The sequence below is a fragment of the Arsenophonus endosymbiont of Apis mellifera genome (assembly GCF_903968575.1).
In the GTDB taxonomy this organism is placed as follows: domain Bacteria; phylum Pseudomonadota; class Gammaproteobacteria; order Enterobacterales; family Enterobacteriaceae; genus Arsenophonus; species Arsenophonus apicola.
In genome coordinates this window covers 173,015-230,685 of record NZ_CAJCFU010000060.1, presented here as the reverse complement: position 1 = coordinate 230,685, position 57,671 = coordinate 173,015, and the positions used below count along the sequence as shown (strand labels likewise).

Here is a 57,671-nt window from a genome sequence, read left to right as displayed (position 1 = left end):
TTTATTATATAGTCATTTTCTATTTAATTCGTAGCATGGGGATGAATTTATTGAATTATATCCTCCATTGTGCGTTAATAATTACACAATAATGAAGATGATTCGCTATAATCCCATTAAGGGCTAATTATTGATGTCATAGTGGGAGATGATATGCGCTGGCGGGATCATCGTAGAAGCGATAATATTGAAGACCGACGAAATCAATCTGGTAGAATGGGATCACCTTTTGGTGGCGGCGGTATGAGGTTGCCATTACGTGGAAAAAGTGGTTTATTCATTTTGGTAGTTGTTCTCGTTGCCGGCTATTATGGTATCGATCTAACCAGTTTTATCACTGGCGGATCCAACATTAATTCCTCTCAACAAGCCAATTACCAACCAATCAGTGCTAAAGATCAGCAATTAGCTGATTTTACCTCAGTGATATTGGCTTCAACGGAAGATGTCTGGCAAAAAGAGTTTAGTCGGTTGGGGCGTAGTTATACTGAGCCTAAATTAGTACTTTATCGAGGTTATACAACCACTGCCTGTGGCACTGGTCAGGCAATTATGGGACCATTCTATTGTCCTGCTGATCAGAAAGTTTACATTGACCTGTCATTTTATGAAGAGATGAAAAATAAGCTCGGGGCAGTAGGTGATTTTGCGCAAGGCTATGTTGTGGCCCATGAAGTGGGTCATCATGTGCAACATTTATTAGGTATTGATCAGAAAGTTAGAGAAGCGCAACAGAGTATGAGTCGTAGCGAAGCGAATAAGCTTTCGGTTAAGCTTGAACTTCAGGCTGATTGTTTTGCCGGTGTTTGGGGTAATAAAATGGATGAGCAAGGTCTCCTTGAAGAAGGGGATTTACAACAAGCTTTAGCTGCCGCTCAGGCAATCGGTGATGATCGCTTACAGCAACAAAGCCAGGGACGCATCGTGCCAGATAGTTTTACTCATGGTACCTCAGAGCAGCGTTATACTTGGTTTAAAAAAGGCTATGATACCGGCGATTTTAAAAGTTGTAATACTTTTGGCGCGCTTTAATGCGATAAAAGTCGTTATATTTTAGCATAATTTTAGCCACGAGTAGGGTTTTATTATTTATTTTGCTCGGTCATGATTTATTGATAGGATAAGTTAATTATATATTTTTATTGGTAAATAATTTTATGGGTAATTTTGATCCAACATTACTTATTTTATTAGTATTGGCTGGTTTGGGAATAATTAGTCATAACATGACGGTTACCTTGGCGATGTTATTTTTGCTGGTTGTTCGAATTACGCCGCTTAATAATTTTTTCCCTTGGGTTGAAAAATATGGCTTAACCATAGGTATTTTGATTTTAACTATTGGTGTAATGGCTCCTATTGCGAGTGGCAAAATCTCACCACATGATGTTGTTAACTCTTTTTTTAACTGGAAATCGTTGTTGGCAATTGTGATTGGCATTTTAGTCTCATGGTTGGGCAGTAGAGGCGTCTCTTTGATGACTAATCAACCGTCAACTGTTGCCGGATTATTAGTTGGCACGGTGATAGGTGTTGCTGTTTTCCGTGGTGTTCCAGTTGGTCCATTAATCGCAGCCGGTCTTCTCTCTTTATTGATTGGCAAGTTTTAGTGACTATTGCTAGCCTGATTAATTTACAACTTCAGTTGTGCATTCAGGGCCAACGGCGCTTACTAGTGCTAAGTGGTCAGAGCAACTGGATCCTTACACAGCTAGTTGCGCTTAAGCAAGGGATGGTTGGTGATTGGCAAACCATTTCATCGCATTGGCCTGACGCTATAGCACCACAAAAAGCGGCGTCACTGTTAGGACAAGAGTTCTTACATGGGGTTTTTGATGCAACAAAGGGATTTCATACTGAAGCATTGCTGATGTTGGCCGGGACGCTAAAAGCGGGTAGCTATCTTATCATTTGCCTACCTGAATGGACAACCTGGTCTCAGCAGCTGGATCAAGATAGTCAACGCTGGAATGAAGTCGCCTCGATAATAGCGGTGCCAAATTTTGTTTCCTGGTTAAAGTATCATCTACAACATGATGCTAACGTTTTGCTATGGTGTGAAGGGAAACCTTTTACCGCTCTTGCGCTACCCCAAATATCCGCTTGGCATCAGCCCAATGGGCAACCAACGATTGAACAAGAAAAAATTTTGCAGCATCTACTGACCGGTGAGGACGGAATTTGGGCATTAGTTGCACCACGTGGTAGAGGAAAATCTGCCTTGGCTGGTATGTTGATTGAAAGGTGGCAGGGGGAGTGCTGGGTTTGTGTACCGGCAAAAACAGCGTCAACGGTATTAACTCACTATAGCAACAAAAAAATTCGCTATTGGTCGGTTGACAATTTATTGGCTACTTGTCAATTACAAAAACCACTTGAAATTGATTGGTTAATTATTGACGAAGCGGCGATGATCCCGATTGCCCAACTAAATCAATTAACACACTATTTTCCACGCTTACTCTTTACGACGACGGTTAATGGCTATGAAGGTACAGGGCGAGGATTTTTGCTAAAACTTTGTACTCAATTTACGCAATGTCACATTATCACGCTAACGACTCCGATCCGATGGGCATCAAATGATCCTTTGGAAAATTGGTTAAATAACAGCTTATTACTAAAAGAATATTTACCCAAACCAGCAACGATAACTAAATTAAATAACCATCACATTGCGTTGTTACCCATATCGCAATCTTTATTGATTGAAAAGCCACAATTATTATCAGCCATATATGGTTTGCTGACTAACGCGCATTATCGTACCTCCCCCCTTGATTTAAGACGATTATTGGATGCGCAAGGAATGACTTTATTGGTTGCGCAACAAAAAAAACATCTGCTAGCTGTATTATGGTTAGTAAATGAAGGGGGATTATCTGCATCGCTTGCTCATGAAGTATGGGCTGGACGACGTCGACCTAGAGGTAATTTAGTTGCTCAATCTTTAGCAGCACACAGTTATTTTCCGCAAGCGGCACAAATGAATTCTCAGCGAATAAGCCGTATAGCCGTTACTGCAGCTTTCCGTCGCCAGGGTGTAGCAACAAAATTACTTACTTTTTGTCAACAGCAGGCAATTAAAGAAGGAAAGGATTTTCTTTCTGTTAGCTTTGGCTATTGTGAACAGTTGCAGGGATTATGGCAGCAAAATGGTTTTCATTTGGTCAGGATCGGTAGCCGTAAGGAAGCAACAAGTGGATTTTATACCGCTATGGCGATATTGCCCTTATCACCCAAGGCTAAACTATGGGTGTCACGAGCACACTATTTGTTAAAACGCGACGCCTTTTATATCAACCAGTTAACTGGTTTAACTCTAACAGCTATTAAGGATGATCAATTAAATGATGAAGATTGGCAGGTTTTGGCTGGCTTTGCTCATGGTAATAGAAGTTTTTCAGTTAGCTATCCCTCAATTCGACGGTTATTAATGCAATCAAGACTGGCTTTAACAGCAACGAGAATTCATTGTGAACATAATCTACCTATTGAGGTATGCTGTCAGCAGTTAAAATTAACTGGACAAAAAATGTGGTTAAAACAGGTACGCAACGATATTGCTGATGCATTATCAGAATTAGACTGGCAGCGAGCAGAAAAACTTAAATTATGGGTTAATGTTTTTTTTGATTAGGCCAGTCATCTTCATCATCCCATTTGTCATTAAAATCACGATGAGGAGGAAGTTTGGGTTTATTATCTAAAAAACGTTTAGGATCAATTTTTTGCATCTGTTTGACAGCACTCCAGATAATGCCAATCAGAAGCAGAATGATAATCCACCAGTAATCAGCTAACCAATGCATGGACGTTTTCCTATTAGCAATGTAGTAAATAAAAGTATACTCTGTTTTCCATCATCGTATAACTATTATTGATTTCAGTATGCATTTACAACGAGTTTTACTCATTATTATGGGCTGGATTAGTATTGTCTTAGCGACATTTGGACTACTTTTACCCTTATTACCCACTACCCCTTTTTTGCTATTAGCGGCCTGGTGCTTTTCTCGCTCATCGCCACGTTTTCATCACTGGTTACTTTATAACTCATGGTTTGGTAAATATATTCGCCATTGGCAACAGCATAGAGCATTACCTAAAGGCGTTAAAATTAAGCTAATTATTATAATTTTATTTACTTTTGTTTTCTCACTTTGGTTAGTTACAAGTTGGTGGATCAGAGGGGGACTATTAATTATCTTAGCGCTATTGCTCGGTTATATATCCAGGTTGCCAGTAATCGATGGGTCTAAGAATTAGCCCAATTTATTATCTTGTTAAGAATAAAGCTAGTTAACTAAAATTTTAGGCCGGCAATAATATTTTTTGCATAATTTGCTGATAAATAAAGCTTAATTGCTGTAGATCAACAACACTTACACATTCATCAACTTTATGAATAGTTTCATTTAAAGGCCCTAACTCAACAATTTGGGCGCCCATTTTAGCAACAAAACGGCCATCAGATGTGCCGCCATCGGTTGATAGCTGAGGTTGATAGCCGCAATATTGCTCTATAACCTGGCTAACAATATTAATTAATTTACCTTTTTTGGTTAAAAAAGGATGGCCGGATAATGACCACTCAATTTCATAACTAAGTTGATATTTTTTTAGCATTGCTTCTACTTGTTGGCGAATTTGTTGCTCGGTGAGCTCAGTGCTAAAGCGAAAATTGAATTGTATAATTAACTTACCAGGAATAATATTGTTACTGCCAGTGCCAGCATGGATATTGGAAATTTGCATGCTGGTGGGAGGGAAAAATGCATTACCGATATCCCATTTTTTATTAACCAGCTCATTTAAAAACGCTAATGAACTATTTATCGGATTATTGGCTAAATGTGGATAAGCGATATGCCCTTGTGTTCCTTGGATAGTGAGTTTTGCGCTTAATGAACCTCGACGACCATTTTTGATTATATCACCTAGCTTTTCCTGACTAGACGGTTCACCTACAATGCAATAATCAATTTGTTCGTTGCGTGCCATTAATTTATCAACCACTTTTACCGTTCCATTAGTCGCTTTAGCTTCTTCGTCAGAGGTAATTAAGAAGGCTAATCGGCCAGCATGGTTGGGATAATCATTAATAAATCTTTCGGCAGCAACAATCATTGCTGCAAGCGAACCTTTCATATCAGCTGCTCCTCGGCCATAGAGCAGCCCGTTATTTAATATTGGTGTAAAAGGAGGATAACGCCAATCTTGAGTTGCACCTGCCGGAACAACATCGGTATGCCCAGCAAAAGCCAGCGTTTCCCCTTGTTCCCCATGATAGGCCCATAGATTGGCGGTATCGTCAAAGGGCATGACTTCAACTGAAAAACCAAGTTTTTTCAGTCGATTAATTAAGATGGTTTGGCAGCCATGATCATTGGGGCTAATAGAAGGTTGTTGAATAAGTTGTTGCGCTAGCTTAAGAACAGGACAAATCATAGTTAGCCTCTGTGATGCATAAATCGTTGGTACTCGTCTATTGAAAAACCGAGTAGATAATGGTTATCAGTAGTTGTTAATAATGGGCGTTTAATAATTGCTGGATATTTTAACATTAACTCTTTAGCACTAGCGACATCAATAATATTCGCTTTTTGCTCATCGGACAATTTTTTCCAGGTCATACCACGTTTATTGATCAAGGCTTCCCATCCCAAATGTTGAATAAAAATTTCGAGTAATTCAATTGAGATCCCATCTGTGCGATAATCATGAAATTGATAGATTATATGATGATTATCAAGCCACTGACGTGCCTTTTTAATAGTATCACAATTTTTTATACCATAAAGTATGTAACTTATTGATGTTGACATCATAATTTCCTTTTTGGATATGTAGCACTAAGATCTCTATAATGCTGCAAAATGCGATAATAATCTATATAAGGCTACCATTAAGTAGAATACTTATTAAATGTATTAGAAATCGATTATAAAAATATTTAATAAAATATATTTTACATCACATAAAATGATGTATTAATTAAGCAATGCATATAACTATGTATCATGGGATGATTTTTTAATAAATCATTTCTTCTTCCTTTAGTGATATTTTGTCTATGCTAATTTTATTTAGCGCGCATATAAACTAAACTGGCTTCTAAGCGAGAACGCACATTAAGTTTTTTCAATAAATTACGAATATGTACTTTGACTGTTTCTTCAGAAATAAAAAGAGATTTAGATATTTCTCTATTTTTTAATCCATTAGCAATTTCGCGTAATACTTCAAATTCACGTTTTGTTAATGAAGAAAGTGGATCTTGATATTGATGACGATTATTTAAATATTGATGAATTTGATTGCTAAAAATCGGTAAACCATTTGCTGCACTTTTTAAGCTATTAACTAACATATCTAATTCGCAATTTTTTAATAAATAACCATTAGCACCAGCATCGATAGCATTATAAACATCAATTCGATTAGCAGAAAGAGAGAGAATTAATATATAAGATTTAATCCCCTCTTTTCTAATTTGACGAATAACTTCAGGACCATACATATTAGATATATTAATATCTATCATAATAATATCTGGTTTTAATTGATTTGCTACATTAATAACATCAATACCATTACTTACTTCGGCAACAACAGTAAATTCAGGTGCGGCTTTAATGAGCTGTTTTAAACTATGACGTATAAGGGGATGTTCATCAACCAACATTATTGAATGATTAGACATAGTATATTCCTTTTTAAATGCCTGTAGAAATAAATGGTGTTTTTACAACTGATTTTAATTATTAGTCTTTAAAGTTTTTTGAAAAAAAAAACAGTGCAAGAATATAAGAAAAACAATATTAATGAAATAACCAAAAGGTAATTATCTTAAATAAAAAACACATAGAATTTAATAATTTTAAATTCAATAATCTTAAATTTTATAATTATAAAAAAATTAATAATATAAATGTAACTAGTTTTATATTTTAATTTTAATATTATTTAGTTATGTTAATTTTACTGATATGATGTTTGCGGTTTACTTGTTTCTATCGAAATTGTTGTATATGTCATGATTTCATTGATAGAGATTATTATAATGGGGATGTTTTTTGCTAATAAAATTCTTTAAGGACACACAATGGATGAAAAATTAAAACAAAGTGCGCTTGATTTTCATGAGTTTCCCCAACCAGGAAAAATTGAAGTTACCCCAACTAAACCATTAACGGCACAACGCGATCTGGCTCTCGCTTATTCTCCCGGTGTTGCTTATCCTTGTCTTGAAATCGCAGCAGATCCTTTGGCCGCTTACAAATATACGGCTAAGGGTAATTTGGTGGCGGTAGTTTCTAATGGTACGGCAGTATTAGGTCTTGGAAATATAGGTGCTTTGGCCGGTAAACCCGTTATGGAAGGCAAAGGGGTTTTATTTAAAAAATTTTCCGGCATTGATGTCTTTGATATCGAAATAGACGAATCTAATCCAGATAAACTGATCGATGTTATTGCTGCATTGGAGCCAACCTTTGGCGGAATCAATTTAGAAGATATAAAAGCGCCAGAATGTTTCTATATTGAGAAAAAACTGCGTGAAAAAATGCAAATTCCCGTTTTCCATGATGATCAGCATGGTACGGCCATTATTTCAACCGCCGCGATATTGAATGGTCTGCGTATTGTTAATAAAAAAATTGAGCAGGTACGTTTAGTTGTTTCCGGTGCAGGTGCTGCTTCTATCGCCTGTATGAATTTATTAGTGGCATTAGGTCTTAATTGTAGCAATATTATTGTCTGTGATTCAAAAGGGGTTATTTATCGAGGCCGCGATGAAGTAATGGATGAAACCAAAGCCGCTTATGCAATCGAAGATAATGGTTTACGTACTTTAGCTGATGTTATTCCAGGTGCGGATATTTTCTTAGGCTGTTCAGCACCCGGTGTATTGACGGCAGAAATGGTAAAATCGATGGCTAATGCCCCGCTTATCTTAGCATTAGCCAATCCAGAACCAGAAATTCTCCCCTCATTAGTAAAAGCTGCCCGGCCTGATGCGATTGTCTGCACTGGGCGTTCAGATTATCCTAATCAGGTAAATAATGTACTCTGTTTTCCTTTTATCTTTCGTGGCGCGTTGGATGTTGGTGCCACCACAATCAATGAAGAGATGAAACTAGCTTGCGTTCAGGCTATTGCTGATTTGGCATTAGCTGAACAGAATGACGTTGTTGTCTCTGCTTATGGTGATCAGGAATTAAAATTTGGTGCTGATTATATTATTCCGAAACCTTTTGATCCGCGCTTAATCGTTAAAATTGCGCCGGCAGTTGCTAAAGCAGCGATGGAGTCAGGAGTAGCAACCCGACCTATTGAAGATTTTAATTCTTATATAGAAAAGCTTAATGAGTTCGTCTATAGCACCCACCTATTTATGAAGCCAATTTTTTCTCTGGCTCGCAAAGAGAAAAAACGGATTGTATTAGCGGAAGGTGAAGAAGAACTCATATTGCATGCAACACAAGAATTAATATCTTTAGGTTTAGCTTATCCGATTTTAATTGGTCGACCCAGTGTTATTGAAAAGCGGATTGAGAAACTTGGGTTACAAATTAAAATTGGTGATGATTTTGAGTTAATTAATAATGAAAACGATCCGCGTTTCAAAATCTATTGGCAACAATATTATCAATTAATGAAGCGCCATGGTGTTTCGCAGGAAATGGCACGTAGGGAAGTCATTAATAACCCAACCTTAATCGGTGCGTTAATGATCCACCAAGGTGAAGCTGATGGCATGATTTGTGGTACTGTGGGTAGTTATCATCAACATTTTAATATTATAAAAAATGTGCTTGGCTTCCGGCAGAATAGTTCGGTTGCTGGCGCCATGAATGCACTTATGTTGCCAACAGGAAATACTTTTATTGCTGATACCTATGTGAATGATAATCCCACACCAGAGGAGCTGGCAGAACTTACACTGATGGCAGCACAGGCAGTAAGGCATTTTGGTATTGAGCCTAAAGTGGCACTATTATCTCGCTCATGTTTTGGTTCTTCAGACTGCCCATCGGCGCAAAAAATGCGTAAAACATTGGCCCTAGTTAAACATGCCGCTCCTGAGTTGGAAATTGATGGTGAAATGCATGGCGATGCAGCGTTAGTTGAAAGTATTCGGCGAGATATTATGCCAGATAGTACATTAAAAGGATCGGCTAATTTGTTGATTATGCCTAATATGGAGGCTGCGCGTATTAGCTATAACTTACTTCGTGTTACTAGTTCTAATGGAGTCACTGTGGGGCCGGTATTAATGGGAGTAGCAAAACCAGTACATATATTAACACCGGTTGTGTCGGTAAGACGTATCGTTAACATGGTTGCGCTTGCAGCAGCGGAAGCACAAACTCAGCCATTATAGTATAAGACTCATCACCAATTTAAACCTCTGTAATAGCAATTACAGAGGTTTATTGTGTTATGGCAATAAAATAGAGCTTGTAAATTGGGTTAATTAATTATTTATAAACTTATTTAAAAAAAGGGGTAATTAATTGCGATGGCTGTCTTTTATTGATTAAATTTTTGTTATTAAATAACTAAACAGTTGCTAATAGGGTGTTCTTGATAATGATGCAATTAAGCCACTGCTTTCCTTATCGATATTTAAACATGGTACTATTAACCTGGTTGTTAAATATAATCGTGTTTACCAGCTATGCAGGAGAAAAAATGATAATTCCAATGGCAGAAAAGCAACCACATAAAATGGTATTACATGGTGATACCCGCATTGATAATTATTATTGGTTAAGAGATGATACAAGAAAAAATAAAAAAATTATCAAATACTTGACTGAAGAAAATCAATATACCAATACGGTATTAAAATCGGGCACTGCATTAAGGGAACAACTGTTTAGTGAGATGGTCGCTCGTATGGAGCAACAAGATCAATCGGTGCCTTATATTTATAATGGTTATATTTATCGTACCCTTTATCAAGAAGGTAAAAATTATCCTATTTATCAGCGTAAACCTGTTAACCAAAATAGTGATTGGCAGATGTTAGTTGATGGTAATGAACGTGCGAAGGGACATCAATTTTATACATTGGCTGGTATTGCTGTTTCTGAAGATAATAATCGTTTGGCAATTGTTGAAGATTTCCAAGGGCGTCGTCAGTTTGAGGTTTCATTTAGACAATTAGATAGTAAAAAATGGCAAAATGGGGTAATTAAAAATACCTCGGGTAATATTGTATGGTCTAATGATAATCAAACACTCTATTATATTAAAAACCATCCACAAACATTGTTACCTTATCAAGTCTATTACCATCAATATGGAAAAGAGCGGGTTGAAGATAAAAAAATTTATCAGGAGAGTGATGACCGATTTTACTTGAGCATAGCAAAAAGTAGCTCAAAAGCGTATATCCTGTTATCGATTAGTAGTACAGAAACAACAGAATATCGATTGATCGATGCCAATAACCCCACTGAAGCGCTTACGGTATTTTCACCTCGCCAAACTGGTCGTGAGTACGACTTAGATCATTTTCGTGATAATTTCTATATTCGCTCTAACCACCAATCGGAGCAATTTGGCTTATATACCACTCAATCAATTGAACAGCCGTGGCAAACGGTTATTACACCAAATAAAGAGACTGATCTAGAAAATTTTGCGCTTTTTAACCGTTGGCTGGTGGTTGAAGAGCGTCGTAATGGATTGGTAAATCTTCGTCAAATAGACTGGCAGACAAAACAGCAAATAATGGTTCCATTTGATGAACCGGTATATAGCGCGTGGATTGATTATAATCCAGAACCTGATTGCGAAACTTTACGTTACGGTTATTCATCACTGACTACACCAATATCCGTTATGCAGATAAATATGCAAACTGGACAACGTGATTTGCTAAAACAACAACAAGTCAATGGATTTAATAAGTCACTGTATACCAGTGAGCGTATTTGGGTTCGAGTAAAAGATGGTACCGAAGTACCGATTTCGTTGGTATATCGCAAAGATCTATGGCAAAAAAGCAAAAATCCTATTTTGATCTATGGTTATGGTGCTTATGGTATTAATGTGGATCCGGTTTTTAGTTCAGCACGTTTGAGTTTATTAGATAGAGGTTTTGTATATGCATTAGTCCATGTTCGTGGTGGCGGTGATTTAGGTAAAACCTGGTATCGGCAAGGTAAGCTTGAAAATAAGGCTAACAGTTTCAGTGATTTTATTGATGCAACTAAGATATTGATTGCCAAGGGTTATGCTGATGTAAAACGGGTATATGCGATGGGAGGCAGTGCTGGTGGTTTATTGATGGCAACGGTGATTAACCAGGCACCGGAACTCTATCGAGGGGTGGTTGCTCAAGTTCCTTTTGTCGATGTTGTGACAACGATGCTTGATCCCTCAATTCCATTAACAACCGGAGAATATGATGAATGGGGTGATCCTGCTGAACAAGAAGCTTATTTCCGCCTAAAATCATACAGCCCCTATGACAATATTAAACAGCAACGTTATCCAAATTTACTGGTTACCACGGGCCTGTATGATTCCCAAGTTCAATACTGGGAGCCGGCTAAATGGGTGGCTAAATTAAGGGAGTATAAAGTAGGTAATACTGTCTTATTGTTGGAAACAAATATGAAAGCCGGCCATGGTGGTCAATCGGGTCGTTTTAACCGCTTAAAGGATACGGCACTGGAATATGCTTTTATTTTGATGCTAGATGATAATAAAAAATATTTTCCTGATTTTGATATTCAATAAATTTTTGCTGGCCTTATATAATAATTTAATATAAGGCTAATAAAACTATTTTTATATATGATAATTTATTTAAATTAAGTAATTTTATTGATCGATAAGATTTTACTTTCAAGCCAGCCATCTTTTAGGCGAGTTTTTATTTTTCCCCCAATATCTGCTTGTTGGGTATTGGTTAAAATCCTGCCATCAGGTAATTCACTGATGCTATAACCACGCGCTAATGTTGCTAATGGACTTACTGCTTGAAGACGAGAACAGCTAATAGCAAATTTTTCTCGATATTGGCTTAATGTTTGATTAATTAATTGTTTTAATTGGAATTCATGTTGAATATAGCGTTGGCGACAATTTTGTAATTGTGGTCGCGGATCACATAATATTAAACGTTGTTCCAGGCTATATTGTTGACGATTAAATTGCTGTAAATATTGTTGGGTGGCGCTAACAAGTTTTTGTTGCAGCTGAATCAAATAATTTTGTTGGCGGGTTATCCGCAGTTCAGGATGTTGTTGTTGTAGTTTATGTTGTAATTGATTAAACACACGTAGTTTACGCGCCAAGAAATAGTCCATCGCCATTTCCAGTCGCTGTTTTTGTTCAAGTAGTTGGCGGAGTAATTCTTGTTGGTTACGACTGACTAGTTCTGCCGCTGCTGAGGGTGTCGGGGCACGTAAATCGGCAACGAAATCGGCAATAGTTACATCGGTTTCATGACCAACCGCAGCAATAATTGGTAACTGACTGGCAAAAATTGCTCGCGCAACTTTTTCATCATTAAAAGCCCATAAATCCTCCAATGAACCACCACCCCGGCCGACAATCAGTACATCACACTCTTGCCTGTGATTAGCCAACTTAATGGCACGAACAATTTGGCAAGGTGCATCTTCCCCTTGCACGGCGGTGGGATAAATAATGACAGGTAATGAAGGATCGCGGCGTTTTAATATATTCAAAATATCGTGTAATGCGGCGCCTGTTGCTGAAGTAATTACCCCTAAGCGTTTGGCGGGCATTGGTAGCGCTTGTTTGTAATATTGAGCAAATAGTCCTTCAGCTGAAAGTTTTTGTTTCAATATTTCAAATTGTCGTTGTAATAACCCATCACCTGCAGGTTGAATATTGTCGATAATTAATTGGTACTCTCCTCTCGGTTCGTACATGGTAACAGTTGCTCTAACTAACACTTGTTGACCATTTTGTGGCCGAAAATTGACCCGTATATTTTGACCACGAAACATCGCAGCGCGTAGCTGCGCTTTTTCATCTTTTAAAGTGAAATACCAGTGGCCAGAAGCCGGCTGAGAAAAATTAGAAATTTCTGCATTAAGCCAAATTCTGCCAATTTGAAGTTCAAGTAATTGCCGAACAGATTGATTAAGTTGGCTAACTGAGTAAATTACACTATTTTCTGAAGTTAACATATTAAGTTAGCAACACCTTGTAAATAAAATTAATAGCTAAATATTAGCAGCTATTGTTTTTATTATACATAGCATCATAGTAAAGAATACAACTGTTTATCCCATTCATGTTGCTCAAGGTTGGCTGTTTTCATTCGTATGGTTATATTTTTGTCTTTAGGATTAGACTTTATATCGGTGATAATAAATTCTGTTTTTGGCCAGAATAATACTTCATGTTTGCCATCTTTTAATAAAGCGGAAATATTGGCACCGACTAAAGGTTCACTATATTGAATTTCATATAACACATTAATTTCATTAATAGCTAATGAATTGATGTCTTTTAAATAAGATATAACATTATCAAGGATATCACTGGTACTGAAGAAATTATCAAGTTTTTGCGAACTATTCCTTTGCAAGAACATCATATCGGCAGCTTTTCTGACTTCACCACGATAAACCATTCTAGGCACAAATTGGCTATGATAATTATCGAATAATGATAAATGCATTAAAGATAAATTTAATTGGGCCACTAAAGGGTGATGATGATTAGCCGCAGCCCCAAGTTTTAGCATACTATTTAAATAAGTGTAGCTGCTGTATTGGTAATCTTGAATACTATACCAATCAATAAAATGGCATTTCTTATAACCTTCTAATTGATTAAATTGATTCATTGTTGATACAAAATTAATTTTAGATTTATTTTCAACATAATCTTTATCATAAATTGGGGTTAAAAGTGCTAACGCTTCATCATATGAGTGTATGGGGTGACTAATATCCTCATTAGTATAGAGAGAATCCAGAAAATGAAGATGCTGTTTTTCAATTGTTGAAAGCGAGGGAGAAGCTCTTCGTGTATCTGATTGGTAAGTGGGTATTTGATTGAAGTTCGTTTTATTAATGGCGAACATAACTTTCCTTAGTTTAACCCGTTAATTTTACCCATATTTTAAGTGAGAACTAAATTTTAAAAAGTGATGTTTAGAGCAGAATAATTTAAACAAAATAACTAATCCCAGTAAAAATTTATTTGATTTGAAATTAATTAAACAATTCTGTCAATAAATTATTAACAAGTTAAAATCTGAATTTGATAATGTAATTATGCGTTTTTGTCGGCAAAAAAAGAATTTTAGTAAGAAAGTAGTGGAGTCAATAAATTTCGTCATGTATAATATGGTCGCAATATTTTATCTTTTTCCGAATTCTGCCTGGTGAGATATTGCTCATGCTACGTATAAAGAAAGAAGCGCTAACATTCGATGATGTATTGTTAGTTCCCGCACACTCAGATGTATTACCTAATACGGCTGATTTATCAACTCATTTAACTGCCTCGATCCGTTTAACAATCCCTATGCTTTCTGCTGCCATGGATACTGTGACTGAATCAGATTTGGCCATCGCATTAGCCCAAGAGGGCGGAATTGGTTTTATTCATAAAAATATGTCAATTGAGCGTCAGGCAGAAGAAGTTCGCCGAGTTAAAAAGTATGAAAGTGGTATTGTTATCGATCCAGTTACCGTCACGCCTGAAACCACAATTCGTGAAGTGTATGAGATGGAAGAACGCAATGGTTTTGCTGGTTATCCTGTGGTTAACAATAATAAAGAATTGGTTGGCATCATTACCGGTCGTGACATCCGTTTTGTCACAGATTTGGATCAGCCGGTTACCGCAGTAATGACAGCTAAACCGCATTTGGTCACGGTGAAAGAGGGTGAATCCCGTGATGTGGTTTTACAGAAATTGCATGAAAGGCGTATCGAAAAGGCATTAGTGGTTGATGATAATTTTCATCTGTTTGGTATGATCACAGTAAAAGATTTTCAAAAAGCTGAACGCAAACCTAATGCATGTAAAGATGAGCAGGGTCGTTTGCGAGTCGGGGCGGCAGTCGGTGCGGGTGGCAATAATGAACAACGGATTGAGGCATTAGTCGCGGCCGGTGTTGATGTATTGTTAATTGACTCCTCGCATGGACATTCACAGGGTGTTTTACAGCGTATTCGTGAAACGCGGGCAAAATATCCTGATTTGCCAATTATCGGAGGTAATGTTGCTACCGGCGAAGGGGCAAAAGCCTTAGCTGAAGCCGGCGCCAGTGCGGTAAAAGTCGGTATTGGCCCAGGCTCTATCTGTACAACACGAATTGTGACTGGGGTTGGTGTCCCCCAGATCACTGCAATCGCTGATGCTGTTGAGGCACTTAATGGCATGAATATACCAGTAATTGCCGATGGGGGAATTCGCTTCTCGGGTGATATTGCTAAAGCACTGGCAGCGGGCGCTTCATGCGTTATGGTTGGTTCAATGCTTGCTGGTACCGAAGAATCACCCGGCGAAACTATTTTGTTTCAGGGACGCTCTTATAAAGCTTATCGAGGAATGGGATCATTAGGTGCTATGTCGAAAGGCTCTTCTGATCGTTATTTCCAAACCGATAATGCGGCAGATAAATTAGTTCCTGAAGGAATAGAGGGCCGGGTTGCTTATAAAGGATTATTGAAGAATATTGTTCATCAGCAAATGGGTGGCCTTCGTTCTTGTATGGGGCTAACAGGTTGTGCCACCATTGATGAATTAAGAAGCAAAGCAGAATTTGTCCGGATCAGTGGTGCGGGTATCCAAGAGAGTCATGTGCATGATGTTACCATCACCAAAGAATCACCCAATTATCGCTTAGGTTAACCATTTTATCAGCGGTTTTTCCCTATAAACCGTCAAATTATTATTTGTTTTTGGAATTATTTTTAGATGACAACCGACATTCATCAATACCGAATTTTGATCCTCGATTTTGGTTCACAATACACGCAATTAATTGCCCGTCGCATTCGTGAAATTGGCGTTTATTGTGAGCTTTGGGCATGGGATGTTTCCGAGGCACAGATACGCGAATTTAATCCCAACGGAATTATTCTTTCTGGCGGGCCGGAGAGCACGACCGAGCAAAACAGCCCACGTGCACCGGAATATGTTTTTCAAACCGGCGTTCCGGTATTAGGTATTTGTTATGGTATGCAAACGATGTCCATCCAATTAGGTGGGCAAGTTGAAGTCTCTGGCGAGCGAGAGTTTGGCTACGCCCAGGTGTCAATTCAACAATCTTGTGAACTATTTCGTGATATCTATGACAGCTTAAGTGCTGATGGCAAGCCATTGCTTGATGTATGGATGAGCCATGGCGATAAAGTGACTGCTATTCCGACGGATTTTAAAGTTATAGCCAGTACCGATAGCTGCCCATTTGCTATCATGGCAAATGATGAAAAACATTTCTATGGCGTCCAATTTCACCCTGAAGTGACCCACACTCATCAAGGTGCGGCTATTTTACAGCGTTTTGTATTAGATATTTGTGGTTGTGAAGCCCGTTGGACTGCGGCGGCAATTGTTGAAGATACGGTACAACGCCTAAAGGCACAGATTGGTGATGATCAAGTGATTTTAGCGTTATCTGGCGGTGTGGATTCATCAGTTACTGCGCTATTACTCAATCGTGCGATTGGTAAACAACTGACTTGTGTATTTGTTGATAATGGTTTATTACGCTTAAATGAAGCGCAGCAAGTTATGGCCATGTTTGCTGGTAAATTTGATCTTAATATTATTCATGTGGCTGCCGAAGAGCGCTTTCTTAGCGCATTGGCGGGTATTGATGAGCCAGAATCAAAGCGTAAAACGATCGGTCGTGTTTTTATTGAAGTATTTGATGAACAAGCCGCTAAACAAACGCAAGTAAAATGGCTAGCACAAGGGACTATTTATCCAGACGTAATTGAGTCCGCTGCTTCGGCGACCGGTAAAGCACATGTCATTAAATCTCACCACAATGTAGGCGGCTTACCAGCAGAAATGAAACTGGGTTTAGTTGAGCCCTTAAAAGAGTTATTTAAAGATGAGGTGCGTAAAGTAGGCCTGGAGTTAGGACTTCCTTACGACATGTTATACCGTCATCCATTTCCTGGCCCTGGCTTAGGAGTAAGGGTATTGGGTGAAGTGAAAAAAACTTATTGTGATCTCTTACGCCAGGCAGATGCCATTTTTATTGAAGAATTACATAAAGCCGATCTTTATCATAAAGTCAGCCAGGCCTTCACCGTTTTCCTGCCGGTGCGCTCAGTTGGTGTAATGGGAGATGGTCGCAAATATGACTGGGTCGTATCATTACGAGCCGTTGAAACCATTGACTTCATGACCGCCCATTGGGCACATTTGCCTTATGATTTTCTTGGCCGCGTGTCCAATAGGATCATCAATGAAGTCGCTGGTATCTCTAGGGTAGTTTATGATATTAGTGGTAAACCTCCAGCGACAATTGAGTGGGAATAAAAAACGCATATTTGCCAAAATAACTTCCCCAAACAACCCAGTGAAAATACATTTACTGGGTTTTTTTATTAGGCAATACTTTTATAATTGTTATTTTTAATAAAAAAGTAATTTAATATTTTATTTATAATCGATACAAAATACCTATTTAAAAATTAATTTTAGTGATATGTTACATAAGAAATTACTTTGATAACTTATTTAATTATCTATTTTATTATTTAATTAAATATTTAATGTTATATATAAAGCGCATATTTACTGAACATCTATAGTATTAAGATTATATTAAAAAGTGGCTAAAAAGCATTACTATTTATTTATATTTATTAATCAGTTGTTAAAAGAAATATAAGTATTTTTTTAAGCATTAACTAATTATTTTAAATTGCTATAGTGCTTGTTCTGGGATGATAATTTTCAGTGCTGTTATTGCATTTATTACTCATTATTTCTTTGCAGAAATAAAAATTATTGATCAAGGAGTAAGCGAAATGAAAACAAGATTACTGTTGACAATGTTAACGTTAATGAGTGCCTCGAGTTTTGCCAGTATCACCACTGATATTAAATCAATGCATGGCTATATTGATAGCCCAGCGAGTCGGGCTTATTTGTGTTCAATGTTGGAAAACAAAAATTGTGGTCCAATTGAGTATGAACCGCAATCAGTGGAAGGACGAAAAGGTTTTCCACAAAGAGGGCCAGCGGATGGCAAAATAGCCAGCGCTGGTGTAGGAATGTTTAAGCAATTGGATGAACAATCAGTAACGCGCTGGACTAAGGTTAATATGAGATCAGGTGAAAATGTGTTTCACTGGACATTAACTGCCCCACATAGTACCACCGACTGGGAATATTTTATTACCAAACAAAACTGGGATCCTAATGTCCCATTAAGTCGCGCTGCGTTTGAATTACAACCCTTCTGTTCACGATTTGATGGTGGTGCAGTACCCGCCCGAGAAGTTACCATGAAATGCATTGTACCTTATCGTACGGGTTATCAAGTGATTTTAGGTGTCTGGACTATTGCAGACACATCAAATGCCTTCTATCAAGTGATTGATGCCAATATGAATGCTCGTTAGTTTTAATTGGCTAAATAGGATTATTTTTTGATATTTATTTTATTCTAATAAAAATTAATTTTATGGTAATACAATGATTAATAAATATATTTCTAACGGTATACCAGCTGAACCAGGCGAATTTCCCTTTTTTTGTGCATTATGTCTTTCTGATTCTGCGGATATCAATAGACATCGCTGTGGTAGCGTTCTTATTAATAAACGTTGGGTATTGAGTGCAGCACATTGTATTGAAAATATTGATGTTGCAAAACTTAATGTTTATGTTGGCATGGAGCACTATAACCCCGGTGCAATTTATCAAGATAAAGTAAAAATTAAACAGATTATTAGCCATCCTTATTGGCGTAATCCACCCACTGATGTAGATTGTCCTGCGCCGTTTGATGTACCTTATGATATTGCTTTACTCGAGTTAGCCCGCGAAACAATTAGTAATGATTTTGCCAGTATTAATGGTATCAATAAACATGTTGATTTACCTGAAGGTACTGAAGTAACTGCGATTGGTATGGGGGATACTGAATTGGGCAAAACATCTGAATATTTGCGAAAAACAATTATTTCGATCGCCAATCCTAAACGATGTATTGAAGTACCCAGTGGTTACCCATCAACTTGCCATAAGCCAGCCTTACATATTTGCGCAATTGGTAATAATACCATAACAGGAGGAGGGGATTCAGGTAGTCCAATATTAGCTAACGATGGTAACAACACAGTAGTAGGTTTAGTCTCGCGTAGAATAATGCAGTCAATGCAATTTACCAGAGTAAGTTATTATAGCGATTGGATCCTAAATAATATTAATAAGTAATTTTCTTGATTTTATTATGTAAATAAAACAACTTATTACCATTAGGATTTTTGCTTAACAAACCTGGTGTAGCTACTGCCAGGTTTGTTATTGATTTTTTAACGTTTTCTACCACCTAAAATACCACGTATAATTTGATTACTTATTTGACGCACCGCAGATTTAGTTGCCGTTTGCACTAAACCCTCTTTTTTACCTCCTCTGGGGCCAGTTGAACCAAATAGGAAATCTTTTAAGCCGCCAACAAACCCACTATCTTCACTATTTTTTGTGATTTGATTTGTTTGGCTAGTAGCCGTTATATTATCGCTGGTTTGATTTGCCAGTTTTTCATAGGCTGATTCACGATCCAACATTTTTTCATACTTGCCATAGAGATCTGAATGATTAAGTAGCTGACTGCGTTCTTCGCTAGTTAAAATTCCCATGCGTGAATCTGGCGCAATAACAAAAGCCCGTTGAACAATGTTAGGACGTCCTTTTTCATCTAAGAACGAAATTAATGCTTCACCTACACCCAGTTCAGTTATCGCCTGCTCAGCTTTAAACTTTGGATTTGCTCGCATGGTTTCGGCTGCTGCTTTAACGGCTTTTTGATCACGCGGCGTAAAGGCGCGTAATGCATGTTGAACCCGGTTGCCCAGTTGTCCTAGGATATTATCGGGAATATCAAGAGGATTTTGCGTAACAAAATAAACACCAATGCCTTTTGAACGGATCAGCCGAACAACCTGTTCGATTTTTTCTAGTAAAGCGGTCGGTGCGTTAGTAAAAAGTAGATGTGCTTCATCAAAGAAAAACACCAGTTTCGGTTTTTCAACATCGCCCATTTCAGGTAAACGTTCAAAAAGTTCCGATAATAACCATAATAAAAACACAGCGTAAATCTTAGGTTGATTATATAGTTTGTCTGCCGCAAGAATGTTGATCATTCCCTGGCCTTTAGAATCGGTTTTGATCAGATCAGCAATATCAAGCATGGGTTCGCCGAAAAAGTAATCAGCACCTTGCTGTTCAAGGGTTAATAAGCCACGTTGTATGGCGCCGATTGAGGTACTGGCAATGTTACCGTATTCAGTTTGAAATTGTTTTGCATTTTCACCAACATATTGAACGGTAGCACGCAGATCTTTCATGTCTAACAATAGTAAGCCATTGTCATCGGCGATTTTAAAAATAAGTTGTAATACACCACTTTGTACATCATTTAAATTCATTAAACGAGATAACAGCAATGGTCCCATATCTGAGATTGTTGCTCTTACCGGATGTCCTTGTTCTGCAAAAACATCCCAAAAAGTGACAGGGCAAGCAGCGGGATGCCAGTCTGTTACACCAAGCGCTTCTAGGCGTGATTGCAATTTAGGTGTTAAAACTCCTTTGGCACCAATCCCCGAAAGATCACCTTTCACATCAGCCATAAAAACCGGCACCCCAATTTGAGAAAAACTTTCTGCCATTTTTTGCAGCGTTACGGTTTTACCTGTTCCTGTTGCACCGGTAATTAATCCATGTCGATTTGCTAGCGCAGGCAATATGGCTAATTCAGTTTCACTATTTTTAGCGATAACGAGAGATTTTTGCATCTAAAATTATCCTCTGTAGTCGGCATGATGGGTATAATTTTGTTGTCAGGCTCGATAGCAGATTTTCGTTAAATTTTAAATTACCAGACAAAATAGGGTAAATACGCCTGTTATAATATGATTAATTAATAAAAAATTATAAAAGAGTATAGGGTAAAGATAGCTGATGGTGGTGTATTTGGTATTTTAATAATAAAAAATTCAGTAAATGCTGCCAGATAAAGTAATCTATGGGGTAGGGAGAATTTTAGCTGACAATCATTAATTGCTGCTGAAAAATTCTCCTGTAGGATGTTTAAAACCGATGTTTTACCGCTTCAGCCAATATAGATAGTAATTGTTTGGTATCCCGCCAACCCAAGCAAGGATCCGTAATAGACTGACCATAAACTAGGGGTTTACCGGCAATGACTTGCTGGGTACCCTCTACAAGAAAGCTTTCTGCCATAATACCGGCGATTGTTCTCGAGCCTGCTTGCAGTTGTTGCGCAATGTTTTTAGCAACATCTAATTGGCGCTGATGAATTTTTTGACAATTACCATGACTAAAGTCGATAACTAATTTTTCAGGTAAGCCTAATTGACGTAACTGACGGCAGGCAACGGCAATATCTTCTGCGCTGTAATTAGGCTGTTTTCCTCCGCGCATAATTATATGGCCATAAGGGTTACCATGGGTTTGATAAACAGTCATTTGGCCATTTTTATCGGGCGATAAAAATACATGGCTAGCACGTGCAGCACGAATAGCATCCAGAGCAATATTAATATTCCCGTCAGTACCATTTTTAAAGCCAACCGGACAAGAAAGAGCCGATGCCATTTGGCGATGGATTTGGCTTTCTGTGGTTCTGGCGCCGATGGCTCCCCAGCTAATTAGATCGGCAACATATTGGCCGATTATCATATCTAAAAATTCAGTTGCTGTTGGCAGCCCGAGTTGGTTAATATTAGTAAGTAGCTCACGGGCTAATCGTAGGCCTTTATTAACTTGGCAGGAATTGTTCAGATCTGGATCGGAAATTAAACCTTTCCAGCCAACCACTGTACGGGGTTTTTCAAAATAGGTACGCATCACGATTTCAAGATAATCTTTATATTCGACGCGCAACTTAGCCAGCATTTTTGCGTATTCAAGTGCTGCTTGGGTATCATGTACTGAACAGGGGCCAATGACCACCAACAGTCGATGATCTTGGCCAGTTAAAATTGATTCAATCGCTTTGCGTGACGTTGTCACGTTTTCGATAATTTCTTTAGATAGCGGAAACTCATCCGCCAGCGCTTGAGGCGTAATAAGGCTATCAATAGGTTGAGTTCTTAACTCATCTGTTTTATACATATTTATCTCATATATGCTTCAATGTGGCAGATCTTGTTGCTAAATAAATTAGCATTACCCTAACTGAAAATAAACTGCTTCCAAGGGTTGTTTAAGATAGCGTTAAAGTAATGAATATTTCTTAGTTAATTTTGAATTATTAAAATATACGACGAGTTAGACCAAATGTATCGATGACTTTGGCTGAAATCTCTTCAACCGAGTAATTAGTTGTATTTAAATAATGGATATTGTGTCTTCTAAATAAAGCCTCTACCTCCGTTAACTCTATCCGACATTGACGTAAAGAAGCATAACGACTTTTTTCACAACGCTCTTCACGAATTGTGGCTAATCGCTCAGGACTAATTGTTAGGCCAAAAAGTTTATTCATATAAGGTTTCAATGCAGAAGGTAATTGCAAATTATCCATATCATCTGCGGTGAAAGGATAATTGGCAGCCTGAATAGCAAATTGCATCGCTAAATAGAGGCTAGTTGGTGTTTTACCGCAGCGGGAAACACCTAATAAAATTACCTGAGCCTGATCCAGATTTTTTAATGATATGCCATCATCGTGCGCTAATGTATATTCAATCGCCGCAATTCTAGCATCATATTGATTTAGATTAGATAGTCCGTGGGTTCGGTTGAGCTTTGGTTCAGGTTTTAAGCCAATCTCTTGCTGGATCGGATCAATTAAAGATTGGACGATATCATAACAACAGCCGGCACTAGTGGTAATAATTTTTTTTACTGTTGGCGAAATAATTGAGTAAAAAACCAACGGACGAATCTGGGTTTTAGAATAGATTTGATCAATTCTGTGTTTTATTTCTGTAGCACGTTTTCAGTGGTGACAAACGGTAGTGAATAAGAAGAAAAATGGAGTGGAAATTGTGATAAAACAGCATGACCGAGCGTCTCTGCTGTGATCGCAGTTCCGTCGGAAATAAAAAATACACAGCGTGCTAAATTTTTAGCGTGATGTTGGTCCATTGGTTAATTTTCCTTTTCATTTTATTTTATTTTTAAAAAGTAAAATAATAAAGATCAAATGTAAAAATTTGTTATCCGAATGATAGATTATATGGCGTTAAAAAATATTATTATGAGCTTGATCGATTCACCATTCCATTATGGGTTCAACATTATGTTAGTCTTAACGATAAGATAGTTTTACCAACTAACTAACATATTTACATTTCTATGAATTTTAATAAGGGTTCTTTTCAATGTCCGATAAAGGCCGTACTTCATACAATATACTTTGGTATAACCAGCTTACTATGAATGATGTTGATTTAGTTGGTGGAAAGAATGCTTCGTTAGGTGAAATGATCACACATTTAGCTGCTGTGGATGTTCTGGTACCAAATGGTTTTGCCACTACCGCCTGTGCTTTCAATGATTTTTTAGAGCAAGGTGGTGTTAATCAACGTATATACCAATTATTGGATGAAATTGATATTGACGATGTAGAGCAATTAGCCAAAGCGGGTAGCCAAATTCGGCAATGGATCATTGATACCCCGTTTAGCTCTAAATTAGAAAAAGATATCCGTCAGGCTTTTTTGCAATTATCTGCCGATGAGCCTGATATTTCCTTTGCAGTGCGTTCTTCTGCTACTGCCGAGGATATGCCAGATGCTTCTTTTGCTGGTCAGCAAGAAACTTTTTTGAACGTCCAAGGTATTGATGCGGTAATGGTCGCAATCAAACATGTTTTTGCTTCCCTATTTAATGACCGGGCTATCTCATATCGTGTTCATCAAGGGTATGATCATCGTGGGGTCGCTCTTTCTGCCGGGATCCAACGTATGGTACGTTCTGATTTAGCTTCTTCGGGCGTAATGTTTACTTTAGATACTGAATCAGGTTTTGATCAGGTTGTTTTTATTACCTCAGCGTTTGGTCTTGGCGAGATGGTTGTGCAAGGTGCGGTTAATCCTGACGAATTCTATGTGCATAAACCAACATTAAAAGCGGGGCGTCCAGCTATTGTACGCAGAACGTTAGGCTCGAAAAAAGTGCGAATGGTTTATGCTGATAATCATCAACATGGTGAACAGGTAAGGATTGAAGAGGTAGCAGAAAAAGAGCGTAATTGCTTTTCTTTAACTGATCATGAAGTTGAAGCGCTTGCGCATCAGGCATTATTAATTGAACAGCACTATGGCCGACCAATGGACATAGAGTGGGCTAAAGATGGCCATAATGGTAAATTATATATTGTCCAGGCTCGACCTGAGACTGTCCGTGCTAATCAGCAGATGATGGAACGCTATCAAATAAAAAAAACCGGTAAAGTATTAGTAGAAGGGCGTGCTATTGGTCAACGTATTGGTGCAGGAACGGTTAAAATTATCCACGATATTAGTGAAATGAGTCGTGTGCAGGCAGGCGATGTTTTGGTTACAGATATGACCGATCCTGATTGGGAACCGATTATGAAGCGAGCCGCCGCTATTGTCACTAATCGTGGCGGACGTACTTGTCATGCGGCGATTATAGCACGTGAATTGGGTATTCCAGCTGTGGTTGGTTGCGGAGATGCAACTGAGCACTTACATGATGGTCAATTAGTGACAGTCTCTTGCGCTGAAGGTGATACCGGTTTTGTTTATGCTGATAAATTGCCATTTGAGATCAAAAGTTGTCAGGTTGATAAAATGCCATCGTTGAAGGTGAAAATCATGATGAATGTCGGTAACCCTGATCGCGCATTTGATTTTGCTTGTTTACCTAATGATGGTGTGGGTTTGGCCCGTTTGGAATTTATTATCAATCGCATGATTGGTGTGCATCCACGTGCTTTATTAGAGTTTGAGCAACAATCGGCTGAGTTACAGGCGGAAATTCGAGCGCTAATGCTGGGTTATCAGGATCCTGTCGAGTTTTATATAGCCCGTTTAACAGAAGGAGTTGCTACTCTAGCGGCCGCATTTTGGCCGAAACGGGTGATTGTTCGCTTATCTGATTTTAAATCAAATGAATATGCTAACTTAATCGGCGGTGATCTTTATGAACCGCATGAAGAAAATCCGATGTTAGGTTTTCGAGGCGCTGGGCGCTATGTGGACAATAGTTTTCGTCAATGTTTTGCCCTTGAGTGTGAAGCGGTTAAGCGGGTGCGAAATATTATGGGATTAACCAATGTTGAGATTATGATCCCATTTGTGAGAACTGTTGCTCAAGCAGAAGCTGTTATTGAGGAGTTAGCACATCATGGTCTAAAACGTGGTGAGAATGGTTTGAAAATTATCATGATGTGTGAAATTCCATCAAATGCCCTATTAGCAGAACAATTTCTTACTTATTTTGATGGATTCTCTATTGGTTCAAATGATATGACTCAATTAACACTCGGACTGGATCGTGATTCTGCTATTATTTCTCCGCTATTTGATGAACGCAATGAAGCGGTAAAAGCATTAATTTTGATGGCGATAAAAGCCGCTAAACAGCAAGGCAAGTATGTAGGTATTTGTGGTCAAGGTCCTTCTGATCATCAAGATTTTGCGCAATGGCTCATGAAAGAAGGAATTGATAGTCTTTCACTTAATCCTGATACGGTGATGACAACTTGGTTTTCCCTGGCGGAAAATAACTAGCACTGATTAATTTTTTATTCATTAAACTGGTCTTGTAAACTGAGTCTGAAAATGAAAATAACAGACTCAGTTAATGATGAACAAAATATAATATTTATTGCTTTAGCTGGTGATTATCGATCAACTTAATCAGTTAGTGGCGTAAAAATATTTGCGGAACCTTCTTGTCTGGATGAGTTTTCACATAAAGATTAGCTCTGTACCAGCGGCGTAAATTTTCTTCTGTCATGACTTGTTGCGGTGTGCCGACACTAACCAGTTGACCCTCATACAGTAAATAAATGCGATCTGCATATAATGCTGCCAGATTTAGATCATGCAATATACAACAAACACCAATAGACTGTTGACGATTTAATCGATGTAATAAGCGTAAACTTTGTTGCTGATGATAGAGATCAAGTGCTGAGGTTGGTTCATCCAAAAACAGGTAGCTATTATTGGGCTCAGGATGCCAAAGTTGGGCGATAACACGGGCTAACTGCACACGTTGTTGTTCTCCGCCAGATAGTTGTTGGTAATTTCGATAGCGTAATGCCAGACAATCAGTTTGTATTAATGCACTTTCGATAGCTTGACTGAAATAAAAACTACCATAAGGACTTCGTCCCATTGCCACAATTTCTTCAAAGCTAAATGGAAAATTGAGTTGGTGATGCTGGCGCATTACCGCCCGTTTACGTGATAATTTATTAATATCCCAGCCTGTCAGCAACTTTCCTTCTAATAGGCACTCTCCAGTATGTGGGGTAAGAAAACCGGTCAATAAACGTAGTAAGGTTGATTTTCCAGCACCGTTTGGCCCGATAATAATACTTATTTGGTTGTGATAAAGTGACAGTGATAAATCATCAATAACATTTTGCCTAATTACGCGATAGCAGAGTTGTTTTGCTTCAATAAAAGGTATAGAGGAACGGCACATAATTTTGTCACTAACCTTGTGGCTGTTTTAAAATAAGATAGAGAAAATAGGGGGCACCAATTAACCCGGTAATTAAGCCTACTGGAATTTCTGCCGGTGTGGCTAAGGTACGAGCGAGGGTATCAGCAGTAAGTAGTAAAACGGCGCCGGCTAAAGCGCAAGCAGGTAATAACCATTTATGATTGGCGCCAAATGTCATTCTAATAAGATGTGGGACGACTAAACCAATAAACCCAATTATACCACTTGACGCGACTGCACAACCAATTAAAAGAGAGCTCAGTACTAAAAGTATAAACTTGGTTTTTTTTACTTTTAAGCCGAGATAATGTGCTTCTTCATCGCCTAATTGTAATAAATTAAGTTTCATACTTTGTTGTAAGACCATAAGCATGGTAAGGCTAATGATGGTAGCGGCAATGGTTACAATGGCAGCATTATTTTGACTTAAAGAGCCCATCATCCATAGTGTCAGGCTACGTAACTGCTGATCATCGCTAAGGTAGCTAAGAAGACCAATGAAAGATACGCATAAGGTATTAATCGCGATGCCCGATAAAAGTAATTTCGTTAAATGGCCATTTGAATAATGCGTTAATGAAAAAATAACTATTGCAACGATAAAGCTGCCAACAAAAGCCGCCACCAGATAACCATAATCACTTAACAGTGAAGAAATAGGCAAGGGAAGAACAATAAAAAGCGCAACGCTAAGAGCTGCTCCGCTACTGATGCCAAGTAAGCCGGGATCGGCTAATGGATTACGAAATAGCCCTTGCATAATAGCACCCGCAACCGCTAATGCGCAGCCGACTAATAATGCCAATAAAATACGGGGTAAGCGAATAGTTAGCCAAATTTGCCAATGATTATCCGTTAAGGGTAGTTGCCAAAGTGAATGAAACGACAAAGACATAGCACCCACATTTGCCGCCAGTAAGACAATTAAAATAACAAGACAAAATAGAATTAATAATACCGATTTTGGATAAGCGAATTGTTTCATCATTTATTGGTTTTTTTATTGGTTTTTTCCAAAGCATCGCGTATTTGTTTCATAACACTCGGCGTTGATAATCCAAATCCGAGAAGCCCTAAATCATTAACGATGAGTAATGCCTGGTTTTTGCCGGCAGGTGTCATATTAATACCGGGTAATCGCCAGATTTTTTCTATTCCACCTAAGGAATGAATACCTTCAATGGTAATTAAAATCCAATCGGGTTGACTGGCAATAATTGCTTCTTGAGAGAGAGGAAGATAGCCGTTAAAACCTTGCAGTGCATTTTGGGCACCGACAGTCGAAATAATACTATCTGCTGCGGTGCGTTGACCGGCAACAAGAGGCACAGTTCCATTATGGCTGAATATAAAAAGGATTTTTTGTTGTATAGGAGCGGTATTAATCAATGACAATTGCTCATTAAGTTTATTGATGAGCGCTTCTCCTTTTTGGGGTTGCTTAATTGTATGAGCTATGGTACGAATTTTTTCTGGTATGGCTGCCAGTGTAGGAGCTCCTGTTACTTTTACTATCTTAACGCCTGTTCGTTGTATTTGTTTTAGGGCTAATTCGGGTTTAGCTTGTTCACTTGCTAAAATCAATGTTGGCTGTAGCGATAAAATGCCTTCCGCATTTAACATACGCATATAACCGACGTCTGGCAGCTTTAATACCGAGTCTGGTTGACGACTGCTACTATCGCGAGCAATAACCTGTTTTCCTTCATTAAGGGCAAAGATAATTTCGGTGATGTCGCCCCCAAGCGTAATAATGCGTTCATTCGCTTGAGAATAGGGGATAAGTAAAGATATGATAATTGAGAGAAGCCATAATTTCATTTTAAGTTTAACTCCTGGCATTATATTTTTGTTAAGGTTGAAATTTGCTTCTGCCAATCTAATTGTTCAGGTTCTCCTTCTCTACGCTTACCAAATAATTGAATGATTTGATTACCTTGATGATCAAAAATTTCCAGGCTGGTCACGATACCATCCTTAGTTGGTTTGCGCGTTACCCAACTGTTAGCAATACCAGTTTCAATTACATTGAGGGAGAATTTTGGATTTAAAACATTAATTTTTTGTAGTGCACTTTGTTTGTCATGATAAGCTGCCAGTTTTTGAATGCATCCGGTAAATATTTGTATGCAACCCAGGTTACCAACGAAGATCATAATTTCATTTTGCTGATTAAAGACTGTATGCAGAATTTTGTAGAGAGAATGATTATCAACTTGATAAGCTAGTTCGTCGCTGACTGCGGCGAAGATTTGTTGTCGTTTTACATTATATTTTTGTAATAGTTGAAAAAATTGATGGATATTTGTCATGTTACGCCAATCGGTTTCTAGTTGTTTTTTTACCGTTTCGTTAATTTGTGGTGGTTGTGGATGAGTAGAAACAGGACGCAAATTTAACGGTGGGTTTGTGGTCATCTGATATTGATTAATCAACTTATACCAAACAGCCATATTGGTTTTTTCAGTGGCGTAGAGCTTATGGATGGCATTACCATAATAATCAAAAAACTGTATACTGTGTTTGATATTATCGCAAGATGTCTCAGTTAAGGCAAAGCTAATTGCCCAATGATCAAGAAATATACGCAAATCAAGCTCTTTGGGATTGAGTACAATACCCGTATGCTGGGTTAAACGAACGTTTTTAAACTCACCAATATGTATGTGAGTAGCATATTTATTAGCTGTAATTGCTTTTATTTCGCCTAAATTGGCCAGTTCAGGTAATAATAGTGCTGTATCTACATTTAACCGTTTAGCATCATCAGCATTAGCACACGCGTAGATTAATTCTGCTTCTGTCACATTTAAATGGTTAGCCACTTCTGCAATCGATTGTAGGTTACTTTGCTGTTTTACTTGCTGGTAGCGGTTATAAAGTGAATCGTTCATACTTTCATTTCCTTATTATGTATATTGTGTAGATCCATATATTTTTATTGCTATCATTAACCTGCTATGCCTGATGCTAAACATCGGCATAAATTATTACCTCTCACTCGTCTGTTAACCTAAAATCCTGTTTGCTAGCACTAATAGCTTAAATAGAAATCTTTGGCTCTATAAACCTCTTGTTGCTGTAGATTGTCTGATTTTTGCTGTTTTGTTTATTTTTTGCACTAAATAACCTATTTATGACAAGATTTTGAACGGATAAAGCGAGAGAGTGCCATAAAAATTAATTGTCATGAGTAAAATAAGTAATCAATTACTCATGACTTAGTAGTAGGCATAATAAAAATAATTACCAGCGATAATTTATTTTAAAATGTATATTCCTGCTTTCTTGTGGAACACCTAATGATGAGCTATATGACTTATTAAATGCATTGGTTAATGATAGGGTGGTATCTATGCCTGATAACTTACCATCACCTTGATAACGGATATAAAAATCATTAACACCATACCCCGCTTGTTGCATAATAGGTTGCGAATATTTATCTTTACCGGTTTTGCGATCGCCAGAACGATTGGTTTTGGCGGCAAATTGGCCAACCCAACCTAAGAAAAAACCGCTATTAGCCAGCGGTACATCCAATGAAGCGGTTAAACTTTCTGGTCGAATTGATGAAATGCTCATGCCTGTTATGGTGTCTTTAGCATGAGTGTGATTGTAAGCTAGCACAGCATTAAACCAAGGCGTGGTATAGTTAAGACTACTGTCGATACCATGAATGACCACAGAGGGTGTATTAATGCTTATTGTTTTCCCTAACGGTGGAATAGGGCCATAGACTTCAGTCTTGATGTAGTTAGTTGCTTTAGTATCAAAAAGGGCTGTTCGCCATTGTAAGCGGTCATTAGTTAGTAACTTATTATCAAACTGTAAGCTTATTCCATATTCATTTGTCTGATTGCGTTCAGGTTGCAAATTCGGGTTTGGTTTGAAATAATCCCGCGCGAAGTGTTTGGAATCATTATAAATTTCATTTAAGCTAGGTGTTCTGTAGCCTTCAGCATAAGAGCTGAAAAGTTCCAGCCAGTTTGTTGGAGTAAAGCTAACTGCGCCACGCGATGTCCATTGAGAATTCTGATTGCTACCGTATTTATCACTATCATTTCTATAGTTAGAGTAACGGGTGCCAATAGAAAATGTGATAGGCAAGGTGTTTAATCGGATTTCGTCCTCTAACCAGACTGCAATATTACGTAATGTTGCTGGTGGAAAGAAATCCGCTTGTTCATTAGCCTCTTGCTGTTGTTGATTAAATTCGCTACCAATGTTGAAATGGTGAGCCGCTAACTGATCATGATCCCAGATAAAATAGTTAGTTATCTTGCTCCCTTTGCTAATTAGCGAGCGTTTTTCCTCATCACACTCACTAATGGGTTTTTGTTCGATTATCACCTTACTGTAGTAAAGATCCCAATCTATAAGCCAATTTTCTGCTTGAAGTGGATAAATTTTCTGTGTTAATTGAATATCATGTTGGCTAGTATTACGATCGTAATGGCTATTTTTGTACTTGCTGGGTTCGACAATTTCTGGGTTTTTAAGCTGTATTCCATCATTTTTATAATAACGTAATTGAGCTGAAATTGTATATGACGGCGTAATCATCCAGTTTGCTTTACCAAGTAAACTGTAAATATCCTCCTTATTATAGGGAACTGAGCCATCACTTAAATGAAAGGAGCCTTTAGCTCGTCTACTAAATGCTATTAATTCATCAACTTGGTGAGTTTTACCAAAAAGTAAACTACCATATTGATATCCCTGATCGTTATGGCTACGGCTTAATGTCAAAATAGCACCATGAGATTGTTCTGGTGCCAGCAAATCTTGTGCATTAACCGTTTTTAAGGCAATCGTCCCACCCAATGCCCCACTACCATGCTGTAAACTATTGCTACCATGTATGGTAATGATTTTTTTTACCAACATTGGGTCAAGAAATGTGCCCGTGATTGTGCCGGCATCAATATCTTGCCGAATACCATCAATGGTGATGAGAACCCCAGCTCTTTCATAGCCCCGCATATTTAAAGTTTGCCCATTTGTACTACCAATGCCTGAAAGACTTATTCCTGGTGTTTTTTTTAATAAATCTAATGCATCAGTTGCATATTGATATTTTGGCTGATTAGTATCAATGACAGTATATGTTTTAGCGGTAGTAGAGATATTTTGCATAGCTTTATCCGCATATATGATAATGGTTTTGTCGTCTGATTTTGACCAGGATTGTTGCGAAATGATCAGTCCAATGATACAAGGTACACCATATAGTGAATGCTTAATATAATTAATTGATTTTAAGGCAGTTTTTTGCTTGAGATCCATAGTATCCGTTCCTATAATTATAGTAGATCTAAACGTTGGCTGCCTGATAGTCATTAGGTGGCTTGGCGTTAAATAAATTCTATTTAGTTAATATCAATTTACCTGTTCTAGTCTGGCGTAATTGATAAATTTCGCCTTGATGGTAGATATTCGCAATTCCTTTTTGATTTAATAAATGTTGGCTATTAATGGTATTAATTACCGGAGTTGATATTTGCTTAACATCTGAATTAAGCAGATTACTTTGGCTGATTTTATTCATAATAAATAGATTACTTTGGCTGAGTGTGTTCATATCGAAGAGGTATAACCAAATAATGGTAATGATAATTATTATCATTATTGTCTTGTTGTTAATCAAGTTTTTTCCTCTTCAGATAAACAGTAATAAAGTGAAATAATGATAATTAATTACAAAAATTTTTTTAAAAACAATCAAATAGAATTATTCTCATAAAGGATAGTTGAAAAAATATAAATAATTTTTATAAAGTGTAATTATCGTTTTAGAGGATATTAGAATAATCAGTTATTTTTATTAGTTTTTTATAGCTTTTTATTCATATATTGAACGGTATAATAGATAATAAATATGTTTTTTAATCTAAATTCAATTATATAATAAAATGTTATTTTTTGAATAACATTTTATATTTGCTTATATTATAGTCAGTAGCTATCGCTCAAAACTCTTATTTGATTTTCATGATTTTTTATTCACTTATTTATTGTTAACTTTAGGTTATTTTTACTATTTTATTTATATCCAGTGACGTTAAAGAATAAAACATAGTTTAATTTTGTAAATTATATGTTTAATTATGACTGGTCTGATGACAGACCAGATTATGAAATAGAATAAGTTTTATTCGCTGTTATATAATAGAAATCAAATAATAATATATGGTATTGGCTAGTCAATAAATGGGAAATGAATAACAAGTAAAGTTTATGTATGTTTTATTAATAATCAATATTTGTCAGGCTTAATTAAAAATATGAATATTTATCGATAAGTATCTTACTTATAAAAGTCGCTCTTAAGACTTGATAAACGCAACCGAATAATATCATTATAAATCAATTAATTAAAATGGATATTATTGACTGCTATAGAAAAAAAAAGCCTATCATGGGCTGACAGGCAAAGACTACACACAGCAATATTCGATAGGTTTTATCATTTTTATATTGCATAATGACGCTAAAAATAATTGAAACCAATAATTCATAAAGAGGTTAATCTATAAGCATTAGATTAAGATAACTCTAAGGTTTAATCACTAAGAATTATCTCAATAAAAATTTTACTTTCAAGTATAATTATATAAGATTATTATTTAATCATACTAATGTTAAAATTAATCGAATTTAATTACGCTCTATTTATCGATATTTTGGCAAATTTTTAGCGGAGCAATTTTTAAATAATTTAACTATAATGATTAACAAGTATATTAATTAAGTCAATCTTTTTTATTTAAGGATCTTTCTTATATAAATTAGATTTGTTTAAATTGTTTAATAATTTAGTTGGTCTCGCGACCTCATTTATCCAGGCGGTTAGTAAATTATGTGAGACAGCTAAAACTACCGGGCCAATAAAAAGACCAATCACACCGAATGATAAAATTCCACCAATAACGCCAATTAAGATCAGGATCATTGATAAATTTGCCCCCATCTTTATTAAGATTGGACGTAGTACACCATCCATTGTTGCGACAATTATGCTCCATACAATCATAATAATGGCCCAGCTGGTGTCGCCTGACCAGAATAACCATATTATGGAGGGTACCATAATCAATAAAGGACCAAGTTGGGCAACACAACATACAAAGATAAGAATTGTTAATATTGCGGCGTAAGGAATATCTGCTAAAGCTAAACCAATACCACTGGTAATCGCCTGGATTAATGCGGTTACAACGACACCTAACGCAACGGCACGAATTGATTGACCTGCAAGCACAATAGCGGTATCACCTCGTGTACCTGCCAGGCGAATAGCAAAATGTCGGATATTTAATATCACACTTTCCCCTTTTAGATAGAGTAATGCACTAAATAGTAACATTACGATAAGATGGAACATAAAGCGCCCGGCATTAATGGCTTGGGCTAAGAACCAACTGGTTGCTTCTCCAACATACGGTTGTAGTTTAGCAATTAATGTATTACCGCCATTAGCGACTAAGGTATGCCAACCATAAAAGAGTTTATTACCAATCAAGGGGAGATTTTTTAACCACAATAATTCAGGTAATCTTATTTCAGTTGGCGACTTGGCCCATTCAATTAGTGGAGCACTATTTTGTATAATGCTGCCAATTAATATTGCAAAAGGAATAACGAACAATAAGATTACTATTAGTGTCATGGCTATACTGGCTAGCCATTTTTTATGCCATAGTTTGCTTTCAATTTTTTTAAATAATGGCCAGGTTGCAATAACCACCATGCCTGCCCAGAGAAAACCAAGTATGAACGGTTTTAATACCCAAAAACATGCTGTTATCATTAATAAAATAGCAATTATACTAAAAATAAATTTGGGTAAATCATTAGGGGATTGCGTTTTTTCCATATATTAGCCTGATTATAAAAAATGACGGGTAGATATTATCGTTTATCTATTACATGATTAATCATGTTTTTGTAACTAATAAAAGCAGGGTGATAATGAAAACTGTATTGTTTACAAAATGTTAATTGCTAAATTTTATCTGGTATGTACTCTCAATCAAAGATAGTACATAAAATGCAAAGTGAACACTAATTAAAAAGAGTTACTACTATTATGATCCCACGTATAGGACGCGCTCATCAAATCAGTCAACAGGTAACCAAGTATTTAACTATATTAAAAGAAAAAGGTTTTAGCGGTGATTTAACGACCAGTTATGCTGAACGTTTATCTATGGCAACAGATAATAGTATCTATCAGCTCCTTCCTCAAGCGGTTGTCTATCCACGTTCGACTAGCGATGTTCAACTATTGGCAAAACTCGCCAGTGATAAACAATTTCAGTCATTAAGCTTTACCCCTCGAGGAGGAGGAACTGGCACCAATGGCCAGGCTTTGACTGAGGGTATTGTGGTTGATATGTCGCGCTATATGCAAAAAATTTTGCAAATTGATATTGCCCAAAAATGGGTTAGGGTTGAAGCGGGCGTGATAAAAGATCAGCTTAATCAATTTTTGGCACCTTACGGTTATTTTTTTCACCTGAATTATCAACCAGTAACCGAGCTACTTTGGGTGGCATGATCAATACTGATGCATCAGGTCAAGGTTCATTAGTTTATGGTAAAACATCGGATCATGTACTGAGTGTTAAAGCGGTGTTACTTAGTGGCGAGGTATTAGAAACCGGTCCAATGCCAGTCGAGTCGGCGGAGCGTATTTCACAGCAGCAATCTACTATTGGCCGCATATATCGCACTGTTTATCAACATTGTCGTCAGCAGCGACAGCTAATTCTAGCTAAATTTCCGCGCTTAAATCGTTTTTTAACCGGTTATGATTTGCGCCATGTGTTTGACGATAATATGACTCAATTTGATTTAACCCGAATCTTAACCGGCTCTGAAGGAACGCTGGCTTTCATTACTGAAGCCAAGCTAAATATTACCCCATTACCTAAAGTAAGACGATTAGTTAATATAAAGTATGACTCATTTGATTCAGCATTACGTAATGCACCGTTTATGCTGGCAGCCAAAGCATTATCAGTAGAGACGGTGGATGCTAAAATTCTCTCTTTAGCGCGTCAAGATATTATCTGGCATTCAGTGAGTAAATTAGTTAACGATGACGATGCAAAAAAATTATCTGCATTAAATATCGTTGAATTTAGTGGGGATAACGAAGAAAAAATTAATCAGCATTTAACCAACTTGTGCACACAATTGGATAAGCTAATTCTAGCAGGTAATTCTGGCATCCTTGGTTATCAAATATGTCATCAATTAGCAGATATTGAACGTATCTATACGATGAGAAAAAAAGCGGTTGGTCTGTTGGCTAATACTAAAGGATTAGCAAAACCAATACCCTTCGTAGAAGATACGTGCGTGCCACCGGAGCATTTAGCCGATTATATTACAGAATTTCGTGCATTGCTTGATCACAATAATTTAGCTTATGGCATGTTTGGTCATGTTGATGCAGGCGTACTGCATGTTCGCCCGGTAATGGATATGTGTGATCCTCAGCAAGAAGTATTAATGAAGCAAATTTCAGATCAAATTGCTCAACTTACGCTTAAATATGGCGGCTTATTATGGGGCGAACACGGTAAAGGTTTTCGCTCCAGTTACGGCGCCCAATTTTTTGGCGACCAGCTTTATCAAATACTCTGTCAAATTAAAACCGCATTTGATCCATTGAATCAATTAAATCCAGGCAAAATATGTTCATCGCTTAATGTAGCTCTTCCTTTAAAGCCGATCGATGCCGTGAAAAGAGGAACTTATGATCGCATTATCCCAATTAATATAAGGCAAACTTTTGAATCTGTTATGGCTTGTAATGGCAATGGTTTATGTTTTAATTTTGACGTTAATAGTCCAATGTGCCCTTCGATGAAAATATCACAACAACGCATTCATTCACCTAAAGGAAGGGCAACTTTAATGCGAGAGTGGTTAAGACTACAGGTTAAACAAGGAGTAAATCTAAAGTTATTTAGTGAGGATATGAATAATTATAAACTGCCTTGGCCACAAAAAATAACACGCCTATACCACACTTTGCGTGCTAAGTGTGGACAATATGATTTTTCCCATGAAGTAAAAGAGGCGATGGCGGGTTGCTTAGCTTGTAAAGCGTGTTCAACTCAATGCCCAGTTAAAATTGATGTTCCCACTTTTAGGGCAAAATTTTTAGCGCTCTATTATAGCCGTTATTTGCGACCAATCAGTGACAATATTGTAGCTAATATTGAATTAACTTTACCATTAATGGCAAAGCGGCCACGCTGGTTTAATTTTATATTGCAGCAAAGGTGGATACAAATTCTGAGTCACAAGGTAATTGGATTAACAGATCTTCCCCAGCTTTCTACGCCCAGCTTACAACAACAATTGGTTAAGCATGCAGCCTTATCCCTGTCATTGCAACAATTAGAAAGTTTACCACAAAAGGCGCGTAGCCAATTTGTTTTTATCGTCCAAGATCCATTTACCAGCTATTATGATGCTAAGGTTGTTGCTGATTTTATCTATTTAATTGAAAGACTAGGTTATCGACCAATATTATTGCCATTTTCTACTAATGGAAAAGCATTACATATCAAGGGATATTTAAGTCGTTTTGCCAAAACAGCACAAAAGACAGCGGATTTTCTTAATCGCTTAGCTAAATTATCAATTCCTATGGTCGGTATTGATCCAGCTTTAGTGCTCTGTTATCGCGATGAATATAGCCAGATCCTCGGTAATAAACGTGGGGATTTCGAGGTTAAACTAGTCAATGAGTGGCTAATAACAGCGTTAGCATCAAAAGTAGTATCGAAGTTAACAACTGAAAAATGGTATTTATTGGGTCACTGTACCGAAATATCATTGCTCGCTGATAGTGTTCAGCAATGGATTAAAATTTTTGCTCAGTTTGGCTGTCAACTTATCAATGTAAATGTTGGCTGTTGTGGCATGGCAGGAACCTATGGTCATGAAGTTAAACATTTGACAAATTCAAAGGGAATTTATGCCTTATCTTGGGGAAATCGATTACAAAAATTACCCAAAAAACGTTGTTTAGCGACCGGTTATTCCTGCCGTAGCCAGGTAAAACGAATGAAAATGAAACCATAAAACATCCATTACAAGCATTATTGGAGATCATTAAATGATTTGGCAACGTTTTTATAGCCTTGAAGAAATTAATAGTTGGAATAATAACAGCATGTTATCCCATTTAGGAATTGTTATGTTAAGTATCAATGATGATAGCATTGAAGCAACAATGCCGGTTGATCAGCGTACTATGCAACCGTTTGGATTATTACATGGTGGTGCTTCGGTAGTACTGGCTGAGTCCTTAGGTTCGATAGCTGGATATCTCTGTACTCAAGGAGAGCAAAAAGTGGTCGGTACTGAAATAAACGCTAGCCACATCAGAACAGTATCTTCAGGAAAAGTGCGTGGCGTATGTAGTGCGATCCATCTTGGGCGTCGGCAACAGGTCTGGTCGATAAAAATCTTTGATGAACAATTAAAACTAAGCTGTATATGCCGTTTAACAACCGCAATAATTTAATTGCCTGTGATTAAGAACAAAAGTAATTTGTTTAACAACAGGTTGTTTTTCAACTGGAATATATATAAATTTACTTGTTAATTTAATTTTAAAATATATATCAGTAAGTTAAATTTATTGATAAATTAAAAATTGTCAAATAATAGTAAAATAAATGCCACTTTTTGCTGGAAAAATACCCTAATAAAAATATCCTCTTAAAATAAATGGTTGAAGTGAGAAATGTTATCATTACCATATATAGTATTAAGCAAAAAAAGTCTAGTTACACTCATAGTGTAATATAGTGAAAATATTAGTTTAGTGAGGTCAATAATGGCAGAGCATGTTGATACTTTTTCTTTACATGAAACAACTTGGCAGGGCCTTACCATGACCGATAAAGCAGCTGCTCAAATTCGTAAATTAATGAAAGAAAATCCTGCGAGTCAGGGATTATCTATTAATATCAAGCAATCAGGCTGTGCAGGATTTAGTTATGTCATTGCATTGATAGATAATCCAACCAAAGAATATTTGCTGTTTGAAAATAATGGCGCCAAACTTTTTGTGCCTCTAAAAGCAATGCCATTTATTGATGGCACTGAGGTTGATTATGTTCGTGAGGGACTTAATCAAGTATTTAAATTTAATAATCCTAAAGCTCAACACGCGTGTGGTTGTGGTGAAAGCTTTGGTATTTAAGTGAATTAAATTATGTCACAGCGTAATGTAGAAATTGGTGACGATGTTCAACAATGGTTAGCAGAGCATCGTTATAAAGAGGGTTTTTTCACTCAGGTTGCAACGGATGAATTAGCTAAAGGCCTCAATGAAGAGGTTATCAAAGCCATTTCAGCCAAACGTAATGAGCCTGAGTGGATGTTACAGTTTCGTTTAGAAGCTTATCAACATTGGTTGGGTATGGAAGAGCCGCACTGGCTTAAAGGCTATTATCCTGATTTAAATTATCAGGAATATAGTTATTATGCCGCACCCTCCTGCAATAGTTGCGATGACAATTGCCACACTGATGCTGATTCATCAGCAGACGAGGGTAATGAGCATAGCAATAATTATCTAACTGCAGAAGTTGAAGAAGCATTTAATAAACTTGGCGTGCCAGTACGTGAGGGTAAATCGGTTGCGGTAGATGCTATTTTTGACTCGGTTTCAGTTTCGACAACCTATCGTAGTGAATTAGCAAAACTGGGGATTATTTTTTGCTCTTTCGGTGAAGCGATCCAACAATATCCTGAATTAGTAAAAAAATATATTGGTACGGTTGTTTCTAATCGGGATAATTTTTTTGCTGCATTGAATTCTGCTGTTGCTTCTGATGGCACGTTTGTTTATGTGCCAAAAGGTGTTCGTTGCCCGATGGAATTATCTACCTATTTTCGTATAAATGCGGCTAAGACAGGTCAGTTTGAACGCACTATCTTGATTGCTGATGAAGGCAGCTACGTTAGTTATATTGAGGGATGCTCTGCTCCAGTGCGAGATAGTTATCAATTACATGCGGCTGTAGTTGAAGTTATCATTCATAAGGATGCTGAAGTAAAATATTCTACGGTACAAAACTGGTTTTCAGGTGGTCAGAATGAAAGCGGTGGAATTTTAAACTTTGTCACCAAACGCGCTTTATGTGAAGGTGAAAATGCCAAAATGTCCTGGACGCAGTCTGAAACAGGTTCAGCGATTACTTGGAAATATCCCAGTGTTATTCTGCAAGGGGATAATTCAGTGGGGGAATTTTTTTCAGTTGCTTTAACTAATGGTAATCAACAGGCTGATACCGGCACAAAAATGATCCATATTGGTAAGAATACGCATTCCACTATCATTTCCAAAGGGATTTCAGCTGGCCGCAGTCAAAATAGCTACCGTGGTTTAGTCAAGATTTTACCGACCGCAGAGAACGCCAGAAATTATACCCAATGTGATTCTATGTTAATTGGTACCGAATGTGGCGCACATACCTTTCCTTATATCGAAGTAAAAAATAGTAGCGCACAGTTAGAGCATGAGGCCACGACATCCCGTATTGGTGAAGATCAACTCTTTTATTGTTTGCAACGTGGTATTAGTGAGGATGATGCCATTTCCATGATTGTAAATGGCTTCTGTAAAGATGTCTTTTCTGAATTACCGTTAGAGTTTGCCGTAGAAGCGCAAAAATTGTTAGCAATTAGCTTGGAACATAGAGTGGGTTGATGGTTCCTATTAAAAGAATACTAAGTTATTCAAAGGCCAATGAAATGTTAAGTGTTAAAAATTTAAATGTCAGTATTGAAGGTAATCAAATTCTTAACGGATTAAATCTAGAAGTAAAAGCGGGTGAAGTACATGCCATCATGGGGCCTAATGGATCAGGTAAGAGTACATTATCAGCAACTCTGGCTGGACGTGAAGAATATCAAATAGAGCAGGGTGAAATTCTATTCAAAAATAAAAATTTGCTGGAGTTATCGCCGGAAGAACGTGCAGGAGAAGGTATATTTTTAGCCTTTCAGTATCCAGTGGAGATCCCTGGCGTAAGTAATCAATTTTTCTTACAAACTTCCGTTAATGCAGTCAGAGAATATCGTCAGCAGCCACCCCTAGATAGATTTGATTTTCAGGATTTTATTGAAGATAAAATTGAACTGCTTGATATGCCGAAAGATTTACTTACTCGCTCGGTTAATGTCGGTTTTTCTGGTGGTGAAAAAAAACGCAATGATATTTTACAGATGGCGGCGTTAGAGCCTGAATTATGTATTTTAGATGAAACGGATTCGGGTCTTGATATTGATGCCTTGAAAGTAGTGGCTAATGGCGTCAACTCGCTACGTACTGCTAAAAGGGCTTTTATTATCGTTACTCACTATCAGCGTATTTTGGATTATGTGCAGCCTGATTTTGTTCATGTCCTCCATCAAGGTAAAATTATTCAATCAGGTGATTTCTCATTAGCCAAAAAACTGGAGGTAGAAGGCTATGGCTGGCTTATTGACCAACAGTGAAAGAGCAGAAAAACAGCGTCAAGTCACTATGTTAAATCAACTGGCGCTAAAAGGTTTTGCGGCTCTTTTTTATGCCAGTAAAAGAGCCAATGAAAAACAAGCTCAGAGTTATTGGCAGCAGGTAGAAAAAATCGGTTTTCCGCCATTTCGCCATGAAGAGTGGCATTATACACCGTTGGCAAAAGTACTTAACGCGCAATACCAATTAAATAGTGATAGCGTTGACACCATTACTGCTAAGCAATTAAAACAGTTGGCTATCGCCATTGATGGCTGGCAAATTGTTTTGTTTAATGGATGTCTTATTCCTACGCTAAGTAGCGATAACTTTGGTCCTTATCTAATTCAAATGATGGATAAGCTAGCACAGCCTCCGGCGCCTATCGTCAACGATGAAATATTTCTCTACTTAACTGAAAGTCTAGCCGCTCAACCCTTATTGATTAAACTAGCTGCTAATCAACAGGTAGAAAAACCCCTTTATATCTTAAACATTACCTCGGGTTCAGGCCGTGGCGATTATGTTAATACCAGTCACTATCGCTATCATTTAGAAATTGGTGCTAATTGCAAATCGCAAGTTATCGAACATTTTGTTTCTATTGATAATAAACCGCATCTGACAGGTAGCCGATTAACCGCTAATATTGGTGATAATAGTCATTTCAGTCATATCAAGCTTAGTGTTGAAAACAACCAAAGTAACCATTTTGCCCATAATGACATCTTATCAGGCCGTGATAGTCAAATAAAAAGTAGTGGTATTTTTATCGGCTCAGCATTACTTCGCCACCATACCAGCGTGAAGTTAAATGGAGCAGGTAGTAGATTAGAGCTTAATAGTTTATTGTTGCCACAAAACAGTGAAATTGTCGATACCAGAACTTATCTTGAACATAATCAGCCCCATTGTGAAAGTCGTCAGTTACATAAAACGATCGCGCTAGATGAAAGCAAAGCTGTTTTTAATGGCATGATCAAAGTTGCACCAGCAGCACTTAAAACCGATGGTCAAATGACAAATAACAATTTGTTATTAGGTGAATATGCAGAAATTGATACCAAACCACAGTTAGAAATTTATGCTGATGATGTCAAGTGTAGTCATGGTGCTACAGTAGGCCGTATCGATGATGAGCAACTATTTTATTTACGTTCACGGGGTATTCCTCTCAATGATGCAAAACATATGATCATGATTGCCTTTGCGGCTGAAGTCATCGAAGCTATTGATGATGAAGGTGTAAGTAATAAGGTAATGGATATTATTCAGCAGCGCTTGGTAGGGATTTAATATGACATTTTCAGTGGCATCCATTCGCAAAGATTTTCCTATGCTGGCAGAAAAAATTAAGGATCAACAGTTAGTTTATTTGGATAGTGCTGCCAGCGCGCAAAAACCGATACAAGTGATTGAAAAGGAAAAACAGTTTCTTTGTTATCACTATGCAGCTGTACACAGAGGGATCCATAGCTTAAGCAGTGATGCAACGGCGATGGTAGAAAATGTTCGCCAACAAGCCGCTGATTTTATTCATGCTGCTAATGCAGAAGAAATTGTTTTTGTTAAGGGAACAACGGAAGGCATAAATTTAATTGCTAATAGTTATGGACGTGGTTTTATCCAACCAGGCGATAATATTATTATTAGCCAAATGGAACATCACGCTAACATTGTTCCTTGGCATCTGCTTGCCGGCCAAATTGGTTTTGATATTCGTATATTACCTATTGATAATAATGGAAAATTAATTTTTGAACAATTAGATAAGCTAATCGATAGCCGGACTCGATTACTCTCTTTTACCCATATGTCCAATGTTTTGGGTACCGTTAATCCAGCAAAAACGATTATTGCCTTTGCTCGCCAATGCGCAGCAAAAAAGGCAGCGCAATTGCATATTTTGCTTGATGGCGCCCAAAGTATTATGCATCAAATGATTGATGTGCAAGATTTAGATTGTGATTTTTATGTTTTTTCCGGTCATAAACTGTATGGACCTACCGGTATTGGTGTTCTGTATGGCAGAAAAGCATTATTAAATGCTTTACCACCATGGCAAGGTGGTGGAGCTATGATTGATAAAGTTAGTATGACGTTAGCTGAGCCCTCAAATATCCATATTACCTATGAAAAGGCACCTTGGCGATTTGAAGCAGGCACGCCAAATATTGTAGGCATTATTGGCTTAGGTGAGGCATTACGTTATGTTAATAATATTGGTTATGAACAAATATCTGCCCATGAAACCGCACTAATGCAGTATGCTAACCATCGTTTAAGTATGGTAAACTCTTTGCGTCTTTACGGCTCAGATGAGCGTCAAGGGGTTATTGCCTTTAATTTAGGCGATCATCATGCTTATGATGTCGGCAGTTTTTTAGATAATTATGCTATTGCCATCCGAACAGGTCACCATTGTGCGTTGCCATTGATGGATTTTTATCAAGTACCAGCCATGTGTCGTGCTTCGCTAGCGGTTTATACTACTAAAGAAGAAATTGATATTTTGGTTGAAAAACTACAACATATTGAAAAATTACTGGGTTAATCTATTTTAAAGTACATATAAGGGTAAAATGATGGCAGCCTTGCCTGATGAGAATAAATTGTTGCGTAATTTTTCACGTTGCCAAAACTGGGAAGAGCGATATCTTTATTTAATTGAATTAGGGGAAAAATTATTACCCCTAAGTGCTCAACAAAAACAAGCAAAAAACCAGGTTTCAGGTTGTCAAAGCCAGGTTTGGATTGTTATGCAGCCGGATAGTGACGGCCGGATCCAGTTCTCCGGCGACAGCGATGCAGCTATTGTTAAGGGATTGATTGCATTAGTAATAATTATTTTTCAAAATAAAACCGGGCAACAAATTTTGACGACAGATAGTAAAACATTCTTCCAAAAGTTATCATTGGAGCAGCATTTAACCCCATCAAGAAGCCAGGGATTGCATGCGATGATCCGAACAATCCACCAGCGAGCCGAAAAAATTATCCAATCAAGCACTTAAACATTTAGTTAACTACTGATATTATTAAAGTGACGCTTATTCATCCGATAAACTTTGTACGTTCCTTAGGAGGAAAAAGTATGAAGAGAATTCTATTTTTTATCGGCTTGTTGTTTTTAAGCGGACTGACTGTCAATGTCAGTGCTGCTGAATACTCCTTGCCATCCACTACAGCACGCTTAATTGGGGAAAATAGGCATTATGTGGTGCCTAATGATGGGCGTCCTCTGGAAGCTATTGCAAGTGAATTTCAGATAGGTTTGCTTGGTATGTTGGAAGCTAATCCAGGTACCGACCCATACTTACCTAAAGCCGGTATGACGTTGATTATTCCATCGCAAATGTTATTACCGGCAACGAAGCGTGATGGGATCATTGTTAATTTAGCCGAATTAAGACTGTATTATTTTCCTAAAGGAAGCAATAAAGTTATTGTTTATCCGATTGGTATTGGCCAATTGGGTGCCAATACGCCTAAAATGGTGACAACTGTTAGTCAATTAATTAAAAATCCAACTTGGACACCGACAGCGAATATTCGCAAGCGTTATGCTGCCGATGGCGTTATTTTGCCGGCGGTATTTCCAGCCGGACCTGATAATCCGATGGGACTTTATGCCTTGCGACTGTCTTATGGTAAGGGGCAATATTTGATCCATGGTACTAATGCTAATTTTGGTATTGGGTTACGGGTCAGTTCGGGTTGTATTCGTTTAAGACCTGAGGACATAGAAGCATTATTTAACTCTATACCGGTAGGAACGCGTGTACAGGTAATTAATGAACCCATTAAGTACTCTAAAGAGCCTGATGGAAGCTATTACATCGAAGTTCATCAACCATTATCTAAAAAGGAGTCTGATGATCCGCAAACGATGCCATTAATATATAGCAATGAGTTTAAGGCATTTTTACAACAACCTGGTATTGATCAGAGATTAGTTGCTCAAGCCGTGGCACGTCGCTCAGGAATGCCGGTAAAGGTAAATAAGACATAAATTTATATTAGGCATGGCAATACATAGGGTAGATTTGCTATTTTTATAAAAAATAGTGAATTTATTAATAATCAGATAATAGTATTATTAAAAATTAGTTGTGTGTAATAAATAATAAGGCACCCGTTGGGTGCCTTATTAATATATCGAGTGATCCATTAAATGCAATTGGATTACTTTTTATATCTACGAACTTGATTATCCAAACGTTGATTAGCACGAGCAGCTTCATCTTTAGCAGTCTGAACATCAGTACGTAATGACTGAACGTCATTTGATAGTTGATCGACTTTACCGTTTAACGTTTGAACATCTGAGGACAGTTTGTTAATTTGGCTACTGTTTGAACAGCCTGCTAACAAAGCAGAAGCCAGAACGATAGAGCCCAGTACAACTTTAGTACGATTCATTATATTACCCTCTAGATTTAGTTAATCTCCAAGTAGCAAGGTAAGTATTACACATTCCTGGCAAAACAGAGAATAAATTTCTGTCTCTAACTTTGAATTATTAGATCTTTTTCAAATTCAGGCAGAATACTTACTTATTCTTATGCTAGTACTTAATTAGAATATTTTCTACTTAAAATCTGACAAGTTGTTTAATAAAATTAAGAAAACAGAATAAATTTGTTTATTTTTTGTTCATTTTACTTGCCTGGTAGGCAATTTTTAATTATCTCATTACGTTATTTTGGCAATTATTTTTTACCACTCGATATAAAATAAAATTAACACGATAACAGTTATTTTTTAAATAACATGTCGATTATGATCTTTTTAACTGGAAATATTTGTTTTGCACTAATAGACTGGATTTTAAATAAATACTTAGTGGTAAAAGTGCCTAATTGGCATTTTGATTATAAATTACCAATATTAGATATTTGCCATCTAATATTACTTTATTAAAAAAAGAAAAAATAAATTCCCCGCTATTTTATTCAGAGGAATTTATTTTGTTAACAGAATTATAAGATATGTACAGATGAAGTATTTGTCGTACCACTTGGCACTAATGCACCTGAAACCATAACTACAACATCACCTTTTTCAGCCATATTATTTGTTAAAGCAACTTGTTTACCAATACGATAGAAATCATCTGTAGAGGCAATTTCTTTAACTAATTGCGGAATAACGCCTTTGACTAATAATAATTGACGGGCAGTCTCTTCATTGGTTGTTAAAGCAAGGATCGGGGCTGTTGGAAAATATTTGCGTACTGATTTTGCTGATTTACCGCCATAGGTTGCCACGATAATCAATTGCGAGTTTAACTTTTCCGCCATTTCAACCGCACCGCGGCAAACCGCTTCAGTAATGCGTAATTTTTGGTTTATTTTGCTATCATCAATGCGGCTTGGCATAACTCGATCGGTACGATCGCAAATAGTGGCCATAATTTTTACTGCTTCGATCGGATATTTTCCTTTCGCGCTTTCGCCAGATAGCATAACTGCATCTGTACCGTCCAAGATAGCATTGGCCACATCACCGGCTTCGGCACGAGTAGGGCGAGGGTTTTTGATCATCGAATCTAACATTTGGGTGGCAGTAATGACGATTTTACGGGCTGCAACGCATTTTTCGATCATCATTTTTTGGGCAAAGATAACTTCTTCAACTGGGATCTCGACGCCTAGATCACCGCGAGCCACCATGATCCCATCAGAGGCTTCTAAAATTTCATCGAAATTGTTTAATCCTTCTTGGTTCTCAATTTTAGAAATGATTTGGATATTTTTACCACCATGCTGGGCGAGGTGGGCGCGGATTTCTTCTACATCAGCGCGTTTACGGATAAAGGAAGCAGCAACAAAATCAACACCTTGCTGGCAACCAAAAATAAGATCTTGTTTATCTTTTTCCGCTAGTGCGGGTAAACCAATCGATACGCCAGGTAAATTAACGCCTTTATTTTCACCTAAATCGCCATTATTAAGTACTTTACAAATTACATCACTAGCGGTAACGGATAAAACTTTCATACCAATTAAGCCATCATCAACTAGGATGATATTACCTGGCTTAAGATCACTAGGTAAACCTGCGTAGGTTACAGCGACACGCTCTTGATTACCTATCACTGTAGTGTCGGTAGTAAAGGTAAAATTTTGTCCAGCGGTTAGCGATACATCCTTGCCATTTTCAAGCCGCATTGTGCGGATCTCTGGCCCTTTCGTATCTAATAATATGGCGGCCTGATGGTTTTTTTGGCTACAGACGGCACGAAGATTTTTAATGCGTTGACCATGTTCCTCATGATCACCATGTGAGAAATTTAGTCGCATAACATTCATGCCAGCATTAAGCAATTGTGACAGTTTTTCTTCAGATTCAGTTTTGGGGCCGATAGTACAAACAATTTTGGTTTTTTTCATGACAATTAATCTACAGGTTTTATAGCAGTATTTTATGAATTAATTGCGGTGTTTATATCAGTTTTTTGTTTTGATATAGGTTATACGCCGTAACAAATAGCTAAAAATCCACTGGTATTTAATAAAGATAAAGCAAGTGGCACAAGTATAAATATCATGCGTTATTATTGCAACTGGCCGCTTATTTATCAGATGCATCATTGAATAATATATAACGTATAATGATATTGTAGTTAGCGTTATTCATGCCATCAACGGAAAAACTATATAAACATAAGCCAATTGCCAGGATATTTGCTAGAAAATAATAGCGCCGATAAATTTTATCTGAAATGATAAAATTTGACTGAAAATATTCAGCAAAACTAACTGTTTATTTATATACTCGATAGGGAATAATGTTATTTAACCTTAAATAAAATTGAATATTTGATATTTAATTCTATTAAATTGTGTATTGATAAATAATTATAAACGGTTCAAGGAGGATATTTATGTTTAGACAAGTAATTGATAATCACTCGCATAGCAATATAGCCGCAATTCAGATTAGTCAAGTAGATAATATTACTATTTCTTCATCCCACCCAATGGGTTCTCAGCTTGCACAGCAAATTCGACATATTAGTAATAATCATGTCCATTGGCAGTCGGCTATGATGAATAATGAAGGGGAATTTAGTATTGCCCAATCGACTGGTACAAATCGCCTAACGGTAGCAATGCAATGCACTAATATTAGAGCAGCGGATGAACAGCTAGTGCCTAATATGAATTTGAATATGACTGTAGAGCTTGATCCAGAACCATTACCAGAGACTTTTCTTGATCCTGGCAGAAATATTGCTAATTATAGCGCTTCATCGTTTAGTGAGCCTAATGATGAATTAGCTGGACTAGAAAGCGTTTCTCGTGAACAATTTCAGGATCTTAGTCAGTATATTAATCAACTAGAGCGTGAGCGAGCCACCCAGCCAGTAGCTGAAGATGAACTTTCACCGTTGCATGCTGAAGAAAATGGTTTAAATTCTACTCTCAACGTTGAAGATTTTGATAGATTGCTGGCGCAAAATAGACAAAGGGATTTTTATGAAGCAAACATTGATAATATAAGAGCCGCCGAACGTCGAGCTGCTGAAGCTCGACCCGTAGAACGTGAAGAATTTATAACAAATAGGGATCGGGCGCCAGTGGATGATGAAGTCGAAATGGTAGGATCCGATGTGTTTGGTTTGGAGGAAAGTTTTATTCCCATTGAGGAAGCTCCTAACGGGCGACAGCCATCATCAGCGGCTGGATTATCAGAAAGGCTAAATCAAAACAGCACTGAAAATATTTCTTCAGTTAGGATGCCAATTGAAGATCATGATCCATCAATTAACTGAAAAATAGCCAAATAATTCAAAGGAAAATTAAAAATTGCAATGCCATCAGATTAATACCAAATTACACTTAGTTTTATTCATCGTATCCTAGAGTGTAATTTAGGGGTTATTTGAACAAGATTATGGCCTTGTTATTAGTGGAAATATGCCATAACAGCCATAGCTAAGCGTCTGTTATGGCTGTTTAACTGTTTAACGCTTTTTCACATCAAAGATAATAAATTATTGCAATAAATTTTGTTCAACAAATGGCCAGTTAGCAAGTGACCAAAAATTCGTCAAATATTCTGCTCGTACATTACGATAATCAATATAGTAAGCATGTTCCCATATATCGACAGTCAGCAATGGTTTATCATCACCGCTAATTGGCGTTGCGGCATTTGAGGTATTGATGATGGAAAGCTTCCCGTTTGCCTGTTTGACTAACCACGTCCAGCCTGAACCAAAGTTTTTAATTGCCGCGTCGGTAAACTGCTGCTTAAATTTTTCAAAACTATCAAACTGTTGATTAATAGCCTCAGCTATTTTACCCGTTGGTTCGCCACCGGCGTTAGGTGCTAAACAATGCCAATAAAAGGTATGATTCCAAACTTGGGCTGCATTATTAAAAATCCCTCCTTGCGCGTTTTTTATAATTTCTTCTAATGTTTTCCCCTCGAAGTTAGTGCCTTTAATTAAATTATTTAGATTATTAACATAAGTGCTATGGTGTTTGCCATAATGGTATTCTATCGTTTCTTGAGAAATATGGGGTTCTAAGGCATTTTTAGCATAAGGTAATGACGGTAATTGGAAAGACATTGCAGACTCCTTTTTTATTTGTATTGCGCAACCAGTGGTTAAATACAAAATATAACCATATTGAAATTATCATTTTTAAATTGATAACTTACTAATTATATTAATCAGTTTTTATTAAATATGATTGGTACATAATAAAGATAGCAGTAAAGGGTTATCAAGTATTGATAGAAAATGGTATTCTTAATCAATGTTAAGTTTGTGTAGTGCAAAATAATAAATTTAGTTTTTAAGGAAGTGACAATGACGACGATAGAAAAAATTGAACGCCAGATAAATGAAAATCCCATTCTTTTATACATGAAAGGTTCACCTAAATTCCCCAGTTGTGGTTTTTCAGCCCAGGCGGTTCAAGCTCTTTCTGCTTGTGGTGAACGTTTTGCTTATGTAGATATTTTGCAAAATCCCGATATTCGCAGTGAGTTACCTAAATATGCAAACTGGCCAACATTTCCTCAGCTATGGATTGATGGTGAGCTCATTGGAGGTTGTGATATCCTTATTGAAATGTATCAGCAGGGTGAATTACAGAAATTAGTCACCGCAACCGCCGATAAATATCGCACGTCAGAACAGCCTGACGCTGAATGATTAAATCATATCTATAAAAAACAAATAGCAAGAAGGCAGTGAAATTATGCGTTACCACTGCCTTTGATTATTAATCGGATGTTAGCGGCCAGCCACCTAATTTTTTCCATTTATTGACAATTTCACAAAACAATAATGCGGTTCTATCGGTATCGTAAAGTGCGCCATGTGCCTGTTTGCCGTCAAACCGGATCCCGGCGGCATGACAAGCTTTAGCTAAAATTGTTTGGCCAAAAACCAGCCCACTCAGTGTCGCAGTATCAAAAGTGGCAAAAGGGTGGAACGGATTCCGTTTTAGATTGGCTCGTTGAGCGGCGGCCATGATAAAACTATGATCAAAATTGGCATTGTGGGCAACTATAATTGCACGATTGCAATCGTTATTTTTAATCCCTTTTCTAACCATCTTAAAAATGGCATGTAAAGCTGTATATTCATCGACAGCGTTACGCAAAGGATTAGTTGGGTCAATACCCGTAAAAGCGAGTGCAGTTGCTTCTATATTTGCACCCACAAAAGGCGCAACATGGAAATGACGTTTTTCATCAATCTCTAACCAACCCTCTTGATCCATTTTTAGTGTCATGGCCGCAACTTCTAATAGGGCGTCTTGCTGTGCATTAAAGCCACCAGTTTCTACATCGATAACAACAGGATAATACCCTCGAAAACGCTTTGCCAGCGTGTTAACATCATTTTTTTTATTAGACATGTGTTTAAGACTTTATACTTGGGAATAAAGATATTATGCCAAATTTTGGTTAAAATGCATTAAATTGGCTTAAGTATAGAAAATGTATGGATAGTTGCTCAATCAATGACGTTCAGGATCAGCTACCTAAAGCATTACTGGCATTTTTATTTTCAATCAGTTCAATTTTATAGCCATCAGGATCTTCCACAAATGCAATAATCGTTGAGCCGCCTTTGACTGGCCCAGCTTCACGCGTCACTTTACCGCCTGCTCGACGTATGCTATCACATGTATCTGCAACATTATCAACCCCTAGTGCAATGTGACCAAAGGCGGTGCCCATCTCGTAATGCTCAACACCCCAATTATAGGTCAATTCGATCACAGCCCCTTTACTTTCATCATCATAACCGACGAAGGCAAGTGAGTATTTATATTGCGGATTTTCACTTGTGCGTAATAGACGCATACCTAATATTTCAGTATAAAAGTGAATTGAGCGTTGCAGAGAACCAACACGTAACATGGTATGAAGTAAGCGCATACAAGCCTCTTTTCTGAGTTTAAAAACCATTCATTACATATATTAATATAACGTGAACTTTACTATTATTTCAATTTATATAGTTGGTTGATTAATTAAAATTTACAATATAATTGATTGTATAGCTTTAGTGTTGAACATTGGCTGCTTAAGAATGTCTGTATACTAACTTTATAATCGCTATTCATTATAACTAATTGCTTATGTCATTATAAGCTATTTATTATCATAATATTGTGAACGGAACAATTACTTTCATTTGTTAATTATGCATTGGTAATGCATAACAATTACTTTTTTATTATCACTAACGATTAATGCATTTATTTATTACTTAGCTATATTTTTATATTTAAATTATTTGTTGACTTATTTGCTTATTTTATTTGGTATTATTTATTTAAGATATAATATGTTTTTATTAGTTTTTTTTCAACTTTCAGGTAATTTATTAAAAATCAATATAGACTTAGTATCTAAGTATAGCTGAATAAATGCTTTTAAGAATATTTATAATAACTTGTTTTAAAATGGTTTTTATTTTTTATTGTCTATTTTTTGCAAATTAAAAATAATATTAATATAAAAACATATAGAATAGAATTTAGATGAAGGCTATTCTTATAAGGATATTTAACTAATCGCCTTTTATTTTATTTAGTAAATAAGTGGGTAATGATTAGAACACTAATTAAGTTAATTTAATATACTAATAATGAAATATAAATTTATATATTATTATGCTAAATATAAATTTAATTACTTACTCATTTCTATACTAACATCTTAGTGAATAGAATTTGATATATATTTCTAGGATATTAATTGGCAATTTAATAATTATAGATATAGATGGTATTCTATTTTTAAGGAGGAACAATTGGAATCAAAAATAGGAACTGATCTTGCGCGTTTAGTTCGAGTCTGGCGGGCATTGATTGATCATCGTCTGAAACCATTAAAGCTCACCCAAACTCATTGGGTAACCTTATACAACATTAGCCAGCTACCGCCTGATCAATCACAAATTCAATTGGCCAAAGCAATAGGTATTGAACAGCCATCGCTAGTTAGAACCCTCGATCAATTAGAAGAAAAAAAATTGATTACACGTCACACCTGTGTCAACGATAGACGAGCAAAAAGAATTAAATTAACAGAAGAATCGATGCCATTTATTAAACAGGTTGATGATGTAATTGAAAAAACACGAAAGGAGATATTAGGAGGTATTACACATGATGAATTAAATACACTTTATTCATTGATATTAAAACTCGAGCAAAATATTATTCGGTTACATAATCATTCATAATAAATGATAGAATAATAAAAAACAGATAGCATTATAATTTAATGCATACGCGGCTAATTATTTAAATTTAGCCGCGGTATGCTATTTTAGTTGAGTTAACGAGGTGAAACAGTAATGCTATTTCCACTTCCTATAATAGATACACGTTGGTTAATACGGAAACTGTTTGGATCACCTTTTTGCACCACAGAGATAATGCGGCCATTATCTAGCCTAATTTCCAATTGAACGCCTTTTGTTTTGTTAAGTGCCCCTTGAACATTTTGACCGGCAACACCGCCTGCGATCGCGCCCGCAGCTGTTGCAAGGGTTTTTCCTGTGCCCCCGCCAACTGTATTACCCAATAGTCCACCAAGAACAGCACCACCTAGTGCACCTATGATGTTTTCGTCACCACCAGCCTGAATATTAACCGGGGTTATGCGAGTAACTGTACCATAGGTTACGCTTTGTACTTGTTTAGCTTGTGAAGCGGTATAAGTGTCCCCAGAAAGACTACCTGTATTTATACAGCCGGATAAAGCTGTAACTGTAAAAATACCGACGAGAACTTGCTTTAACATGATGACTCCTTTTGGAAATCTGATTTACAGTGTAATAATAATCATGAATACACAGACATCATAATTTATTATATATAAACTAACTGGATAATCAGACAAATAGCAAAATTAATTTACTTTCTACAATCTAAATATAGTCTAAACATTAATAATTTTTCCTTAAAGTAATAAATTCAGTTTAATAAATTTATATTTAATTAACATATTTTCAAATTATTATTTTTATGTTTTATTTCAATCGGTTAAATAACTAAAAAAAACATGACATTAAGTATATTGAATGACTGAAACGAAGTATAGAGAAAAATAATCAGAGGACAAACATGAAAGCAGGTCGTTATATAGGCGTTATGTCAGGTACCAGCCTTGATGGAGTTGATGTTGTTTTGGCTGAGATTGATGACAAAAATGTAGTTCAATTAAGTGCGATTTCATTTCCTTTTCCCACAGAATTAAAAAATCAAGTCTTGTTAATATGTCAAGGTCAAGCGGTCACCCTGGCAACAATAGGTGAAATTGATTATCAGCTCGGCACCTTATATGCTGATGCAATCAATAACCTATTGAAACAGCAATCATTACCTGCCACGGAGATTACCGCTATAGGGTGTCATGGGCAAACCGTTTGGCATCAACCTACAGGCCAAAGGCCTTTTACTCTGCAATTAGGCGACAATAATAGAATTGTTGCGTTAACTAACATCACGGTAGTAGGCGATTTTCGCCGTAGAGATATGGCGTATGGTGGGCAAGGAGCACCTTTAGTACCCGCTTTTCATCATAAAGTACTTAGTCATCCAGATGAGAATCGCATTATTTTAAATATTGGCGGCATCGCTAATCTCACTACTTTATTCGGGAATTCAATAATTAAAGGCTATGATACCGGACCTGGAAATATGCTGTTGGATATCTGGGCTAATCAACATTTAAATAAACCTTATGATAATAATGGCGATTGGGCGCGAACAGGGCAAGTCAATGCGTCGCTTCTGGCTGAAATGCTAGCGGATCCCTATTTTAAGCAGCCAGCACCAAAAAGTACCGGCAGAGAATATTTTAATTCTGCTTGGTTACAAAAATAATTAACACCTTACTCAAATTTATCACCAGAGGATGTACAGGCGACGTTATCACAATTAACCATCCGTTCAATTGTTGAACAAGTTTTACTTTATGACCAGCTAGATTGTTTATTGGTTTGTGGTGGAGGCGCTAAAAATAGCTACCTTATGGCAGGCTTAAGCGAATTGTTAACCGATATTATGGTAGCACCAACAGATAAATATGGTTTGAGTGGTGATAATATGGAAGCTTTGGCTTTTGCGTGGTTAGCCGCTCGTACCTTATCGGGTTTGCCAGGCAATTTACCTTCTGTAACTGGTGCTAGTCAGGAAACAGTATTAGGCGCAATTTATCCGGCCAATGGTGCATAATATGATATCCATCAAAACAAGACAGAGGCAAAAAAATGGCAGAAAAAATGCAGTTGGATATTGCTAATTTAAGACGGGAATATACTCAAGGGGGCTTAAGGCGTAAAGATTTAACCGACGAGCCATTGGTTTTATTTGAACGCTGGTTAAAACAGGCTTATGAAGCAAAATTAGCCGATCCGACTGCCATGTGTGTTGCTACGGTAGATAGTGATGGACAACCCTATCAACGAATTGTATTACTCAAGCATTATGATAAAAATGGACTCATATTTTATACCAATTTATCTAGTCGCAAGGCACAACATATCGCCCATAACAATAAGGTCAGTTTACTATTTCCTTGGTATCAGTTAGAGCGACAGGTTTGCTTCCTGGGTAAAGCAGAAAAACTTTCTCCACTTGAAGTAATAAAATATTTTCATAGTCGACCAAAAGATAGTCAAATTGCGGCTTGGGTTTCACGGCAATCAGCAAAAATTTCCGCTAGAAGTCTATTAGAAAATAAATTTCTTGAATTAAAACAAAAGTTTAAAAATGGTGAAATTCCTTTACCTAGTTTTTGGGGTGGATATCGAGTCAGATTTGACAGTGTTGAATTTTGGCAAGGTGGCACTAAACGGTTACATGATCGATTTTTATATCAATGGCAACATGATCATTGGCAAATTGATCGCTTGGCGCCTTAAACGGAAAAATGATTTTTAACTGGCACTTATTTGACTAGCGTTTTATTCTATTGCGCTTATTTATATTATATTTATCCACAAAATCGACGAAATAAAAAAATTGATGGAGTTATTGATGGTTAGCAAGAACCTTATTGAACAATTGCAAGAGCGGGGTTTAATTGCCCAACTGACGGATGAAAAGGCATTAATAGAGAAACTATCCCAGGGATCAGTGACGCTCTATTGTGGATTTGATCCAACCGCTGATAGCTTGCACTTAGGGCATTTGGTTCCTTTGCTATGTTTAAAGCGCTTTCAGCAGATGGGTCATCAACCGGTAGCTTTAGTGGGTGGGGCGACAGGTTTAATTGGCGATCCTAGCTTTAAAGCTACTGAGCGTAAATTAAATACGAGTGAAACGGTTCAGCAATGGGTTGAAAAAATCCGTCAACAGGTCTCGCCATTTCTGGATTTTGATTGTGGAAAAAATAGCGCTAAGGTTGTTAATAATTATGACTGGTTTGGTCAAATGGATGTCTTAACCTTTTTGCGCGATATTGGCAAACATTTTTCTGTTAATCAAATGATCAATAAAGAAGCGGTTAAACAACGTCTTGAGCGCGATGATGCAGGTATCTCTTTTACTGAATTCTCCTATAATCTATTGCAATCTTATGATTTTGCTAATCTGTGCCATCAACATAATGTTGAATTACAGATAGGCGGCTCTGATCAATGGGGCAATATTACTTCAGGTATTGATCTAACTCGTCGTCTACATCAAAAACAAGTTTTTGGCCTAACGGTACCACTAATTACTAAATCTGATGGCACTAAATTTGGGAAGACGGAAGCGGGGGCAGTTTGGTTAGATCCACAAAAAACCAGTCCATATAAGTTTTATCAATTCTGGGTGAATACGGCCGATGCGGATGTTTATCGTTTTCTTAAATTTTTTACCTTTATGCCAATTGAAGAAATTGACGCATTGCAAGAAGAAGATCAAAACAGCGGTAAAGCGCCGAGAGCGCAGTATGTATTAGCGGAAAAAGTCACCCAGTTAGTACATGGTGATGAAGGCTTAAAGGCTGCCAAGAGGATCACAGAAAGCCTATTTTCCGATACCATTGCGGCATTAACCGCAGCAGATTTTGCCCAGTTAGCGCAAGATGGCATGCCGATGATCAAACTAAATGCCGAGGCAGATTTACAGCAGGCTTTAGTCGAGGCAAAATTAGTTCCTTCGCGCGGTCAGGCAAGAACGATGATAAGTTCGAAGGCGGTAGCGATTAATGGCGAAAAATGTGTTGATCCTGAATATATTTTTACTGCTGAAGATCGTCTATTTGGTCGCTATTCTTTAATTAGGCGTGGTAAAAAACATTACTGCTTAATTAATTGGCAATAATGAGTGCGCCCAGCGTAAATGTAATCATCTTAAGGTTTATCTAATATAGCAATTAACTTATTGGTATTTGTTAGATTAATTACGAATATATTAATTGCTTGTTTAGCTTGTAATCATTTTTTATTACAGCAAATATTATTAAAAATAAAATGAGTGGTATATGAAAAGCGTTCTTTCGATTCAGTCGCATGTCGTTTTTGGCCATGCGGGTAATAGCGCCTCGGTTTTTCCCATGCAACGGCTGGGAATTGATGTCTGGCCGCTAAATACTGTTCAATTTTCTAATCATACACAATATCCACAATGGACAGGTAGTGTCATGTCATCTGAACATTTAACGGATATTGTTAACGGTATTGCTCAGATCCAGCAATTAAAACATTGTGATGCGGTTCTCACGGGCTATATTGGTTCCGCTGAACAAGGAAAAGCGATTG

General features: G+C 37.1%; 46 protein-coding genes and 3 pseudogenes (1 of these 49 cut by a window edge). 27 read left to right on the top strand and 22 right to left on the bottom strand.

Features of this window, described 5'->3' with window-relative positions; all coding sequences use genetic code 11:
* Positions 1 to 153 precede the first annotated feature (153 nt).
* The 3 genes from ypfJ to H1X92_RS10080 all read left to right on the top strand — a co-directional run bounded on the left by ypfJ (position 154) and on the right by H1X92_RS10080 (position 3,640).
* On the top strand, positions 154 to 1,032 hold the full coding sequence (gene ypfJ / locus H1X92_RS10090; protein WP_180560013.1) for a KPN_02809 family neutral zinc metallopeptidase: 879 nt from the start codon (positions 154 to 156) through the stop codon (positions 1,030 to 1,032).
* Positions 1,033 to 1,157: 125 nt separating this feature from the next.
* On the top strand, positions 1,158 to 1,610 hold the full coding sequence (locus H1X92_RS10085) for a DUF441 domain-containing protein (RefSeq protein WP_180560012.1): 453 nt from the start codon (positions 1,158 to 1,160) through the stop codon (positions 1,608 to 1,610).
* Positions 1,610 to 3,640 carry a tRNA(Met) cytidine acetyltransferase TmcA gene (locus H1X92_RS10080; protein ID WP_225507396.1) on the top strand — a complete coding sequence of 677 codons (2,031 nt, stop codon included), beginning with the start codon at positions 1,610 to 1,612 and terminating at the stop codon, positions 3,638 to 3,640. Before H1X92_RS10085 ends, H1X92_RS10080 begins: the two co-directional genes overlap by 1 nt.
* Here the strand turns inward: H1X92_RS10080 and H1X92_RS10075 are convergent.
* A complete protein-coding gene (locus tag H1X92_RS10075; RefSeq protein ID WP_180560011.1) occupies positions 3,621 to 3,812 on the bottom strand; it encodes a YpfN family protein in 192 nt (63 codons plus the stop codon). The two genes, H1X92_RS10080 and H1X92_RS10075, sit on opposite strands and share 20 nt — an antisense overlap.
* A 79-nt stretch (positions 3,813 to 3,891) precedes the next feature.
* On the opposite strand from H1X92_RS10075, the gene H1X92_RS10070 reads away from it, so the two are divergent.
* The gene (locus tag H1X92_RS10070) at positions 3,892 to 4,269 is read left to right on the top strand and encodes a DUF454 family protein (RefSeq protein WP_180560010.1); all 378 of its coding nucleotides are present in this window, start codon (positions 3,892 to 3,894) and stop codon (positions 4,267 to 4,269) included.
* A 45-nt stretch (positions 4,270 to 4,314) separates the two neighbouring features.
* Here H1X92_RS10070 and dapE read toward each other — a convergent pair whose 3' ends face one another.
* The 3 genes from dapE to H1X92_RS10055 form a co-directional block, all read right to left on the bottom strand.
* A complete protein-coding gene (gene dapE / locus H1X92_RS10065) occupies positions 4,315 to 5,451 on the bottom strand; it encodes a succinyl-diaminopimelate desuccinylase (RefSeq protein ID WP_180560009.1) in 1,137 nt (378 codons plus the stop codon).
* Between the two features lie 2 nt (positions 5,452 to 5,453).
* Positions 5,454 to 5,831, bottom strand: a complete 378-nt coding sequence (locus H1X92_RS10060) for an ArsC family reductase (protein WP_180560008.1) — start codon at positions 5,829 to 5,831, stop codon at positions 5,454 to 5,456.
* A 254-nt stretch (positions 5,832 to 6,085) separates the two neighbouring features.
* Positions 6,086 to 6,706 carry a response regulator gene (locus H1X92_RS10055; RefSeq protein WP_180560007.1) on the bottom strand — a complete coding sequence of 207 codons (621 nt, stop codon included), beginning with the start codon at positions 6,704 to 6,706 and terminating at the stop codon, positions 6,086 to 6,088.
* 402 nt (positions 6,707 to 7,108) lie between these two features.
* On the opposite strand from H1X92_RS10055, the gene H1X92_RS10050 reads away from it, so the two are divergent.
* A complete protein-coding gene (locus H1X92_RS10050; RefSeq protein WP_180560006.1) occupies positions 7,109 to 9,388 on the top strand; it encodes an NADP-dependent malic enzyme in 2,280 nt (759 codons plus the stop codon).
* A gap of 311 nt (positions 9,389 to 9,699) precedes the next feature.
* Positions 9,700 to 11,760, top strand: coding sequence for a S9 family peptidase (locus tag H1X92_RS10045; RefSeq protein ID WP_180560005.1), 2,061 nt, complete (start codon positions 9,700 to 9,702; stop codon positions 11,758 to 11,760).
* Between the two features lie 74 nt (positions 11,761 to 11,834).
* Here H1X92_RS10045 and xseA read toward each other — a convergent pair whose 3' ends face one another.
* Both xseA and H1X92_RS10035 read right to left on the bottom strand, forming a co-directional pair.
* Positions 11,835 to 13,184, bottom strand: coding sequence for an exodeoxyribonuclease VII large subunit (gene xseA / locus H1X92_RS10040; RefSeq protein ID WP_180560004.1), 1,350 nt, complete (start codon positions 13,182 to 13,184; stop codon positions 11,835 to 11,837).
* Between the two features lie 74 nt (positions 13,185 to 13,258).
* Positions 13,259 to 14,089 (bottom strand): hypothetical protein, encoded by an 831-nt coding sequence (locus H1X92_RS10035; protein ID WP_180560003.1) that lies wholly within the window; start codon positions 14,087 to 14,089, stop codon positions 13,259 to 13,261.
* Between the two features lie 317 nt (positions 14,090 to 14,406).
* Between H1X92_RS10035 and guaB the strand changes: the two genes are divergently transcribed.
* From guaB to H1X92_RS10015, 4 genes are all read left to right on the top strand, one after another.
* A complete protein-coding gene (gene guaB / locus H1X92_RS10030) occupies positions 14,407 to 15,870 on the top strand; it encodes an IMP dehydrogenase (protein ID WP_180560002.1) in 1,464 nt (487 codons plus the stop codon).
* A gap of 66 nt (positions 15,871 to 15,936) precedes the next feature.
* Positions 15,937 to 17,514 carry a glutamine-hydrolyzing GMP synthase gene (guaA, locus tag H1X92_RS10025; protein ID WP_180560001.1) on the top strand — a complete coding sequence of 526 codons (1,578 nt, stop codon included), beginning with the start codon at positions 15,937 to 15,939 and terminating at the stop codon, positions 17,512 to 17,514.
* 494 nt (positions 17,515 to 18,008) lie between these two features.
* Positions 18,009 to 18,605 (top strand): lytic polysaccharide monooxygenase, encoded by a 597-nt coding sequence (locus tag H1X92_RS10020; RefSeq protein ID WP_180560000.1) that lies wholly within the window; start codon positions 18,009 to 18,011, stop codon positions 18,603 to 18,605.
* A gap of 73 nt (positions 18,606 to 18,678) precedes the next feature.
* The gene (locus H1X92_RS10015) at positions 18,679 to 19,422 is read left to right on the top strand and encodes a S1 family peptidase (protein WP_180559999.1); all 744 of its coding nucleotides are present in this window, start codon (positions 18,679 to 18,681) and stop codon (positions 19,420 to 19,422) included.
* Positions 19,423 to 19,520: 98 nt separating this feature from the next.
* Here the strand turns inward: H1X92_RS10015 and H1X92_RS10010 are convergent, their stop codons facing one another.
* From H1X92_RS10010 to ppsR, 3 genes and pseudogenes are all read right to left on the bottom strand, one after another.
* A complete protein-coding gene (locus H1X92_RS10010) occupies positions 19,521 to 21,008 on the bottom strand; it encodes a helicase HerA-like C-terminal domain-containing protein (protein ID WP_180559998.1) in 1,488 nt (495 codons plus the stop codon).
* Between the two features lie 295 nt (positions 21,009 to 21,303).
* The gene (locus H1X92_RS10005; RefSeq protein ID WP_180559997.1) at positions 21,304 to 22,350 is read right to left on the bottom strand and encodes a 3-deoxy-7-phosphoheptulonate synthase; all 1,047 of its coding nucleotides are present in this window, start codon (positions 22,348 to 22,350) and stop codon (positions 21,304 to 21,306) included.
* A gap of 139 nt (positions 22,351 to 22,489) precedes the next feature.
* Positions 22,490 to 23,328, bottom strand: a pseudogene (ppsR, locus tag H1X92_RS10000) (posphoenolpyruvate synthetase regulatory kinase/phosphorylase PpsR).
* 236 nt (positions 23,329 to 23,564) lie between these two features.
* On the opposite strand from ppsR, the gene ppsA reads away from it, so the two are divergent.
* Positions 23,565 to 25,943, top strand: a complete 2,379-nt coding sequence (ppsA, locus tag H1X92_RS09995; RefSeq protein WP_180559996.1) for a phosphoenolpyruvate synthase — start codon at positions 23,565 to 23,567, stop codon at positions 25,941 to 25,943.
* Positions 25,944 to 26,076: 133 nt separating this feature from the next.
* Here the strand turns inward: ppsA and H1X92_RS09990 are convergent, their stop codons facing one another.
* From H1X92_RS09990 to ydiK, 7 genes are all read right to left on the bottom strand, one after another.
* Entirely contained in the window at positions 26,077 to 26,868 is a 792-nt protein-coding gene (locus tag H1X92_RS09990) for a heme ABC transporter ATP-binding protein (protein ID WP_180559995.1), read from the bottom strand.
* A 10-nt stretch (positions 26,869 to 26,878) separates the two neighbouring features.
* Positions 26,879 to 27,874, bottom strand: a complete 996-nt coding sequence (locus tag H1X92_RS09985) for a FecCD family ABC transporter permease (RefSeq protein ID WP_180560084.1) — start codon at positions 27,872 to 27,874, stop codon at positions 26,879 to 26,881.
* Positions 27,874 to 28,710, bottom strand: a complete 837-nt coding sequence (locus tag H1X92_RS09980; protein ID WP_180559994.1) for a heme/hemin ABC transporter substrate-binding protein — start codon at positions 28,708 to 28,710, stop codon at positions 27,874 to 27,876. Before H1X92_RS09980 ends, H1X92_RS09985 begins: the two co-directional genes overlap by 1 nt.
* 20 nt (positions 28,711 to 28,730) lie before the next feature.
* Complete coding sequence (locus H1X92_RS09975) at positions 28,731 to 29,783, bottom strand: hemin-degrading factor (protein WP_180559993.1); 1,053 nt, start codon at positions 29,781 to 29,783, stop codon at positions 28,731 to 28,733.
* A 352-nt stretch (positions 29,784 to 30,135) separates the two neighbouring features.
* Positions 30,136 to 32,178: a TonB-dependent receptor domain-containing protein gene (locus tag H1X92_RS09970; protein WP_180559992.1), complete on the bottom strand. Its 2,043-nt coding sequence runs from the start codon at positions 32,176 to 32,178 to the stop codon at positions 30,136 to 30,138.
* A gap of 79 nt (positions 32,179 to 32,257) precedes the next feature.
* Positions 32,258 to 32,440 (bottom strand): hemin uptake protein HemP, encoded by a 183-nt coding sequence (gene hemP, locus H1X92_RS09965; RefSeq protein WP_225507404.1) that lies wholly within the window; start codon positions 32,438 to 32,440, stop codon positions 32,258 to 32,260.
* A 1,218-nt stretch (positions 32,441 to 33,658) separates the two neighbouring features.
* Positions 33,659 to 34,768 (bottom strand): AI-2E family transporter YdiK, encoded by a 1,110-nt coding sequence (ydiK, locus tag H1X92_RS09960; RefSeq protein WP_180559990.1) that lies wholly within the window; start codon positions 34,766 to 34,768, stop codon positions 33,659 to 33,661.
* A 213-nt stretch (positions 34,769 to 34,981) separates the two neighbouring features.
* On the opposite strand from ydiK, the pseudogene ydiJ reads away from it, so the two are divergent.
* From ydiJ to H1X92_RS09915, 9 genes and pseudogenes are all read left to right on the top strand, one after another.
* A pseudogene (gene ydiJ / locus H1X92_RS09955) lies at positions 34,982 to 38,036 on the top strand (D-2-hydroxyglutarate dehydrogenase YdiJ).
* Positions 38,033 to 38,443, top strand: coding sequence for a hotdog fold thioesterase (locus tag H1X92_RS09950; protein WP_180559989.1), 411 nt, complete (start codon positions 38,033 to 38,035; stop codon positions 38,441 to 38,443). The pseudogene ydiJ and the gene H1X92_RS09950 overlap by 4 nt, the downstream one beginning before the upstream one ends.
* Positions 38,444 to 38,755: 312 nt before the next feature.
* Complete coding sequence (sufA, locus tag H1X92_RS09945; RefSeq protein WP_180560083.1) at positions 38,756 to 39,127, top strand: Fe-S cluster assembly scaffold SufA; 372 nt, start codon at positions 38,756 to 38,758, stop codon at positions 39,125 to 39,127.
* Between the two features lie 12 nt (positions 39,128 to 39,139).
* Positions 39,140 to 40,639, top strand: a complete 1,500-nt coding sequence (gene sufB, locus H1X92_RS09940) for a Fe-S cluster assembly protein SufB (protein WP_180559988.1) — start codon at positions 39,140 to 39,142, stop codon at positions 40,637 to 40,639.
* A gap of 44 nt (positions 40,640 to 40,683) precedes the next feature.
* Positions 40,684 to 41,430 carry a Fe-S cluster assembly ATPase SufC gene (gene sufC, locus H1X92_RS09935; RefSeq protein WP_180559987.1) on the top strand — a complete coding sequence of 249 codons (747 nt, stop codon included), beginning with the start codon at positions 40,684 to 40,686 and terminating at the stop codon, positions 41,428 to 41,430.
* A complete protein-coding gene (gene sufD / locus H1X92_RS09930; RefSeq protein ID WP_180559986.1) occupies positions 41,405 to 42,724 on the top strand; it encodes a Fe-S cluster assembly protein SufD in 1,320 nt (439 codons plus the stop codon). Before sufC ends, sufD begins: the two co-directional genes overlap by 26 nt.
* 1 nt (position 42,725) lies before the next feature.
* Positions 42,726 to 43,982 (top strand): cysteine desulfurase SufS, encoded by a 1,257-nt coding sequence (gene sufS / locus H1X92_RS09925; RefSeq protein WP_180559985.1) that lies wholly within the window; start codon positions 42,726 to 42,728, stop codon positions 43,980 to 43,982.
* 31 nt (positions 43,983 to 44,013) lie between these two features.
* Positions 44,014 to 44,442 (top strand): cysteine desulfuration protein SufE, encoded by a 429-nt coding sequence (sufE, locus tag H1X92_RS09920; protein ID WP_180560082.1) that lies wholly within the window; start codon positions 44,014 to 44,016, stop codon positions 44,440 to 44,442.
* 80 nt (positions 44,443 to 44,522) lie between these two features.
* A complete protein-coding gene (locus tag H1X92_RS09915; protein WP_180559984.1) occupies positions 44,523 to 45,440 on the top strand; it encodes a L,D-transpeptidase family protein in 918 nt (305 codons plus the stop codon).
* Positions 45,441 to 45,613: 173 nt separating this feature from the next.
* On the opposite strand, the gene H1X92_RS09910 is transcribed toward H1X92_RS09915, so the two are convergent.
* Both H1X92_RS09910 and pykF read right to left on the bottom strand, forming a co-directional pair.
* Positions 45,614 to 45,850 carry a major outer membrane lipoprotein gene (locus tag H1X92_RS09910; RefSeq protein WP_180559983.1) on the bottom strand — a complete coding sequence of 79 codons (237 nt, stop codon included), beginning with the start codon at positions 45,848 to 45,850 and terminating at the stop codon, positions 45,614 to 45,616.
* A 560-nt stretch (positions 45,851 to 46,410) separates the two neighbouring features.
* Complete coding sequence (pykF, locus tag H1X92_RS09905; protein WP_180559982.1) at positions 46,411 to 47,823, bottom strand: pyruvate kinase PykF; 1,413 nt, start codon at positions 47,821 to 47,823, stop codon at positions 46,411 to 46,413.
* A gap of 494 nt (positions 47,824 to 48,317) precedes the next feature.
* Here pykF and H1X92_RS09900 point away from each other — a divergent pair, with 494 nt between their 5' ends.
* Positions 48,318 to 49,208 carry a hypothetical protein gene (locus tag H1X92_RS09900; protein ID WP_180559981.1) on the top strand — a complete coding sequence of 297 codons (891 nt, stop codon included), beginning with the start codon at positions 48,318 to 48,320 and terminating at the stop codon, positions 49,206 to 49,208.
* Positions 49,209 to 49,430: 222 nt separating this feature from the next.
* Here H1X92_RS09900 and sodB read toward each other — a convergent pair whose 3' ends face one another.
* Positions 49,431 to 50,012, bottom strand: coding sequence for a superoxide dismutase [Fe] (sodB, locus tag H1X92_RS09895; RefSeq protein ID WP_180559980.1), 582 nt, complete (start codon positions 50,010 to 50,012; stop codon positions 49,431 to 49,433).
* 243 nt (positions 50,013 to 50,255) lie between these two features.
* Here sodB and H1X92_RS09890 point away from each other — a divergent pair, with 243 nt between their 5' ends.
* Entirely contained in the window at positions 50,256 to 50,603 is a 348-nt protein-coding gene (locus tag H1X92_RS09890) for a Grx4 family monothiol glutaredoxin (protein ID WP_180559979.1), read from the top strand.
* A gap of 70 nt (positions 50,604 to 50,673) precedes the next feature.
* On the opposite strand, the gene rnt is transcribed toward H1X92_RS09890, so the two are convergent.
* Positions 50,674 to 51,315, bottom strand: a complete 642-nt coding sequence (gene rnt / locus H1X92_RS09885) for a ribonuclease T (RefSeq protein WP_180559978.1) — start codon at positions 51,313 to 51,315, stop codon at positions 50,674 to 50,676.
* A 118-nt stretch (positions 51,316 to 51,433) separates the two neighbouring features.
* Positions 51,434 to 51,841, bottom strand: coding sequence for a lactoylglutathione lyase (gene gloA / locus H1X92_RS09880; RefSeq protein WP_180559977.1), 408 nt, complete (start codon positions 51,839 to 51,841; stop codon positions 51,434 to 51,436).
* An 880-nt stretch (positions 51,842 to 52,721) separates the two neighbouring features.
* On the opposite strand from gloA, the gene slyA reads away from it, so the two are divergent.
* Positions 52,722 to 53,156, top strand: coding sequence for a transcriptional regulator SlyA (slyA, locus tag H1X92_RS09875; RefSeq protein ID WP_026823660.1), 435 nt, complete (start codon positions 52,722 to 52,724; stop codon positions 53,154 to 53,156).
* 95 nt (positions 53,157 to 53,251) lie between these two features.
* Here the strand turns inward: slyA and H1X92_RS09870 are convergent, their stop codons facing one another.
* Positions 53,252 to 53,719: a glycine zipper 2TM domain-containing protein gene (locus tag H1X92_RS09870; RefSeq protein ID WP_180559976.1), complete on the bottom strand. Its 468-nt coding sequence runs from the start codon at positions 53,717 to 53,719 to the stop codon at positions 53,252 to 53,254.
* 323 nt (positions 53,720 to 54,042) lie between these two features.
* Here H1X92_RS09870 and anmK point away from each other — a divergent pair.
* The 4 genes and pseudogenes from anmK to pdxY form a co-directional block, all read left to right on the top strand.
* A pseudogene (anmK, locus tag H1X92_RS09865) lies at positions 54,043 to 55,155 on the top strand (anhydro-N-acetylmuramic acid kinase).
* Positions 55,156 to 55,190: 35 nt separating this feature from the next.
* Positions 55,191 to 55,844 (top strand): pyridoxamine 5'-phosphate oxidase, encoded by a 654-nt coding sequence (pdxH, locus tag H1X92_RS09860; RefSeq protein ID WP_180559975.1) that lies wholly within the window; start codon positions 55,191 to 55,193, stop codon positions 55,842 to 55,844.
* Positions 55,845 to 55,959: 115 nt separating this feature from the next.
* Positions 55,960 to 57,234, top strand: a complete 1,275-nt coding sequence (gene tyrS / locus H1X92_RS09855; RefSeq protein ID WP_180559974.1) for a tyrosine--tRNA ligase — start codon at positions 55,960 to 55,962, stop codon at positions 57,232 to 57,234.
* 160 nt (positions 57,235 to 57,394) lie between these two features.
* Positions 57,395 to 57,671, top strand: the 5' end (the start) of a protein-coding gene (gene pdxY / locus H1X92_RS09850; protein ID WP_180559973.1) for a pyridoxal kinase PdxY. Its footprint extends 587 nt past the window's final position; the window shows 277 of its 864 coding nt (coding positions 1–277); its start codon is at positions 57,395 to 57,397; its stop codon lies beyond the right edge, outside the window.

Bases quoted from the DNA above. Each gene is read 5' to 3' on its own strand.
- H1X92_RS10085 (WP_180560012.1), top strand. From the start codon at position 1,158: ATGGGTAATTTTGATCCAACATTACTTATTTTATTAGTATTGGCTGGT.
- ypfJ (WP_180560013.1), top strand. From the start codon at position 154: ATGCGCTGGCGGGATCATCGTAGAAGCGATAATATTGAAGACCGACGA.
- H1X92_RS09900 (WP_180559981.1), top strand. From the start codon at position 48,318: ATGTTTAGACAAGTAATTGATAATCACTCGCATAGCAATATAGCCGCA.
- H1X92_RS10075 (WP_180560011.1), bottom strand. From the start codon at position 3,812: ATGCATTGGTTAGCTGATTACTGGTGGATTATCATTCTGCTTCTGATT.
- ydiK (WP_180559990.1), bottom strand. From the start codon at position 34,768: ATGGAAAAAACGCAATCCCCTAATGATTTACCCAAATTTATTTTTAGT.
- pdxH (WP_180559975.1), top strand. From the start codon at position 55,191: ATGGCAGAAAAAATGCAGTTGGATATTGCTAATTTAAGACGGGAATAT.
- H1X92_RS10035 (WP_180560003.1), bottom strand. From the start codon at position 14,089: ATGTTCGCCATTAATAAAACGAACTTCAATCAAATACCCACTTACCAA.
- rnt (WP_180559978.1), bottom strand. From the start codon at position 51,315: ATGTCTAATAAAAAAAATGATGTTAACACGCTGGCAAAGCGTTTTCGA.
- H1X92_RS09975 (WP_180559993.1), bottom strand. From the start codon at position 29,783: ATGAACGATTCACTTTATAACCGCTACCAGCAAGTAAAACAGCAAAGT.
- H1X92_RS10055 (WP_180560007.1), bottom strand. From the start codon at position 6,706: ATGTCTAATCATTCAATAATGTTGGTTGATGAACATCCCCTTATACGT.
- H1X92_RS10015 (WP_180559999.1), top strand. From the start codon at position 18,679: ATGATTAATAAATATATTTCTAACGGTATACCAGCTGAACCAGGCGAA.
- sufD (WP_180559986.1), top strand. From the start codon at position 41,405: ATGGCTGGCTTATTGACCAACAGTGAAAGAGCAGAAAAACAGCGTCAA.
- H1X92_RS09890 (WP_180559979.1), top strand. From the start codon at position 50,256: ATGACGACGATAGAAAAAATTGAACGCCAGATAAATGAAAATCCCATT.
- H1X92_RS09910 (WP_180559983.1), bottom strand. From the start codon at position 45,850: ATGAATCGTACTAAAGTTGTACTGGGCTCTATCGTTCTGGCTTCTGCT.
- sufE (WP_180560082.1), top strand. From the start codon at position 44,014: ATGGCAGCCTTGCCTGATGAGAATAAATTGTTGCGTAATTTTTCACGT.
- H1X92_RS10060 (WP_180560008.1), bottom strand. From the start codon at position 5,831: ATGATGTCAACATCAATAAGTTACATACTTTATGGTATAAAAAATTGT.
- H1X92_RS10020 (WP_180560000.1), top strand. From the start codon at position 18,009: ATGAAAACAAGATTACTGTTGACAATGTTAACGTTAATGAGTGCCTCG.
- dapE (WP_180560009.1), bottom strand. From the start codon at position 5,451: ATGATTTGTCCTGTTCTTAAGCTAGCGCAACAACTTATTCAACAACCT.
- H1X92_RS10050 (WP_180560006.1), top strand. From the start codon at position 7,109: ATGGATGAAAAATTAAAACAAAGTGCGCTTGATTTTCATGAGTTTCCC.
- sufC (WP_180559987.1), top strand. From the start codon at position 40,684: ATGTTAAGTGTTAAAAATTTAAATGTCAGTATTGAAGGTAATCAAATT.
- guaB (WP_180560002.1), top strand. From the start codon at position 14,407: ATGCTACGTATAAAGAAAGAAGCGCTAACATTCGATGATGTATTGTTA.
- H1X92_RS09990 (WP_180559995.1), bottom strand. From the start codon at position 26,868: ATGTGCCGTTCCTCTATACCTTTTATTGAAGCAAAACAACTCTGCTAT.
- H1X92_RS10010 (WP_180559998.1), bottom strand. From the start codon at position 21,008: ATGCAAAAATCTCTCGTTATCGCTAAAAATAGTGAAACTGAATTAGCC.
- H1X92_RS10045 (WP_180560005.1), top strand. From the start codon at position 9,700: ATGATAATTCCAATGGCAGAAAAGCAACCACATAAAATGGTATTACAT.
- hemP (WP_225507404.1), bottom strand. From the start codon at position 32,440: ATGAATAAAATCAGCCAAAGTAATCTGCTTAATTCAGATGTTAAGCAA.
- H1X92_RS09985 (WP_180560084.1), bottom strand. From the start codon at position 27,874: ATGAAACAATTCGCTTATCCAAAATCGGTATTATTAATTCTATTTTGT.
- sufS (WP_180559985.1), top strand. From the start codon at position 42,726: ATGACATTTTCAGTGGCATCCATTCGCAAAGATTTTCCTATGCTGGCA.
- H1X92_RS10070 (WP_180560010.1), top strand. From the start codon at position 3,892: ATGCATTTACAACGAGTTTTACTCATTATTATGGGCTGGATTAGTATT.
- H1X92_RS09980 (WP_180559994.1), bottom strand. From the start codon at position 28,710: ATGAAATTATGGCTTCTCTCAATTATCATATCTTTACTTATCCCCTAT.
- H1X92_RS09950 (WP_180559989.1), top strand. From the start codon at position 38,033: ATGATTTGGCAACGTTTTTATAGCCTTGAAGAAATTAATAGTTGGAAT.
- H1X92_RS09970 (WP_180559992.1), bottom strand. From the start codon at position 32,178: ATGGATCTCAAGCAAAAAACTGCCTTAAAATCAATTAATTATATTAAG.
- gloA (WP_180559977.1), bottom strand. From the start codon at position 51,841: ATGCGCTTACTTCATACCATGTTACGTGTTGGTTCTCTGCAACGCTCA.
- H1X92_RS10005 (WP_180559997.1), bottom strand. From the start codon at position 22,350: ATGTATAAAACAGATGAGTTAAGAACTCAACCTATTGATAGCCTTATT.
- guaA (WP_180560001.1), top strand. From the start codon at position 15,937: ATGACAACCGACATTCATCAATACCGAATTTTGATCCTCGATTTTGGT.
- pykF (WP_180559982.1), bottom strand. From the start codon at position 47,823: ATGAAAAAAACCAAAATTGTTTGTACTATCGGCCCCAAAACTGAATCT.
- sodB (WP_180559980.1), bottom strand. From the start codon at position 50,012: ATGTCTTTCCAATTACCGTCATTACCTTATGCTAAAAATGCCTTAGAA.
- H1X92_RS09870 (WP_180559976.1), bottom strand. From the start codon at position 53,719: ATGTTAAAGCAAGTTCTCGTCGGTATTTTTACAGTTACAGCTTTATCC.
- tyrS (WP_180559974.1), top strand. From the start codon at position 55,960: ATGGTTAGCAAGAACCTTATTGAACAATTGCAAGAGCGGGGTTTAATT.
- ppsA (WP_180559996.1), top strand. From the start codon at position 23,565: ATGTCCGATAAAGGCCGTACTTCATACAATATACTTTGGTATAACCAG.
- H1X92_RS09915 (WP_180559984.1), top strand. From the start codon at position 44,523: ATGAAGAGAATTCTATTTTTTATCGGCTTGTTGTTTTTAAGCGGACTG.
- xseA (WP_180560004.1), bottom strand. From the start codon at position 13,184: ATGTTAACTTCAGAAAATAGTGTAATTTACTCAGTTAGCCAACTTAAT.
- sufB (WP_180559988.1), top strand. From the start codon at position 39,140: ATGTCACAGCGTAATGTAGAAATTGGTGACGATGTTCAACAATGGTTA.